The organism is Rhodococcus ruber (assembly GCF_016804345.1).
Taxonomy (GTDB): domain Bacteria; phylum Actinomycetota; class Actinomycetes; order Mycobacteriales; family Mycobacteriaceae; genus Rhodococcus; species Rhodococcus ruber.
In genome coordinates this window covers 1-56,935 of record NZ_CP044211.1, presented here as the reverse complement: position 1 = coordinate 56,935, position 56,935 = coordinate 1, and the positions used below count along the sequence as shown (strand labels likewise).

At 68.6% G+C, this 56,935-nt stretch carries 52 protein-coding genes and 2 pseudogenes (1 of these 54 cut by a window edge); 40 read left to right on the top strand and 14 right to left on the bottom strand.

From position 1 onward, the window contains the following. From F1734_RS00270 to F1734_RS00230, 9 genes are all read left to right on the top strand, one after another. Positions 1-808, top strand: partial view of an MFS transporter gene (locus F1734_RS00270; protein ID WP_230831579.1) — the 3' portion only. The gene continues 401 nt to the left of window position 1, outside the view; only the last 808 of its 1,209 coding nucleotides appear in the window; the start codon falls outside the window, past its left edge; the stop codon is at positions 806-808. A 66-nt stretch (positions 809-874) separates the two neighbouring features. Beyond that, positions 875-1,192, top strand: a complete 318-nt coding sequence (gene fdxA, locus F1734_RS00265) for a ferredoxin (protein WP_010594048.1) — start codon at positions 875-877, stop codon at positions 1,190-1,192. Further along, complete coding sequence (locus F1734_RS00260; RefSeq protein WP_059174540.1) at positions 1,189-2,439, top strand: MFS transporter; 1,251 nt, start codon at positions 1,189-1,191, stop codon at positions 2,437-2,439. The genes fdxA and F1734_RS00260 overlap by 4 nt, the downstream gene beginning before the upstream one ends. Before the next feature lie 105 nt (positions 2,440-2,544). Then, positions 2,545-3,729 (top strand): ABC transporter substrate-binding protein, encoded by a 1,185-nt coding sequence (locus F1734_RS00255; protein ID WP_010594046.1) that lies wholly within the window; start codon positions 2,545-2,547, stop codon positions 3,727-3,729. A 96-nt stretch (positions 3,730-3,825) separates the two neighbouring features. Further along, positions 3,826-4,716, top strand: a complete 891-nt coding sequence (locus F1734_RS00250; protein ID WP_010594045.1) for a branched-chain amino acid ABC transporter permease — start codon at positions 3,826-3,828, stop codon at positions 4,714-4,716. Next, positions 4,713-5,699 carry a branched-chain amino acid ABC transporter permease gene (locus tag F1734_RS00245; RefSeq protein ID WP_010594044.1) on the top strand — a complete coding sequence of 329 codons (987 nt, stop codon included), beginning with the start codon at positions 4,713-4,715 and terminating at the stop codon, positions 5,697-5,699. The genes F1734_RS00250 and F1734_RS00245 overlap by 4 nt, the downstream gene beginning before the upstream one ends. Continuing rightward, a complete protein-coding gene (locus F1734_RS00240) occupies positions 5,696-6,514 on the top strand; it encodes an ABC transporter ATP-binding protein (protein ID WP_010594043.1) in 819 nt (272 codons plus the stop codon). Before F1734_RS00245 ends, F1734_RS00240 begins: the two co-directional genes overlap by 4 nt. Continuing rightward, positions 6,498-7,223, top strand: a complete 726-nt coding sequence (locus F1734_RS00235; RefSeq protein WP_017680068.1) for an ABC transporter ATP-binding protein — start codon at positions 6,498-6,500, stop codon at positions 7,221-7,223. The genes F1734_RS00240 and F1734_RS00235 overlap by 17 nt, the downstream gene beginning before the upstream one ends. 17 nt (positions 7,224-7,240) lie before the next feature. Further along, positions 7,241-8,404 carry an ABC transporter substrate-binding protein gene (locus F1734_RS00230; protein ID WP_048771417.1) on the top strand — a complete coding sequence of 388 codons (1,164 nt, stop codon included), beginning with the start codon at positions 7,241-7,243 and terminating at the stop codon, positions 8,402-8,404. Between the two features lie 127 nt (positions 8,405-8,531). Here the strand turns inward: F1734_RS00230 and F1734_RS00225 are convergent, their stop codons facing one another. The 4 genes from F1734_RS00225 to F1734_RS00210 form a co-directional block, all read right to left on the bottom strand. Then, positions 8,532-9,296, bottom strand: coding sequence for a crotonase/enoyl-CoA hydratase family protein (locus tag F1734_RS00225; protein ID WP_017680066.1), 765 nt, complete (start codon positions 9,294-9,296; stop codon positions 8,532-8,534). 9 nt (positions 9,297-9,305) lie between these two features. After that, on the bottom strand, positions 9,306-10,070 hold the full coding sequence (locus tag F1734_RS00220; protein WP_017680065.1) for an SDR family NAD(P)-dependent oxidoreductase: 765 nt from the start codon (positions 10,068-10,070) through the stop codon (positions 9,306-9,308). A 25-nt stretch (positions 10,071-10,095) separates the two neighbouring features. Continuing rightward, a complete protein-coding gene (locus F1734_RS00215; RefSeq protein ID WP_048771421.1) occupies positions 10,096-11,271 on the bottom strand; it encodes a thiolase family protein in 1,176 nt (391 codons plus the stop codon). 90 nt (positions 11,272-11,361) lie between these two features. Further along, complete coding sequence (locus tag F1734_RS00210; protein ID WP_040271093.1) at positions 11,362-11,916, bottom strand: nuclear transport factor 2 family protein; 555 nt, start codon at positions 11,914-11,916, stop codon at positions 11,362-11,364. Positions 11,917-12,140: 224 nt separating this feature from the next. Between F1734_RS00210 and F1734_RS00205 the strand changes: the two genes are divergently transcribed. The 20 genes from F1734_RS00205 to F1734_RS00110 all read left to right on the top strand — a co-directional run bounded on the left by F1734_RS00205 (position 12,141) and on the right by F1734_RS00110 (position 35,088). Beyond that, positions 12,141-13,304 (top strand): acyl-CoA dehydrogenase family protein, encoded by a 1,164-nt coding sequence (locus tag F1734_RS00205; protein ID WP_048771423.1) that lies wholly within the window; start codon positions 12,141-12,143, stop codon positions 13,302-13,304. 43 nt (positions 13,305-13,347) lie between these two features. Next, positions 13,348-14,121, top strand: coding sequence for an SDR family NAD(P)-dependent oxidoreductase (locus tag F1734_RS00200; RefSeq protein WP_203011757.1), 774 nt, complete (start codon positions 13,348-13,350; stop codon positions 14,119-14,121). Positions 14,122-14,149: 28 nt separating this feature from the next. Then, positions 14,150-15,175: an LLM class flavin-dependent oxidoreductase gene (locus tag F1734_RS00195; protein WP_003938470.1), complete on the top strand. Its 1,026-nt coding sequence runs from the start codon at positions 14,150-14,152 to the stop codon at positions 15,173-15,175. Continuing rightward, the gene (locus F1734_RS00190) at positions 15,175-16,845 is read left to right on the top strand and encodes an AMP-binding protein (RefSeq protein ID WP_010594034.1); all 1,671 of its coding nucleotides are present in this window, start codon (positions 15,175-15,177) and stop codon (positions 16,843-16,845) included. Before F1734_RS00195 ends, F1734_RS00190 begins: the two co-directional genes overlap by 1 nt. 20 nt (positions 16,846-16,865) lie before the next feature. Next, the gene (locus F1734_RS00185) at positions 16,866-18,032 is read left to right on the top strand and encodes an acyl-CoA dehydrogenase family protein (protein WP_003938468.1); all 1,167 of its coding nucleotides are present in this window, start codon (positions 16,866-16,868) and stop codon (positions 18,030-18,032) included. A 9-nt stretch (positions 18,033-18,041) separates the two neighbouring features. Continuing rightward, positions 18,042-18,932 carry an HpcH/HpaI aldolase/citrate lyase family protein gene (locus F1734_RS00180; protein WP_010594033.1) on the top strand — a complete coding sequence of 297 codons (891 nt, stop codon included), beginning with the start codon at positions 18,042-18,044 and terminating at the stop codon, positions 18,930-18,932. Further along, complete coding sequence (locus F1734_RS00175; RefSeq protein ID WP_003938466.1) at positions 18,932-19,399, top strand: MaoC family dehydratase; 468 nt, start codon at positions 18,932-18,934, stop codon at positions 19,397-19,399. The genes F1734_RS00180 and F1734_RS00175 overlap by 1 nt, the downstream gene beginning before the upstream one ends. A gap of 1 nt (position 19,400) precedes the next feature. Further along, a complete protein-coding gene (locus F1734_RS00170; protein ID WP_010594032.1) occupies positions 19,401-20,882 on the top strand; it encodes an aldehyde dehydrogenase family protein in 1,482 nt (493 codons plus the stop codon). Positions 20,883-20,955: 73 nt separating this feature from the next. Further along, positions 20,956-22,167, top strand: coding sequence for a CaiB/BaiF CoA transferase family protein (locus F1734_RS00165; protein ID WP_010594031.1), 1,212 nt, complete (start codon positions 20,956-20,958; stop codon positions 22,165-22,167). 129 nt (positions 22,168-22,296) lie between these two features. Then, positions 22,297-23,619: an acyclic terpene utilization AtuA family protein gene (locus F1734_RS00160; protein ID WP_010594030.1), complete on the top strand. Its 1,323-nt coding sequence runs from the start codon at positions 22,297-22,299 to the stop codon at positions 23,617-23,619. Continuing rightward, on the top strand, positions 23,616-23,936 hold the full coding sequence (locus F1734_RS00155) for an AtuA-related protein (protein ID WP_003938462.1): 321 nt from the start codon (positions 23,616-23,618) through the stop codon (positions 23,934-23,936). Before F1734_RS00160 ends, F1734_RS00155 begins: the two co-directional genes overlap by 4 nt. Further along, positions 23,933-25,414, top strand: coding sequence for an aldehyde dehydrogenase family protein (locus F1734_RS00150; RefSeq protein WP_203011212.1), 1,482 nt, complete (start codon positions 23,933-23,935; stop codon positions 25,412-25,414). The genes F1734_RS00155 and F1734_RS00150 overlap by 4 nt, the downstream gene beginning before the upstream one ends. Then, positions 25,411-27,081 (top strand): AMP-binding protein, encoded by a 1,671-nt coding sequence (locus F1734_RS00145; protein WP_010594027.1) that lies wholly within the window; start codon positions 25,411-25,413, stop codon positions 27,079-27,081. Before F1734_RS00150 ends, F1734_RS00145 begins: the two co-directional genes overlap by 4 nt. Then, entirely contained in the window at positions 27,066-28,142 is a 1,077-nt protein-coding gene (locus tag F1734_RS00140; RefSeq protein WP_203011211.1) for an LLM class flavin-dependent oxidoreductase, read from the top strand. Before F1734_RS00145 ends, F1734_RS00140 begins: the two co-directional genes overlap by 16 nt. After that, on the top strand, positions 28,139-29,413 hold the full coding sequence (locus tag F1734_RS00135; protein ID WP_099528087.1) for a cytochrome P450: 1,275 nt from the start codon (positions 28,139-28,141) through the stop codon (positions 29,411-29,413). The genes F1734_RS00140 and F1734_RS00135 overlap by 4 nt, the downstream gene beginning before the upstream one ends. Before the next feature lie 231 nt (positions 29,414-29,644). Next, positions 29,645-30,472, top strand: a complete 828-nt coding sequence (locus tag F1734_RS00130; RefSeq protein WP_274382438.1) for a mycofactocin-coupled SDR family oxidoreductase — start codon at positions 29,645-29,647, stop codon at positions 30,470-30,472. 41 nt (positions 30,473-30,513) lie between these two features. Beyond that, on the top strand, positions 30,514-31,041 hold the full coding sequence (locus F1734_RS00125) for a nuclear transport factor 2 family protein (RefSeq protein WP_048771434.1): 528 nt from the start codon (positions 30,514-30,516) through the stop codon (positions 31,039-31,041). Between the two features lie 22 nt (positions 31,042-31,063). Next, positions 31,064-32,740: an FAD-dependent oxidoreductase gene (locus F1734_RS00120; protein ID WP_203011209.1), complete on the top strand. Its 1,677-nt coding sequence runs from the start codon at positions 31,064-31,066 to the stop codon at positions 32,738-32,740. Positions 32,741-32,966: 226 nt separating this feature from the next. Then, complete coding sequence (locus F1734_RS00115; RefSeq protein WP_203011208.1) at positions 32,967-33,800, top strand: mycofactocin-coupled SDR family oxidoreductase; 834 nt, start codon at positions 32,967-32,969, stop codon at positions 33,798-33,800. 43 nt (positions 33,801-33,843) lie between these two features. Further along, positions 33,844-35,088 carry a cytochrome P450 gene (locus tag F1734_RS00110; protein WP_003938446.1) on the top strand — a complete coding sequence of 415 codons (1,245 nt, stop codon included), beginning with the start codon at positions 33,844-33,846 and terminating at the stop codon, positions 35,086-35,088. Between the two features lie 107 nt (positions 35,089-35,195). On the opposite strand, the gene F1734_RS00105 is transcribed toward F1734_RS00110, so the two are convergent. The 3 genes from F1734_RS00105 to F1734_RS00095 form a co-directional block, all read right to left on the bottom strand. Further along, positions 35,196-36,464: a cytochrome P450 gene (locus tag F1734_RS00105; protein ID WP_203011207.1), complete on the bottom strand. Its 1,269-nt coding sequence runs from the start codon at positions 36,462-36,464 to the stop codon at positions 35,196-35,198. A gap of 242 nt (positions 36,465-36,706) precedes the next feature. Beyond that, positions 36,707-37,138 (bottom strand): acyl-CoA thioesterase, encoded by a 432-nt coding sequence (locus tag F1734_RS00100; RefSeq protein WP_017679799.1) that lies wholly within the window; start codon positions 37,136-37,138, stop codon positions 36,707-36,709. Between the two features lie 20 nt (positions 37,139-37,158). Continuing rightward, complete coding sequence (locus F1734_RS00095; RefSeq protein WP_003938443.1) at positions 37,159-37,953, bottom strand: SDR family NAD(P)-dependent oxidoreductase; 795 nt, start codon at positions 37,951-37,953, stop codon at positions 37,159-37,161. 161 nt (positions 37,954-38,114) lie between these two features. On the opposite strand from F1734_RS00095, the gene F1734_RS00090 reads away from it, so the two are divergent. The 10 genes from F1734_RS00090 (at position 38,115) to F1734_RS00045 (ending at position 48,665) form a co-directional block, all read left to right on the top strand. Further along, positions 38,115-39,263 carry an acyl-CoA dehydrogenase family protein gene (locus F1734_RS00090; protein ID WP_082335501.1) on the top strand — a complete coding sequence of 383 codons (1,149 nt, stop codon included), beginning with the start codon at positions 38,115-38,117 and terminating at the stop codon, positions 39,261-39,263. A 30-nt stretch (positions 39,264-39,293) separates the two neighbouring features. Next, entirely contained in the window at positions 39,294-41,231 is a 1,938-nt protein-coding gene (locus F1734_RS00085; protein ID WP_203011206.1) for a 2-oxoacid:acceptor oxidoreductase subunit alpha, read from the top strand. Further along, positions 41,228-42,313, top strand: a complete 1,086-nt coding sequence (locus F1734_RS00080) for a 2-oxoacid:ferredoxin oxidoreductase subunit beta (protein WP_059174530.1) — start codon at positions 41,228-41,230, stop codon at positions 42,311-42,313. Before F1734_RS00085 ends, F1734_RS00080 begins: the two co-directional genes overlap by 4 nt. 115 nt (positions 42,314-42,428) lie before the next feature. Continuing rightward, entirely contained in the window at positions 42,429-42,836 is a 408-nt protein-coding gene (locus F1734_RS00075; protein ID WP_003938439.1) for a nuclear transport factor 2 family protein, read from the top strand. 15 nt (positions 42,837-42,851) lie between these two features. Further along, entirely contained in the window at positions 42,852-44,408 is a 1,557-nt protein-coding gene (locus F1734_RS00070; RefSeq protein ID WP_102031708.1) for an AMP-binding protein, read from the top strand. Further along, positions 44,405-44,872, top strand: coding sequence for a hypothetical protein (locus tag F1734_RS00065; RefSeq protein ID WP_010594010.1), 468 nt, complete (start codon positions 44,405-44,407; stop codon positions 44,870-44,872). The genes F1734_RS00070 and F1734_RS00065 overlap by 4 nt, the downstream gene beginning before the upstream one ends. Beyond that, positions 44,869-45,285, top strand: a complete 417-nt coding sequence (locus F1734_RS00060) for a MaoC family dehydratase (RefSeq protein WP_010594009.1) — start codon at positions 44,869-44,871, stop codon at positions 45,283-45,285. The genes F1734_RS00065 and F1734_RS00060 overlap by 4 nt, the downstream gene beginning before the upstream one ends. Positions 45,286-45,315: 30 nt before the next feature. Continuing rightward, the gene (locus F1734_RS00055; protein ID WP_040271042.1) at positions 45,316-46,155 is read left to right on the top strand and encodes a mycofactocin-coupled SDR family oxidoreductase; all 840 of its coding nucleotides are present in this window, start codon (positions 45,316-45,318) and stop codon (positions 46,153-46,155) included. A gap of 6 nt (positions 46,156-46,161) precedes the next feature. Beyond that, on the top strand, positions 46,162-46,677 hold the full coding sequence (locus F1734_RS00050; protein WP_010594007.1) for a pyridoxamine 5'-phosphate oxidase family protein: 516 nt from the start codon (positions 46,162-46,164) through the stop codon (positions 46,675-46,677). Between the two features lie 5 nt (positions 46,678-46,682). Continuing rightward, positions 46,683-48,665, top strand: a complete 1,983-nt coding sequence (locus F1734_RS00045) for an oxidoreductase (protein ID WP_203011204.1) — start codon at positions 46,683-46,685, stop codon at positions 48,663-48,665. Between the two features lie 227 nt (positions 48,666-48,892). On the opposite strand, the gene F1734_RS00040 is transcribed toward F1734_RS00045, so the two are convergent. Further along, positions 48,893-50,518 (bottom strand): flavin-containing monooxygenase, encoded by a 1,626-nt coding sequence (locus tag F1734_RS00040; RefSeq protein ID WP_203011205.1) that lies wholly within the window; start codon positions 50,516-50,518, stop codon positions 48,893-48,895. A gap of 289 nt (positions 50,519-50,807) precedes the next feature. Between F1734_RS00040 and F1734_RS00035 the strand changes: the two genes are divergently transcribed. Further along, on the top strand, positions 50,808-51,116 hold the full coding sequence (locus F1734_RS00035; protein WP_003938431.1) for an EthD family reductase: 309 nt from the start codon (positions 50,808-50,810) through the stop codon (positions 51,114-51,116). An 80-nt stretch (positions 51,117-51,196) separates the two neighbouring features. Here F1734_RS00035 and F1734_RS00030 read toward each other — a convergent pair whose 3' ends face one another. The 6 genes and pseudogenes from F1734_RS00030 to F1734_RS00005 form a co-directional block, all read right to left on the bottom strand. After that, positions 51,197-51,619 carry a nuclear transport factor 2 family protein gene (locus F1734_RS00030; protein WP_010594004.1) on the bottom strand — a complete coding sequence of 141 codons (423 nt, stop codon included), beginning with the start codon at positions 51,617-51,619 and terminating at the stop codon, positions 51,197-51,199. Between the two features lie 31 nt (positions 51,620-51,650). Further along, positions 51,651-53,447, bottom strand: coding sequence for a flavin-containing monooxygenase (locus F1734_RS00025; RefSeq protein ID WP_059174527.1), 1,797 nt, complete (start codon positions 53,445-53,447; stop codon positions 51,651-51,653). A 25-nt stretch (positions 53,448-53,472) separates the two neighbouring features. After that, positions 53,473-54,315 carry a mycofactocin-coupled SDR family oxidoreductase gene (locus F1734_RS00020; RefSeq protein ID WP_203011203.1) on the bottom strand — a complete coding sequence of 281 codons (843 nt, stop codon included), beginning with the start codon at positions 54,313-54,315 and terminating at the stop codon, positions 53,473-53,475. 39 nt (positions 54,316-54,354) lie between these two features. Next, a complete protein-coding gene (locus F1734_RS00015; protein WP_010594002.1) occupies positions 54,355-54,900 on the bottom strand; it encodes a nuclear transport factor 2 family protein in 546 nt (181 codons plus the stop codon). 106 nt (positions 54,901-55,006) lie between these two features. Beyond that, positions 55,007-56,126, bottom strand: a pseudogene (locus F1734_RS00010) (NDMA-dependent alcohol dehydrogenase). 266 nt (positions 56,127-56,392) lie between these two features. After that, positions 56,393-56,932: pseudogene (locus tag F1734_RS00005) on the bottom strand (FadR/GntR family transcriptional regulator); the annotation flags it as partial. Positions 56,933-56,935: the final 3 nt, after the last annotated feature.

Below are 56,935 nucleotides of genomic sequence, written 5' to 3'. Positions count from 1 at the left end.
CGGGCGCGCGGCGCTGTATGCGAGCGCAGCACCCGTCGCCGGGTCGGCCGTGGGGCCGCTGCTCTCCGGGGTGCTGGCCGACGTGGCGCCGGCGCCCACCCACCTGGTCTTCCTGGTGCTGATCGTTCCCCTGGCGGCAGCCGCGATACCGCTGACCGCCGTCGGCGGTCGCCCGGCCGGGGTGAGCGGGCGCTGGGTGCAGCTGCCGAGTATCCCGCGCGAGATCGCGGGAACCGTCGTGCTGGCCATGGCCGTGGCCGGCAGCCCCTTCGCGCTGGCGGGGCTGTTCATCTCCCTCGGCCCGGCCCTGATCGCCGACCTGCTCGGCAACGACAGCCGCACCCTCGCCGGCGCGGTGTCGTTCGTCGTCTTCGGTGCCGGTGCCGGGGCTCAGTTCCTCGTCCGGCGGATGGGCATCTACCGGGTCGCGGTGGTGGGACTCTCGGTCTCCGCCCTGGCCGCGGTGCTCATCGCCGCGGCGGTCGGCGCCGCCTCGGTGCCCGTGATCGTCGTGGCGGCGGTCGCGGCGGGTCTGGGCCAGAGCCTGGCGCAGCTCGCCGGGCTCACCCTCGCACGCGGGTACGCCCCGGAGGGGCGGACCGCCGAGGTGGTGTCCATGGTGTGGCTCGCCGGATACGCCACCGTCGGGTCGGGAATCCTCGGTCTGGGGTTTCTGGCGGACGGAATCGGCTTGCGTCCCGCGACTTACGCCTTCTGCGGGTTCTTCCTGGCCTGCGTGTGCGGAGCCGGGGTCGCGGTGATGCGCCGCAGGCCGGTCGTCGAGGCACTCGCAGCCGACACCCATTGACACCCCGCAATCAATGAATATGATTATGACTTAAATCACGCGGTGATCGAATCGGAGGAGTGCGCAGTGACCTACACCATCACCGAGCCCTGTGTCGACGTCCTCGACAAGGCCTGCATCGAAGAGTGTCCGGTGGACTGCATCTACGAGGGCGGCCGGATGATGTACATCAACCCGGAGGAATGCGTCGACTGCGGCGCGTGCGAGCCGGTCTGCCCCGTCGAGGCCATCTTCTTCGAGGACGACGTCCCCGAGGACCGCGCCGGCTACACCCAGATCAATGCCGACTTCTTCGTCGAGATCGGCTCGCCGGGCGGCGCTTCCAAGATCGGAAAGACCGAGTACGACCCGCCGTCGGTGAAGAGTCTGCCCGTACGGGCATGATCGCGGTCCGGGCGGACCGACCCGGCCGGGGTTCGGTGCTCCTCGGAGCCGCGGTGGCGGCCGCCTTCACGTTCGCCGTCGTCGGGTCCAACATTCCGGGGCCGATCCTCCCGTTGTACGAGGATCATCTGGGCCTGTCCCCGTTCGTGCTGGCCGCCCTGTTCGTGACGTACTTCGTCGCCCTGGTGTCGATGTTCCTGCTCGTGAGCCGGACCTCGCTCGGGCGGTTCGCGTGGGCCGTTCTGCCCGGGGCGCTCGTCGTCGGGCTGCTCGGCGACGTCGCCCTGTGGTCCGGGGCGGATACGGCCTGGCTGCTCTTCGTCGGTCGCGCGCTGACCGGAACATGTGTCGGGCTCGCAACGGGATCCGCCGCCACGCTGGCCGTGGCGGCGCGCGGTGACGCGGGCCGCACCCTCGCGGCGACCGGCGCGATCGCCGGCTCGTTCCTCGGTCTGGTCGCCGCGGCCACCGTCGCCCAGTTGCTTCCGGAACCCACCGTGCTCATATACCGGCTGCATGCCGTCTCGCTCGTGCTCTCGGGACTGCTGCTCGCCGCCGCGCTGTGGCGCAGCAGGCGCCGGCTCGCCGCCCTCCGGCACGACGAGCCCTCCCGGCCGCCCGGGCCTCTCCCGTCCCATCCGGACGTCGGGTCGTCCCGGAACGCGTTGCCCGCCTACGGATTGGGGGCGGCCGGGTGGACTGTCGGCGGCATCGCCGTCGGCGTGCTGCCGTCCGCGTTGCGGGACGGGATCGGATCCGAGTTGATGGTGATCGGCGTCCTCGCGGCCATCATCCTGCTCGTCACCGCCTGGCTGGGTCCCTACGTCGCCCGGGCCGCGGGCCGCGCCCCGGGGCCCGGCCTGTGCCTGCTCCTGCTCGCCGGCGGCGGCGTGCTCGTCGCCGCCGGGCTCCTCGCGCACACGTTGTGGCCGGTGCTGGCCGGCAGCTTCCTGTGGGGCATCGGCCAGGGGTTCGCCTACGCGCAGGGCCTCATCCTGCTCACCGCCGGGATGACGCCGGTGGAGCAGGGGAGGAGCACGTCGCTGTATGCATGCTCGTCGTACGGCTTCGCGGCGGTGATGATCCTGGTGGCCGGCGCGCTGTCGTCCGCGTGGGGCTACTCCTACGGATCCGCGGGTGCGGTAACGATTTTTGTGCTGTTCTGCGTGGCCGTCGCGGCAGCAGGGCGGGGGCGGTGGGCGCCGGCCGTCGCCGTGGCTCCCGTAGCCGTCCCCACCCGCCGATAATTCCTGCGCATGTTCGGATCGAACTCTGGACATTTCCCGCACGCGGCTCTACTGTGACGGGCATCACGACTAATGATGCATATCATTCGACCGGAAGGTGCACACATGTCTCGAGTCGACCGGAAAGTCCGGCGCCGCCTGCTCGGTGCCGCGAGCGCGTTCGGCGTCCTCTTCGCGGCCGCCTGCAGTTCCGGGGGGAACAGCACCGTCGCCGACGGTGATCTACCGGCCGAGATCAAGGTCGTCTCCGTGACCGACCAGACCGGCACCACGGCGTACGTCGGGAACAGTCAGCTCAGGGGCATCGAGCTCGCCATCCAGGAGATCAACGACCAGGAATATCTGGGCGATTCGAAGATCGTTCTGCAGAAGCGTGATTCGGCGAGCGACACGCAGACCGCCGTCAGTCAGGCCACGGAGGCGCTGACCGACAAGAGCGTCAGTGCCCTCCTCGGCCCGGTCCTCAGCGCCCACGCCGTCGCGATCGCCCCGCTCGTGGAGCGAGCCGGGCTGCCGACGATCTTCACCCAGTCCGGCAGCGAGGGCGTCGTCATCGGCGACTACACCTACCGCGCGACGGCGCCGATGGAGACCTACTTCGTCAAGGCGCTCGAGCGGCTGCAGCAGCAGGGCGTCGAGACCGTGAGCGTGCTCTACAACGCGGGCAACGTCACCCTCGCGGGACTCGGGGAGAAGACCATCCCCGAGGGCCAGGACAAGTACGGCTACCGGATCCTGTCGAGCACCTCCGTCCAGGCCACCACCCAGGACTTCGGCACCACCGCAACGAAGATCGCCGGCGAGAATCCCGACGCCGTGATCGTCCTGCTCGTCGGTGCCGGCAACTCCACCGCCATGTCGCAGCTGCGTCAGGCGGGCTACACCGGCCCCGTCGTCGGCAACCCGGCCGCCGGCGCGGGCAACCTCGCCCCCGCGGGAGCCGCGGGAGCCGGAATGTACTGGGCCACCGACTTCAGCTTCCACCAGAAGGACGAGACGTCCCAGCAGTTCGTCGAGGCGTACCGCGCCAAGTACAACGGGGAGAACCCGCTGAACTACGCCGCCGAGGGCTACGACGCGACCTGGATGCTCGCCCACGCCGCCAAGAACTCGGGCGGTGCGTCCCGCGACGACCTGCAGCGCGGTCTCGAGCAGGTCGTGGCCGAGGGCTTCGACGGCGCGCTCGGGCCGGTGCGCTTCGAAGGCAACGACATGCGCGTCGACGGCGTGCTCGTCGAATGGAACGGCACGGAAGAAGTGCTGCTCGACGGCCAGGAATCGACGGAATAGTGCGGACCTCACCGCACCCGTGCACCAAGGAGTTCGACGAATGACCGGAACATCGCACAGTCACCGGGGCAACCCGGCCGGAGGAAGGCAGGGGTCATGTCACAGCTGGTGATCGACGCACTCGTGCTCGGCTCCATCTACCTGCTCTTCTGCCTGGGAATGAGCATCTCCTGGGGAACGATCGACATCCTCAACTTCGCCCACGGCGGGATCTTCATGTTCTCCGCGTTCGTGGCCTCCCAGATCGTCTCCAACGTCGGGCTCGGGCTCGTCACCGTCTGCCTGATCTCCGTCGTGGTCGGCGCCGCGCTCTCCGCGGCCATCGACGTCTTCGCGTTCCAGCCGATCCTGCGCCGGGCCAAGAACCAGCGGACGGCCGAGCTGCAGATCCTCATCGGCGGTATCGGAATCGGCACCATCCCGGTGGCGATCGTGCAGTTCCGCACGCTGAGCGAGCCGTTCGGCTTCCTCGGCAGCTCGTACGAGACGTCGGTCTACACCCTCGGCGGCCTGCGACTGACGAGCACGGGACTCATCGTGCTCGGCTGCGCCCTGATCCTCACGCTGGCGATCTCCTTCTGGCTCAAGAACACCAGCCACGGCCTCGCCCTGCGGGCGATCGGCGTGGACTCGGAGACCGCCGAACTGATGGGCGTCAAGCGGCGCCAGCTGTCCCTGCTCACCATGGCGGTGTCGGGCGGCCTCGCCGGTCTCGCCGGTGCCTTGCTCACCTACAACCTCGGCGCCATCACGGCCGAGAGCGGTGAAACCCTGCTCATCAAGGCATTCGCCATCATCATCCTCGGCGGCGTGGGCAGCACCGGCGGCGCCGCCCTCGGCGCCATGGTGCTCGCGTTCTCCGAGGTCCTGGTGCTCCGCTACACCGGGGGCGGCTGGGTCGACGCCGTCGGCTTCGGCCTCATCCTCGTGGTTCTGCTGCTGCGGCCGCAGGGCATCTTCGGAAGGAAGGAGGTGCGACGGGTATGAGCGACTTCTACTTCTCCAACATCGTCCTCATCCAGAGCACGTTCACGGTCCTGCTGCTCGCGCTGAGCATCCAGATCCAGTTCCGGATGGGAGTGTTCTCCTTCGCCGGCGCCGCGTTCTACGGCATGGGCTCCTACGGCACCGCGATCTTCGTGCTGCACTACGGGTTCGACGCGATCTCCGCGACCGCCGCCATCGTCGCGATCTGCGCGGTCACCGGATACCTGCTCTCGCTGATCCTGCAACGTCTCACCGGCTTGTACCTGGCCATGGCCACCGTCGCGTTCGTCATGATCGTCACCGTCGTCGCCCACAACGGCGGTGAACTCACCGGTGGCTCGGTCGGCCTGTTCGGCGTGCTCACCACCCCGGAGATCTCCGTTCCGCACCTGGCCGTCGTCTGCGCCGTCGTCGTCGCAGCGATGATCTTCAGCGAGCGCGGCAGCATGGGCCGGCGCATCGAGGCGGTCCGCGAAGACCCGGAACTCGCCTCGGCCATGGGCATCAACGTCGCCCGCTACCGCCGGATGTCCTTCGTGATCAGCGGTGTGCTCGGCGCGCTCGGTGGCGCCCTGAACATCCTGATGATGACGGCCATCGCCCCGGAGAACATCGGCTTCCCGCTGATCGTGCTCGCGCTGACGATCATCATCGTCGGTGGCTCCCGGTCCTGGCTCGGCGTGCTCATCGGTGCCCTCATCTTCACCTGGCTGCCGGTGATGCTCGAGCAGGTGGGCACCTACCAGAGCATCGTCTACGGCATCATCGTCGCCATCGCCGCGATCTTCATGCCCGGCGGCATCACCGGCGTCGTCACCGACCTGTACCGTCGCCGCGCTGCCCGCCGCGACAGCGCGGCGCTCGAGGACGAGGCCGAAGCGGAACGTCGCGCCGACGCCGCCGACGACGAGGCCGCCGCCGAACTCGGTGCCGAACTCGCGGGCACCGGCGCCCACTCCGCCCCGACAGGAGAATCGCGATGACCACCGAAGCCGTTCCCCACGAGGGCGTTCCCGGCCGGCGGGTTCCGGACCAGGTGCTGCGGGTCGAGGACCTCGCGGTCCACTTCGGCGGCATCAAGGCCGTCGACGGCATCACCCTCGGTCTCGAGCGCGGTCTGATCTCCGGAATCCTCGGGCCCAACGGTTCGGGCAAGAGCACCCTGCTCGGCGCCGTCACCCGGCTCACGCCCCTGACCCGTGGATCGATGTACTTCGAGGACCGCGACTTCTCCGGCGTCCGGCCCGAGCAGGTGGCCCGGCTCGGCATCGGACGCACCTTCCAGACGGTCCGCCTCCTCGACGATCTCACCGTGCACGAGAACGTCCAGCTCGGGCACGACCTGATCGCGGGACCGCGACGGTGGTGGCGACGGGTCGACAGTACCGAGCGCGACGCCGCCGAGGCGGCCGTGCACACCGCGCTCGAACGCACCGGACTCGACGGCAAGGAGAAGCTGCGTCCGGGTCAGCTCTCGTACGGCCTGCAGCGCCGGGTCGAGATCGCCCGCGCGATCGTGATGTCGCCGAAGCTGCTGCTGCTCGACGAACCCACCGCCGGCATGAATCGCTTCGAACGCGAGGAGATCGGCCGGTTGATGTCCGACCTGCGTGCGGAAGGACTCACCCAGCTGATCGTCGAACACGACGTGCAGATGATGGTGGACGTCTGCGATCACCTGTTCGCCATGAACTCCGGACAGCTCATCGCCTCCGGTGCCCCCGCCGACGTGGTGCGCGATCCGGCGGTGCGCGAGGCCTACCTCGGAAAGCAGGACAACGATGATCGAGATTCGTGATCTGCACGTCGATTACGGCAAGGTCAGTGCGGTACGCGGGGTGTCCGTCACCGCGCGGCCGGGACGGGTGACGCTCGTCCTCGGTGCCAACGGCGCCGGCAAGACCACCACGCTGCGCACCGTCGCAGGCCTGACCACGCCCACCTCCGGCGACGTCCTCGTCGACGGGGAGTCGATCAAGGGATGGCCCGCCCACCGGATCCTCAAGCGCGGCATCTCGCTGGTGCCCGAGGGACGCAAGGTGTTCGGTTCGCTCACCGTGTACGAGAACCTCAAGATCGGCGGCCTGGTGGCGTCGAAGAAGGCCCGCGAGGAGTCGATGCGGACCGTGTTCGAGATGTTCCCCATCCTGGAGGAACGGCAGTCCGGCCCCGCCGGCCTGCTCAGCGGCGGCGAGCAGCAGATGCTCGCCTTCGGCCGCAGCCTCATGTCGCAGCCCGACTACATCCTCATGGACGAGCCGTCCATGGGGTTGGCCCCCGCCGTGGTCGACCGCGTCATGGCCAGCGTGCGCACCATCGCGGACCGTGGCATCGGCGTCCTCATGGTCGAGCAGAACGCCGAGGCCGGCATGCGGATCGCGGACGACGTCGTCGTCGTCAACCGCGGTGAATCGGTGTACTCCGGGCCGGTCGACGAGGCGCGCAACCACTCGTCGGTGGTGCTGGCCTTCCTCGGTGAAGCCGCGCTGACCGGAACCGACAACTGAACCGAGAACGGAAGAGAATGAAGAACACACGTATTGCCGTCGCCGCGTTCGCCGGTGTCGCCGGTCTCGCCCTGACCACCGCGTGCGGGTCGGGCGGCGGCGGGACCGTCGGGTCCGGCGAGATGCCCGCCGAGATCAAGGTCGTCTCGGTGACCGACAAGACCGGTCTGACCGCCTTCGGTGGCCTGCCCCAGTTCCGGGGCATCGAACTCGCCGTCGAACAGGTCAACAGCAGTGGGTTCCTCGGTGAGTCGAAGCTCGTGCTCGAGAGCCGGGACGCGGCCAGCGACACGCAGACCGCCGTGAGCCAGGCGACGGAGGCGACGGCGGACCGGTCGGTCAGCGCGCTGCTCGGCGGCATCTCCAGCGCTCAGGCCATCGCGATCTCCCCGATCGTGGACCGGGCGAAGCTGCCGACCGTCTACACGCAGTCCGCCAGCGACGGTGTGCTCGGCGGCGACTTCACCTTCCGGGCGACGCCGCCGCAGACCACGCACATCGGCACCTCCCTGGCTCACCTCGAGGACCTCGGGGTCGAGCGGGTCAGCGTGCTGTTCAACGCCGCCAACCCGGCGCTGGCGGAGATGGCGGAGAAGAACCTTCCCGAAGGCCGGTCCGAGCACGGCTACGAGATCGTCTCGACCACGTCCGTGCAGAACACCACCCAGGACTTCGCGTCGTCGGCGACGAAGATCGCCGGGGAGCGGCCCGACGCGGTGGCGATGCTGCTCACCGGCGCTCAGAACGCCACGGCCATGCGGCAGTTGCGTCAGGCCGGGTACACGGGACCGGTGCTGGGCCAGACCGGTGCCGGCGCGAAGAACCTCGTTCCCGCGGGGGCGGACGGGGCGGGCATGTTCTGGACCGCGAACTTCACCCTCGACCAGCCGGCAGCCTCGTCCCAGGAGTTCGTCGCGGCGTACCGGGCGAAGTACAACGAGGACCCGTTGAACTACGCGGCCGAGGGGTACGACGCCGCCTGGCTGCTGGCCCGGGCGATCAAGGCGTCCGGCGGCGCGTCCCGCGAGGACATCCAGCGCGGCCTCGAGCAGGTCACCGCGGAGGGCTTCGACGGTGCGCAGGGCGAGATCACGTTCGAGGGCCACGACATGCGGACCCCGGGTGTGCTCGTCGAATGGGACGGCAGCCGTGAGGTGCTCGTGTCGACGCCGTCGGCCTGACTCTTTTCTTGTGGCCGAATGTCACATCGCGTCGATCGGATCGACGCGATGTGACATTCGGTCCGAATGCGGGGCACGAATACGAGACGGGGCCCGGGGAGAGATCCCCGGGCCCCGTCTCGTTCGGTCAGCGTCCCTGCCAGACCGGTTCGCGCTTCTCCTTGAACGCCAGTGCGCCTTCCTTCGCGTCGGCGGAGGAACGCACCGGTTCGTAGATCTCGCGCATGCGCTCGAACTCCTCGTCGTTGGACCAGTCCCGGGCCTGCGCGATGATCTGCTTGGTGGCGCGCACCGCGAGCGGGCCGTTCTTCGCGATCGCCTTCGCCAGCGCGACGGCCTCGGCCAGCGCCTGCCCCTCGGGGACGAGCCGGTTGAGCAGCTTCGCCTCGTACGCCGTGTGCGCCGTGAAGTACTCGCCGGTGAGGCTCCATTCGACGGCGAGCTGATGGGGAACCTTGCGCGGCAACCGCAGCAGACCGCCACCCCCGGCGAGCAGGCCGCGCTTGACCTCCGGCAGGCCGAAGACGGCGGTCTCCGACGCGACGACGAGGTCGCACGCGAGCACGATCTCGAAACCGCCTGCGACGGCGTGCCCTTCGACCGCCGCAATGATCGGCTTGTCGGAGGATTTCTCGGTGATGCCTGCGAAGCCGCGACCTTCGACCGAAGGGCGTTCGCCGGCGAGGAAGGCCTTCAGGTCCATGCCGGTGCAGAAGGTCTTCCCGGCACCGGTGACGACGCCGGCGACGAGATCGTCGCGGGCGTCGAGTTCCTCGAGGGCGGCAGCGATCGCGACGGCGGTCTCGGTGTTGATCGCATTGCGCACCTCGGGCCGGTTGATCGTGATGATCTGCACGCCGTCGGACTGTTCGACGTGTACGGGGGTGTCCATGTCTGTCTCCTATCGGGGCTGCATGCGGATCGCACCGTCGATGCGGATCGTCTCGCCGTTGATCATCGCGTTGTCCACGATCGACAGGGCGAGCTTCGCGTACTCGTCGGGCTGCCCGAGCCGGGCGGGGTGCGGGGTCTGGGCGGCGAGACCGTCGCGGATCTCCTGCGAGAACCGGGACAGGATCGGCGTGTCGAAGGTTCCGGGGGCGATGCTGTTGACCCGCACCAGCTTCCGCGAGAGGTCACGGGCGGCGACGAGCGTCATGCCGACGACTCCGGCCTTGGCGGAGGCGTAGGGGATCTGGCCGATCTGCCCCTCCCAGGCTGCGACCGACGCGGTGAGGACGACGACGCCGCGTTCGCCGTCGACGGGTTCGTTGTTCACCATCCGGGCCGCCGACAGGCGCAGCACGTTGAACGAGCCGATCAGGTTGATCCGGATCAGGTTCTCGTACATGTCGAGCGAGCCGGGGGTGCCGTCCTTCTCGACGACGCGGACGGTGCCGCCGCGGCCGGCGCAGTGCACGACGGCGCGGAGGGGAGCACGTTCCTCGGCCGCGTCGAGCGCGCGGTTCACCGCGTCGGGATCGGTGACGTCGGCCGGGGCGAACACGGCGAGCTCACCGAGTTCCTTGGCGACGACCTCCCCGTCCGAGGTGGGCAGGTCGAGGATCACCGTCGGCACGCCGAGGCCGACGAAGCGCTTGACGGTGGCCAGGCCGAGGCCGGAGGCCCCGCCGGTGACGACCGCCGATCCGTTGGTCATGTCCATGACTTCTCCTGTCTGCAAAAGGAATTCAGAGTCGTTCCACGATCGTCGCGTTGGCCATGCCGCCGGCCTCGCACATGGTCTGCAGGCCGTAGCGGCCGCCGGTGCGTTCGAGGTGGCTGATCAGCGTGGTCGCCAGCCGGGCCCCGGACGCGCCCAGCGGGTGCCCGAGGGCGACGGCGCCGCCCACCGGGTTCAGGACGTCGTCGGACGCACCGATCTCGCGCTGCCAGGCGAGGGGGACGGACGCGAACGCCTCGTTGACCTCGAAGGCGGCGATGTCTGCGACCGACAGGCCGGCCCGCGCGAGGACCTTCTCGGTGGCGGGAATGGGGCCGGTGAGCATGAGGGTGGGATCGTCACCCACGACGGCGGAGGCCACGATCGCGGCCCGGGGGCGCAGACCGAGGGCGGCGGCTTTCGCCTCGGACATGATCAGCAGGGCGGACGCGCCGTCGGAGATCTGCGAGGAGTTGCCCGCGGTGACCTTCCAATCCAGGTCGGGGAAGCGCTCACGCCAGGTGTCGGTGCCGAAGGCCGCGGGCAGTCCGGCGAGGCGCTCGGCGGTGGTGCCCTCACGGATGGTCTCGTCGGCGGTGACCACCCCGGTGGGGGTCGTGACGGGGACGATCTCGCCGTCGAACCATCCGGCGGCACGGGCGTGTGCGGCGCGCTCGTGCGAGCGGGCCGAGTACTCGTCCAGCTCGGCCCGGCTCAGGGCCCACTTCTGCGCGACGAGTTCCGCCGCGATGCCCTGCGGGACGAGATCGGGGAAGCGCTTGCGGACGGCGGGGCCGTGCGGGTCCTTGCCCATCGCCGCCGATCCCATGGGGACCCGGCTCATCGATTCGACGCCGCCGGCGACGACGATGTCGTACGCCCCGGCGGCGATGCCCTGGACCGCGAAGTCGATCGCCTGCTGGCCGGAGCCGCACTTGCGTTCGACGGTCACCGACGGCACGTGGGTGGGAAATCCGGCCGCGAGCAGGGCCTGCCGGCCCGGGGTGGCGGACTGTTCGCCGGACTGGTTGACGCAGCCGATGACGACGTCGTCGATCAGCCCGGGGTCGAGGTCGTTGCGGGCGACCAGTCCGGCAAGGACTTGGCCGAGCAGATCGCTGGGGTGCACGCCGGCCAGCGCGCCCTGCGCTCTGCCCCGGCCGACGGGGGACCGGACGGCATCGACGATGACGGCGCGGGTCATGGGCTCTCCTCCACTCGCGGGACTAATTCATGATGATGGTTACTATAGACCACGACCCTACGCCCGATATGGCGTGCATCACACCGAGGGTCACCGGTAGGTGGACCAGGTGGGCAGGCTTTCGGGGAAGTCGGCGCGCTGGGGGTGGGTGCCGGGCCACTGGATGCGTTCGGTTGTACACAGTCCTGCGTTCATCTTCTCGAACGGCACGGCGTACATGAACCGCAGGCTCCGTCGCCGGAACAGCCATCGGTCACGGTCGCGGACGTACTCGTCGGAGTACCGGTACGCAGCCATCACGAGCGTGCCGTCGAGTGCGAGTTCGGCTCTGCCCGTGAGCAATCCGCGAGCAGTGTCACCGTCGACGCAGATCTGGTCGCTGAGCGGGGAGTGCAGGGTCAGGCTGTACCTGTCCATGGCGGCGACGTAGAACTCGCGGATCTCCTCGTGCCCGTGGGCGACGGAGCCGGCCCGTTCGAATTCGCCGTCCTCGGTGAACAGCGACAGCAGCGTCTCGATGTCGTGATCGTCCACCGCGATGGCGTAGGCGGCGACGAGGTCCTGGATGCGGGCGCGGTCCTCGAGTCGGGTGAGGCGGCGAGCCAGCTCCTCGAGGGTGCCGGGACGCGGATCGACGGTCGTCATGTGACCTCCCTGAATAATGATAACGATTGTGATGTATTACACATCATGACGTGCAGTCGGGGAAGGGTGACGCTCCGGCGGTGCCGCACGACACGAGAGAAGTGCGGGGCAACCCGTTGCCTCTTAATCATTATCATGGTTAGTATGTGAGTTATTGAACTGAGTGACCTTGACCACACCTGGCGGGCGCTTTAGGTTAATGATGAACACAGAAAGGTGGGGACATGGCGAAAGCGCACGTCGACGACGAGCTCCGGGACATCCGTGCGGCCGCGGCGACCGTAGCCCGGGAGCGCTACGCACCGAAGGCTGCGCAGTGGGATCTCGAACGCACCGCCTTCCCGCACGACGAGCGCCGCTTCCTCGGCGAACTGGGGTACCTCGGCATCTCGTTGCCGGAGGAGTACGGAGGCTCCGGCGCCCCGCTGTCCCACGCCCTGGCGGTGATCGAGGAGTTCGCGAAGGTCTGCCGGCCGGCGGCCTTCCAGATCTTCGAATCCAACACCGGGCCGGCTCAGGCCATCGCCCGACTCGGCACGGAACACCAGAAGAAGACGTTCCTGCCGCAGATCGTCGCGGGGGAGAAGACCATGGCGGTCGCGATCTCCGAGCCCGACGCCGGCTCCGCCGCCACCGACATGACGACCAAGGCCGTGCGCACCGACGAGGGTGTCGTGATCAACGGCATGAAGCGGTGGATTTCCAACGGTAGCGAGGCCGACGTCTACCTCACCTACTGCCGCATGGGCGACGCCCCCGGCGCCAAGGGCATCGGAGCAGTCCTCGTCGAGGCCGACCGGCCCGGCATCAGCTACGGCGCGCGCGAGAAGCTCATGGGCTTCCGGGGCATCCCGTCGGCCGACATCTTCTACGACGACGTGGTCGTCCCGGAGGAGAACATCGTCGCGGAGGCCGGTGGCTTCCGGAAGTTGTTCGGGGCGTTCACCATCGAGCGCCTGGGCAACACGACTATGAGCCTGGCCATCGGACAGGAGGCGCTCGACCGCACCCTCACCTACGTGCAGGAGCGCCACCAGTTCGGCAAGCCGCTCGTGGAGTTCCAGTCCGTCCAGATGACCCTCGCCGACATGGTCCTGCAGGTCGAGGCCGCCCGTCTGCTCCGCGACCGCGCCGTCGCCAACATCACCGACGGCCTGCCCGACCCGCTCGAGGTCTCCCTCGCCAAGTGCACCGCCAACGAAATGGCCAAGCGCGTCACCGACCTGGCCATCCAGCTGCACGGCGGCAACGGGTACACCGAGGAGTTCGGAATCGAGCGGCTGCACCGCGATTCGCACGGGTGGGCGCTGGCCGGCGGTACACCGACCATGCAGCGCACCCGGATCGTCTCCGAGCTCCTCGGCCGTACGTTCGATCAGCGCGCCTGACATTGCAATCAACGAAGAACTTATCGAGAACGAGGTGAACGAAATGCTGGGTCGTTACGAGGGACGTATCGCCGCGATCATCGGCGGCGGTTCGGGCATGGGCCGCGCGATCAGTCATCGCATCGCCCAGGAGGGCGGTCACGTGTACGTCGCCGACCTGTCCGAGGACGGGGCGGTCGCCGTCGCCGAGGAGATCCGGGCCGAGGGTGGTCAGGCCACTCCGATGCGGGTGGACGCGACGAACAAAGCTGATCTCCGCTCGCTGTTCGGCAAGATCGACGCCGACCACGGAGTCCTGCACGCACTGCACGCCCAGGTCGGCATGCCCGGTCCGGGCGGCCTCGACGTGGACGACGCGCAGTGGGAGAAGAACATCGCGGTCAACGTCAAGAGCGCGTACTACTCCACGACGCTCGGGTTCGAGCTGCTGAAGAAGGCCGAAGGCAAGGGGTCGGTGACGCTCACGTCGTCGACGTCGGCGCTCATCGGTTCGCCCTTCAGCCCGATCTACTCGATGACGAAGGGCTCGCTCGTCCCGTTCGGCCGCTCCCTCGCCCTGCTCGGCGCGAAGGACGGCATCCGGGTCAACGTCATCTGCCCGGGACAGGTCGTCACCCCGATGCTCTCGCAGTTCTTCGGCCGCGAGCCCGGCGCCGACGTCTCGGCTCTGACCAAGGACTTCGTCGCCACCATCCCGCTGGGCCGGGGCGCGCAGCCGGAGGAGATCGCCTCGGTGATCGCCTTCCTCAACAGTGACGATGCCAGCTACATCACCGGCGTGACCATTCCGGTCGACGGCGGACTCACCGCTCAGTAACGACCACTTCGACCGGGAGGACAGGACCATGGTTCAGGTCGGCTTGCTGCTCAGCGACGTTCCGAAGTCGGTGAGCCCCGCACAGCAGTTCAAGGATGTACTGCGCATCGTCGATGCGGCGCAGGAGAACGGCTTCACATACATCGCGATCGGTCAGCACTTCCTCTACGGGGAACTGCGGTGGCTGCAGCCCGTGCCGCTGCTCGCCCGCCTCGCCGCGCACGTCGAGCCGAACGTCAAGCTCGTCACCCAGATCATGATCGCGCCGCTGTACCACCCGGTGATGCTGGCCGAGGAGATCGCCACGCTCGACGTGGTCACCGAGGGCCGGTTGATCTTCGGTGCCGGGCTCGGCTACCGGCCCGAGGAATTCGACTACCTCGGCATCCCGTTCAAGCAGCGCGCCGGGCGGTTCGACGAGTCGCTGCAGATCATGAAGAAGCTGTGGACGGAGGAAGAGGTCACCTTCCACGGCAAGTACTTCCAGCTCGAGGGCGTCAAGCCGCACCTGTTCCCGGTGCAGGATCCGCACCCGCCGATCTGGATCGGTGCGCACGCGATGGGCGGTGTCCGCCGTGCCGGCAAGTACGGTGACGCCTACGCGACACCGCCGGAAACCCCGAAAGAGGAAGTGCTCGAACGCTTCCGGGTCGTCCGTGATCTCTTCGCCGAACGCGGCAAGGAATTCGGTCCCCAGCCGCTGCGCCGCAACGTGCTCGTCGCCGACACCCGCGAGCAGGCGATGCAGGAATACGCCCGGGTGGCGCAGGGCCGTTACCTCACCTACGCGAACAAGGGCCTCGACGTCATGAAGGGCACCGACCTCGAGAACGAGTTCGCGAAGGCGGTGTCGAGCCACGCCGTCGTCGGTGACCCCGAGCAGGTCGTCGCGCAGCTGACCGACCTGGTGACCACCATGCCGGTCGACCCGCTGCTGATGCGTCCGCAGTGGCCGACGATGGACGCGGACGAGACCATCGCGGCCATCGCCCGGCTCGGCAAGGAAATCGTTCCGTCGATCACCGCGATCCCCGCGAACCGGGAGTTGTCCTGATGCAGACCTACACCGACCTGAAACCGACCTTCACCGATCCGGAGGACTGGACGCTGAACCACGTGCTGCGCACGTACGCTGCGTCCCAGCCGGATTCGGAGTTCCTCGTCACACCGGAGGAGAACCGGCGCTTCACCTACGCCGAGATGCTCTCCTCCGCCGAGCGGATCGCGAGCACCTGGTACCGCACCGGTGCGCAGCAGGGCGAGCGCGTCGTCATCATGGCGCAGAACTCGTCCGAGCTCGTGCGCTCCTGGTTCGCCACGGCCGTCGGCGCGCTCGTCGAGGTGCCGATCAACACCAACTACGAGGGCGAGTTCCTCCGTCACCAGGTGGTGACCGTCGAGCCGCGGTGGGCGGTGATCGACGACACCTACGCCGAACGCTTCGTGACGATCGCCGAGCATGCGCGCGGCATCGAGAAGTTCTGGGTGATCGACTCGGGCACCGGAAACCGGGACCGCGCAGTCGACCTGCTGCGCGCCCACGGGTGGGACGCCGAAGCGTGGGAGACGCTGGAATCGGGCGAGGTGCAGGAGCTTCCGCAGGCCCGGCCCCAGGATCTCGGGGCGATCTTCTTCACCTCCGGGACCACCGGCCCGTCCAAGGGCGTGGCCATGCCGAACTCGCAGTTGTACTTCTTCGCGCAGGAGGTGGTGTGCTTCACCCGGCTCACCCGGGAGGACACCTACCTCACCACCACCCCGCTGTTCCACGGCAACGCCCAGTTCATGGCGGTCTATCCCGCACTGGTGGCCGGCGCGCGGGCCGTGGTGCGACCGAAGTTCAGCGCGAGCCGCTGGATCGACCACGTGCGCGACGACGACGTCACCGTCACCAACTTCGTCGGGGTCATGATGGACTTCGCGTGGAAGCAGCCGCCGCGCGAGAACGACCTGGACAACCGCCTGCGCTGCGTGTACGCGGCGCCCACGGCGTCCTCGATCGTCGACGAGTTCAAGAAGCGCTACGGCATCGAGGCGTTCGTCGACGCGTTCGGGCTCACGGAGACCTGCGCACCGATCGTCGCGCCCTACGGGGTGCCCCGGCCGCCCGGCGCGGCCGGACTCGCCGCCTCGGAGTGGTTCGACATCCGCCTGGTCGACCCGGAGACGGACCGCGAGGTCGAGGTCGGGCAGGTCGGCGAGCTGGTCGTGCGTCCGGTGCAGCCGTGGACGTGCAGCATGGGGTACTACAACATGCCGGAGAAGACGCTCGAGGCGTGGCGCAATCTGTGGTTCCACACCGGCGACGCCCTCAAGAAGGACGAGGACGGCTGGTTCTACTTCGTCGACCGCTACAAGGACGCGTTGCGCCGTCGCGGCGAGAACATCAGCTCCTACGAGATCGAGCAGGCGGTCCTCGGCCACCCGGCCGTCGTCGAGTGCGCGGTGATCGGTGTCCCCGCCGACGTCGAGGGCGGTGAGGACGAGGTCCTCGCGACGGTGGTGGGCACCGGTGACGTCGGCCCGGAGGAGATCCTGGCCTGGTGCGACGGCCGGATTCCGGCCTTCGCGATCCCGCGCTACCTTCGATTCGTCGGCGAACTGCCGAAGACGCCGTCGGAGAAGGTCCGCAAGGCGGTCCTGCGCGAGGAGGGCATCACCCCCGACACCTACGACCGCACCGCGGTCTCCGACAGCGACCGCACCGCGGTTCCTGCGGTCTGACGGCCGGAAAGGCAACCGAGATGGACTACAGCAAGAACGAGACGCACGAGGAGATCCGGCGGGGGATCCGCGATCTGTGCAAGCGGTTCCCCGACGAGTACTGGGCCGAACACGACGAGTCCCACGAGTTCCCGTGGGAGTTCTACAACGCCATGGCCGAGGGCGGCTGGATGGGTCTGACCGTCCCGGAGGAGTACGGCGGCGGCGGCCTCGGCGTCACCGAGGCCGCGATCGTCGAGCGGGAGATCGCCGCGTCCGGCGCCGGCATGGGTGGGTGCAGCGCGGTACATATCGGCATCTTCGGGTTCGAGCCGATCATCCACCACGGTTCCGAGGAGATGAAGCGCAAGTACCTGCCGCGCGTCGTCACCGGTGAGCTGCACACGTCGTTCGCCGTCACCGAGCCGGACGCCGGCACGGACACCACCAACATCCGCACCTTCGCCAAGAAGGTCGACGGCGGCTGGCTGGTGTCCGGCAAGAAGGTGTGGATCACCAAGGCGCAGGAGGCCGAGCGCATGCTCCTGCTGTGCCGCACCAGCCCCCGCGACGAGAACGCCAAGCGCACCGCCGGCATGACGCTGATGTTCGCCGAGATGGACCGCAGCAAGGTGCAGATCCGGCCGATCCCCAAGATGGGCCGCAACGCCGTCGACACCAACGAACTGTTCATCGACGAGCTGTTCGTCGCCGACGAGGACGTCGTCGGCGAGGTCGGGCACGGCTTCCGCACGATCCTCGGCGGCCTCAACGCCGAGCGGGTCATCTCCGCGAACGCCGCGCTCGGCATCGGTGAGGCGGCGCTGCGCCGCGGCGTCGACTACGCCAAGCAGCGCGAGGTCTTCGGCCGTCCCATCGGGCAGAATCAGGGCATCGCGTTCCAGCTCGCCGAGGCGCGCATCCGGCTCGACGCCGCCGAGGCGGTCCTGGACAAGGCGACGTGGATGGTCGATCAGGGACTGCCGTGCGGCCGCGAGGCGAACGCGGCGAAGTTCCTGTGCGCCGAGGCCGGCTTCTACGCCGCGGACGTGGCTCTGCAGACCCACGGCGGCTTCGGGTACGGCAAGGAGTTCCACGTCGAGCGGTACTTCCGCGAGGCCCGCCTCATGCGGATCGCGCCGATCAGCCAGGAGATGGTCCTCAACTACACGGCCGAGCACGTGCTGGGCTTGCCGCGAAGCTACTAGGAGGGCGACGTGCAGCCGTATCGTTCGATCCTGTTCGTCCCGGGGCACCGCCCGAAGTGGGTGGACAAGGCGATCGCCGCCGGCGCCGACTGCGTGGTGCTCGACCTCGAGGATTCGGTGCCCGCCGCGGAGAAGGCGGCGGCCCGCGCGACCGTGGCCGAATCCATCGCCCGCGTGCGTGAAACGAACCGGGAAGTCGGGTTGTTCGTGCGGGTCAACCCGCTCGCGACCCGGCTGACCGGCGCCGATCTCGAGGCGGTCGTGGTGCCCGGGCTGACCGGAATCTTCGCCCCGAAGATCGAGCAGGCCACCGACGTCCTGCGCTACGACGCCCTGCTCGACCACTTCGAGATGCGAAACGGCGTCGACGGGCTCGAGTACATCGTCCCGGTCGAGACGGTGCGCGCCATCCACAACTGCCTCGAGGTGGCCACCGCATCGCCGCGCGTCGGTGCGATGATCGGTCCGTCCGCCGAGCACGCCGACATCGCCCGCGAGGTCGGCTACGAGTGGACCCCGGAGGGGCAGGAGACGCTCTACCTGCGCAGCCGGGTGCTGCTCGCCTGCCGGGAGGCCGGCATCCACGCCCTGACCGGTCTGTGGGAGGATCTCGAGAACCTGGACGGGCTTCGCGACTTCGCGGTGCGCGGCCGCCGGCTCGGGTTCCGCGGGATGATTGCGATCCACCCCTCCCACGTGGCCACCGTCAACGACGTGTTCAGCCCGTCGGAGCAGGACCTCGAGTTCTACCGCGGGCTCGCCGAAGCCTACGAGAAGGCGGAGGCGGAGGGCGTCGGTGCGCTGCGGTATCGCGGCCTGCACATCGACAAGGCCCACTACGACAAGGCAATTCAATGGCTTGAGCGAGCCGAGGCGATCCTACGGAGAGGTGAACGGTGATGCGCGGTCTGTACTTCGAGGAGTTCGAGGTCGGGAAGCACTACAAGCACTCGATGACCCGCACCGTCACCGAGATGGACAACGTGATGTTCACCTCGCTGACGATGAACATCCAGCCGCTGCACCTCGACGAGGAATTCTGCAAGACGACGATCCACAAGCAGCGGGTGGTGAACAGCCTGTTCACCGTCGCGCTGATCGGTGCGTTCCACGTTCCCGAGCTGACCATGGGGACCACCCTCGGGAACCTCGGCTACGACAAGGTCAAGTTCCCGAATCCGGTCTTCCACGGCGACACCCTGCGTGCGGAGACCACCATCCTGAAGAAGCGTGAATCCGAGAGCCGCACCGACAGCGGCATCGTGTGGTTCGAACACCGCGGCTTCAACCAGCGCGACGAACTGGTCTGCCTGCTCGAGCGCGTCGGCCTGATGGCCAAGCGCCCCACCACCGAGGAAGGTGCCTGAGATGACTGCAGCGCCCGAAACCGAATTCCCCTTGAAGGACTGGGTTCCCGAGACCCGGACCCTGCTGATCGGCGACCGGGAGGTCGAGCCGGCCGGTGACACGTGGGACGTCTACAACCCGGCCACCGAAGAGGTCATCGCCACCGTCGGCGGCGCCTCCACCGACCAGGTCGACGACGCCGTCGCCGCGGCCCGCGCCGCCTTCCCGGCCTGGTCGGCCCTGAGCGGCGAGGAACGCTCCCGCCACATCCACCGCTTCGCCGACGTGCTCGAGAAGGCCGCCGACCGGCTGCTGCCCTCGATCGTCAACGAGGTCGGTACCCCGGTCTCGCTCGCCGAGTACCTGCAGGTCAAGATGGCCGTCGACGAGCACCTCCGGTGGGCGGCCGAAGCGGCGAAGACCGACCGCACCGTCCACCTCGGCGAGTACGACAAGCCGGTGCCGACGATGAGCGACGTCGTGTACGAGCCGGTGGGTGTCGTCGCGGCGATCACCGGCTACAACTACCCGCTGAACCTGGCCATCTTCAAGTTCGGCGCCGCGCTCGCCGCCGGCTGCACCGTGGTGCTGCTGCCGTCCCCGCGCACCCCGCTGACCACCCTCTTCCTGGGCGATCTGATCCGCGAGGCCGGCCTGCCGCCGGGCGTGATGAACGTCGTCATCGGCGGCGCCGACGTCGGGCAGCGGCTGTCCTCGCATCCCGGCGTGGACCGGGTGTCCTTCACCGGATCCGACGGTGTGGGCGCGAAGATCATGGAGCAGGCCGCCGCGAACCTGGCCGGGGTGACCCTCGAGCTCGGCGGCAAGTCGCCGAACATCGTGCTGCCCGGTGTGGACGTGCAGAAGATCGCCGTCGAGATGCACCTGCGCTGGTCCCGCAACGGCGGGCAGGGCTGCGCGGCCCTCGCCCGGCTGCTGGTGCACGACTCGGTCTACGACGAGTTCCTCGAGGCCGGCGCGTCGGCATTCGACCAGATGGTCGTCGGCGATCCCTGGGACCGTGCGACGAACATCGGCCCGATGATCCGGCCCGACCACCAGAACCGCGTGCAGGGCTTCATCGACAGTGCGGCGGCCGAGGGCGGCAGGAAGCTGCTCGAGGTGACCAAGCCGGTGCCGGAGAAGGGCTGGTTCGTCAATCCGGTTCTGCTCGGCAACCTTCCGCACAACGCGCGTGCGGTGCAGGAGGAGATCTTCGGCCCCGTCGCGGTGATCCTGCCGTTCAAGGACACCGAGGAAGCCATCCGCCTCGCCAACGACACCCCCTTCGGTCTCGCCGCGAACGTCTGGTGCGACGACCCGGTCGAGGCGCGCCGCGTGGCCGAGAAGATCCGGGCCGGAACGGTGTGGATCAACGGCGGTGGCGCCATGCGTCCGGACGCGCCGTTCGGCGGCTACGGGCGCTCGGGCGTCGGCCGTGAACTCGGCGAGTGGGGGATGCGCGAGTACCTCGAGGTCAAGCACATCCAGTGGCGGATCTGATTCGCCGGCAAGGGGTTCGACACCATCGCATTCGGCCGGGCCGAATCGGACGACAAAGCTAGGAGAGACGACGATGAACGCATCCGCTGCGGGCCCGCTCGCGGGCGTCAAGGTGCTCGAACTGGGCACCATGTATGCCGCCCCCACCGCGGGGCGCATGCTCCGCGACTTCGGTGCCGAGGTGGTCAAGGTCGAGGATCCGACGACCGGCGACTTCGCGCGCCAGTGGGTTCCGCAGAAGGAGGGGCTGTCGCTGGGCTTCTCCCGGCTCAACGCCGGGAAGAAGTCCCTCGGCATCGACCTGCGTTCGCCGGAGGGGCGTGACCTGGTGCGCCGGCTCGCGGCCGAGGTCGACGTCGTCGTCGAGTCGTTCCGTCCCGGCCGGCTCGAGGAGTGGGGCCTGGGCTACGACGTGCTGAGCGCGGACAACCCGGGATTGGTGCTGGCCCGGGTGTCCGGGTTCGGGCAGACCGGGCCCAATCGGAGCCTGCCGGGCTTCGGCACCGTCGCCGAGACGGCCAGCGGTTTCGCCCACGTCAACGGCTGGCCGGACTCGCCGCCGACCTCCCCGCCGTTCGGGTTCGCCGATTCCATCGCCGGGCTGTCCGCCGCGATGGGCGTGGCGATGTCGCTGTACAAGCGGGAGCGCACCGGGCAGGGCGACGTCGTGGACGTCGCGCTGTACGAGCCGCTGATGTTCATCATCGGCGACATGTTCCTGCGCTACACCGCGCTCGGGGAGATCCAGCAGCGCATCGGCAACGCCACCGGCGCGGCGTCGCCGCGCGGCATCTACGAGGCCCAGGACGGGCGCTTCCTGTCCATCGCGGCGTCCAATCAGGGCATCGCCAAGCGGCTGTTCGCCGCGATGGGACGGCCCGAGATCATCGAGGATCCCCGCTACGCCACCAATGCCGCGCGTCTCGAGCACAACGACGAGGTGCAGGCGATGGTGAAGCAATGGGTCGGCTCGATGCCGCGGGCGAGCGTGCTCGAGACCCTGGAGAAGTTCGAGGTCGTCAGTGCGCCGGTGAACGATGCCGCGGACGTCGTCGCCGACCCGCACTTCCAGGAACGCACCCTCGTCGAGATCACGGGCAACGAGATCATGAAGGGCGTGCTGATGCCGGGACCGGTGCTGCACCTCGGCAGCTACGACGGCCCCGACTACGACGGGGTGCCCACCATCGGCGAGCACACCGCCGAGGTGCTCTCGGACCGGCTGGGGCTCACCGGGGACCAGCTTACGGCGCTCGCCGAGGCGGGCGTGATCGGCAAGTCCTGACAGTCGCACGGGCCGCAGTCCGAGAATCGATGCGGTGAACCGGAATCCGCCCACGACACGGCGTGCGCGGATTCCGGTCGTGCGCACATTTCCGTGGTTCGCCGACGCACGCGACGAGACGAGGTAGCAATGCATCTGAGTATCGGTTCGGGGTCGGCGTACGCCAACGACCGCCTCGAGACGGCGGCCGCCATGGCCGACAGCGGCCGGGTGCAGTACATGGGTTTCGACTGCCTGGCCGAACGCACGATGGCGCTGGCCCAGATCCGCCGCCTGCGCGATCCGTCGACCGGCCAGGACGAGCGCATCTCCGCCCTGGTGCCGATCCTGCGCCGATTCCTCGCATCGGGAGGCCGCGTCGTCGGCAACTTCGGTGCCGCCAATCCCGACGCCGCCGCAGCCGAATTCGCCGAGAACCTCCGCGCCCTGGGGCTCGGGGGAACCCGGATCGGCATCATCCGCGGCGACGACGTGCGGGCGGCCGTCACGGAAGCCGACGTCGCGCTCCCCGAACTCGGCACCACCACCCGGGCCGTCGCCGACCGGATCGTCTCCGCCAACGCCTACATCGGGGCCGACCCCATCGTCGACTGCCTCCAGCAGGACGCCCAGATCGTGCTCGGCGGTCGGATCGCCGACCCGTCCCTGTTCGTCGGGCCGATCTGCCACGAGCTGGGATGGTCGCTCGACGACTGGGACCGCGTCGGCACCGCGACCCTCGCCGGGCACCTGCTCGAGTGCGGCGTCCACAGCACCGGCGGCAACTTCGAGGACCCGCCCTACCGGGTCGTCCCCGACCCCCACAACCTGAGCTTCCCCCTCGCCGAGATCGACGACGACGAGCTGATCGTCACCAAGCTCGACGGCACCGGCGGCGCCGTCGACCTGCGCACCACCCGCACCCAGCTCTACTACGAGATCCACGATCCCGCTCGCTATCTCACGCCCGACGTGACCGCCGACTTCAGCGACGTCCGGATCGAACAGGCCGGGCCCGACCGGGTGCGCCTGTCCGGCGCCCGCGGCTCCGCCCGCCCCGACACCCTCAAGGTGCTCGTCGGCGTCGACCTCGGCTACAAGGCCGTCGCCGAGATCTCCTACGGCGGTCCGGGCTGCGTCGACCGCGCCCGGCGCGCCGAGGAGATCGTGCGCCGGCGCCTCGAACCGATCCGGGCGCAGATCGACGAACTGCGGATCGAACTGCACGGCGTCGACACCCTGTTCGGTGATCGCATCGCCGGCGGCGAGCCGGCCGAGGTCCGGCTGCGGCTCGCGGCCCGTGCGCTCGACCCCGACGTCGCCAAGGCCGCCGCGTACGAGGTCGAATACCTGTACTTCGGTCCCGCGGGCGGGGGTGGTGTGGTCACCTCGGTCGTCCCCGCCGTCGTCGTGACCCCCGCCCTGCTGCCCCGCAGCGATGTCCCCCTCTCCGTGGAGGTGACTACCGCATGAAACTTCGTGACGTCGCGTACAGCCGCTCCGGCGACAAGGGCGACACCAGCAACATCTGTGTGTTCCCGCACGACGACGCCGACTACGAGTGGCTCCGGTCGGTGCTCACCGAGGACGTCGTCGCGAAAGCCTTCGGCGATCTCGTCCAGGGCGAGGTGATCCGCTACGAGATCCCGGTGAACTGCTGCCTGAACTTCGTCCTCACCCGCGCGCTCGCGGGCGGCGTCTCCAAGTCCCTTCGGGTCGATCCGCACGGAAAGTCTTACCAGTCCCTGATTCTCGACATCGACGTACCCGGACGCGAGGAGAAGCGATGATCGACGATCTGTTCGCGCGGGTGGCCCAGGGTCCGTCCGTGCACGTCGGTGGCGGATGGGAGAGCGGGCGGGGTGAGACGTTCGAGTCGATCGATCCCGCCACCGAGGAGGCGCTGGCCCGGTGGACCGGCGCCGACCGGGAACAGACCGAACGCGCGGTCACGGCCGCCCGGCACAGCTTCGACGCCGGGGAATGGCGGACCGCCGCCCCGGACCAGCGCGCCGAGGTCCTGCGGCGGCTGGCGGAGCTGATCGACGAGCACGCCGATCAGCTCACCGGACTGGTCGTGCGGGAGGTCGGATCACCCGTCGGTCTGGCCCGCACCCTGCAGGTCGCGCAACCGGCGATCAACTTCCGGTGGTTCGCCGACGCGGCGCTGCGCGGTCCCCGCGGCGGTTACCAGGAGCGGCTGCCCGGCATCCGCGGGGCGGTGTCGTCCGAAAGCCTGCTGCTGCGCGAACCGATCGGGGTGGTGTCGGCGATCGTCCCGTACAACTACCCGCTGAACATGATCTCGTGGAAGGTGGCACCCGCGCTCGCCGCCGGCTGCAGCGTCGTGCTGCTGCCCTCGCCGCGGGGCACGCTGTCCGCGCTGGCCTTCATGCATCTCGCCGCCGAGGCCGGCCTGCCGCCGGGTGTGCTGAATCTGGTGCCGGGCGGGGCGGACGTGGGCGAAGTGCTCACCACCCACCCCGGCGTCGACATGGTGAGCTTCACCGGATCCTCCGCCGTCGGCGCGACCGTGATGGCACAGGCCGCGGCCACGCACAAGAAGGTCGTCCTCGAGCTCGGCGGCAAGTCCCCCAACATCCTGCTCCCGTCGGCGGACCTGTCCGCCGCCGTGGGGCCGTCGATCCTGCGGTTCTGCCGCAACGCGGGCCAGGGCTGCGGTGCCACCACCCGGATCCTCGTACCACACGACCGGATCGACGAATTCCTGGATCTGGCTGCCGGTTTCATCGAGGAGAACGTGCCGACCGGCGACCCGTGGGACGAGCGCACCGAGGTGGGTCCGCTGATCTCCGCCGAGCATCTCGCCCGCGTGCTCGGCTGCCTCGACCGCACCGTCGCCGCCGGCGGCCGCGTCGCGGTCAGTGGCGAGCGACCGGTGGGCAAGGGCTGGTTCCTGCCGCCCACTCTGGTGACGGGCGTGGACAATTCCGCCGAGATCTCCCGGGAGGAATTGTTCGCCCCCGTCGCGGTGGTCCTGCCGTACCGGGACGTCGAGGAGGCCGTGGCCATCGCCAACGACTCACCGTACGGGCTCAACGCGAGCGTCTTCGGTGATCACGCGGAGGCGGTGGCCGTGGCTCAGCGCCTCGACACCGGCACCGTCGCGATCAACGGCGGCGGCCCGATGCGGGCCGACGTGCCGTGGGGCGGATCGAAGCGCAGCGGTACCGGCGTCGAGATGGGTGAGGACGGATTCCTCGAGTTCTTCCGCGTCAAGCACCTGAACTGGCAGGTGCCGGCATGACGTCCGAAGCCCCGACGCCCCCGCGGGCTCTCGCATACCCGATCCTCGACCGCCCGGCGACGGATCGCGCGCTCGGTGCGTACACCGGCGACCGCACGGTGCCGTGGCTGCTCGACCGGTGGCGCACCGACCGGCCGGACAAGACCTTCCTCGTCTGGGAGCCGCATACCGGCGCCGGGGCACAGCGCTGGACCTACGCGGAATTCGGCGCCGCAGTCGATCGGCTCGCGGCTGGACTGCAGGCCCGCGGCATCGCACCCGGCGACCGTGTGGTGCTGCTGATGGACAACTGCCCCGACTTCCTCGTCGGATGGGCAGCGATCGTGTCGGCCGGCGCGGTCGCGGTGTGTCTCAACACCCGCAGCAGCGCCGACGAACTCGCCTACTACGACCGGCACTGTGCGCCTCGCGCCGCGCTGGCCGGAACCGGTCTGGCGGAGATCGCTCGGGACGCCATGCCCGGGCTCGAGTGGATCGCCGCGTCCGGCGGCACCGACAGCCTCGTCGTCCCGCCCGTGGCGTCCCCGGCGCCGACCGGAACGACCTGCGCTCTGGGCGAGCTGAGCGGAACCGGCGTGGCGCCGGCACCGGTGTCCGTCGATCCGCTCGCGCCCGCGAGCATCCAGTACACCTCCGGGACGACGGCGCGACCGAAGGCCGTGGTCTGGACGCACGCCAACTGCCTGTGGGCCGCCCAGGTCAATTCCGCGCACGCCGGTCTGCGTGGGACCGACGTCGGGCTGATCACCCTGCCGCTGTTCCACACCAACGCCCTGGGGTACTCCTTCCTGGGACTGCTGTGGGTCGGCGCCACCGCGGTGCTGACGCCGAAGTTCTCCGCGTCCCGCTTCTGGGACGTCTCGCTCCGGCACCGGTGCACGTGGGCGTCGGTGGTGTCGTTCATGCTCCGCGCCCTGGCCGGCGCGCCGGTCCCGCCCGACCACACCTACCGGCACTGGTCGGGCAGCGCGGCCCAGCGGCCGGTGAGCGGCAGGATCCGCACGACGGGCTGGTTCGGCATGACGGAAACCGTCTCGCACCCCGTCGTCAGCGAACTGGCCCATCCCGACCCCGACGGGACGATGGGACGTGCGGCACCCGAGTACGCCGTCGCCGTCGTCGGCGCCGACGGTCGTCCCGTGGAGCCGGGCACGGTGGGGGAGCTGTGGGTGCGGGGTACGCCGGGGGTGTCCCTGTTCGCCGGCTATCTCCACGACGACGACGCCACGCGCGCGGCCTTCACCGCCGACGGATGGTTCCGCACCGGCGACCGGGTGCGCCAGGACCGGTCCGGTCAGTACTGGTTCGTCGAGCGATCCAAGGACATGCTCAAGGTCGGTGGGGAGAACGTCGCCGCCGCCGAGGTCGAACGCGTGGTCGCCACCGTGCCGGGGGTCCGGGAGGTCGCCGTCGTGGCGAAACCCGACCGCATGCTCGGCGACGTCCCGGTCGCGTTCGTGATCGCGGACGGCGCCGCGCCCGGCGACCTGCCCGCCGAGATCGACCGGGTGTGTGCCGAACTGCTGTCCGACTTCAAACGGCCACGTCAGATCCATCTGGTGCCGGAGTTCCCGCGCGCCACCCTGAACAAGGTCGCCAAGGCGAAGCTGCGGCACTGGCTCCTCGAGCCGCCTGCGGAAGCGAGGAAGACATGGACCTGGGTGTGATCCTCGGCGACGTGCACACCACGCTGTCGCCGCGCGAACACCTCGACGGACTGCTGCGACAGGTCGAGGCGGCGCAACGCAACGGTGTGCGCTACATCGTGATGGGCCACCACTACATCTACGGCAATCTGCGCTGGCTGCAGCCGATCCCCACGCTCGCCCGGATCGCGGCCGAACTGGACCCCGGCGTGAAGATCGGGACGATGGTGGTGCAGGTGCCGCTGTTCCATCCGGTCGCACTCGCCGAGGAACTCGCCACCCTCGACATCCTCACCCGCGGCAATCTCATCGTCGGTGCCGGCGCGGGGTACCGGCGTGAGGAGTTCACCGCCTTCGGTGTCGACTTCGATCAGCGGTTCGCGATGATGGACGAGGCGCTGCAGATCGTGCGGATGATGTGGACGCAGGACGAGGTCGACTGCCACGGCAGGTTCTGGCGTCTCGACGGCGTGAAGACCCACATCCGCCCCTGGCAGGACCCGCATCCGCCGATCTGGATCGGTGCGCTGCGGGATTCGGGTGTCCGGCGGTCCGCACGGCTGGGGGACGCGTGGCCGGTGACACCGGAGACACCGACCGAGGACATGCATCGCATGTTCGGCGTGTACGCGGCGGCCCGGCGCAGGCACGGGCGACCGCCGGTCGCGCGGCATCCGCTGCGCCGCGAGATCGTTCCCGGCGCCACCACCGAAGACGCGTTCCGGCGCTTCGAATTCATGGCACGGGACCGCCTCCTGGCCTACGCCCAGCGCGAACTGGCCACGCGCGATGCCACCGCCCTCACCGACAGGTTCCGGCAGGTCGCCGCGAAGGAGGCGATCATCGGTACCGCCGACGACTGCCTCGACCAGTTGCGCACCCTCGCGGCGCAGGTGCCCGTCGACCCGGTGATCGTCCGGGCCCAGTGGCCCGACATGACGGCCGACGACGTCGTCGCGTACCTCGACGATCTCGGCCGGGACATCGTTCCCGGCATGCGGGAGATCGTGCCGGTCGACGCCCGTGCCGTGGTGGACCACTCGGAGATCCCGCACCCCGGCCCGACAGGAGCGCCCCGATGACGGTCGACGACCGAAGCGCCGAACGACATTGTCCCGTGGTCGACTTCGACCACAATTCGGCGTCGCACGCCGAGGACACGGTCGGCTCCTACCGGCGGTTGCGGGAAGCGGGACCGGTGATCCGGTCCACCCGGCACGGGGGCTTCTGGGTACTCACCGACTACGAGGGCGTCTTCGAGGCCGCCCGCGAGGACCAGGTCTTCTCGTCCGCGCGGTGCCCCTACGGTGGCGAGGGCCTGGCCACCGTCATCCCCAAGACGCCGGTGAACCACCACATCCCCGTCGAACTCGACCCTCCGGAACATCGGAAGTACCGCAAGCTGATCAACCCGCTCACCGCCCCGGCAGCGGTCGAGCACTTGCGGCCGGTGATCGAGAAGTACACGACGCGGTTCCTCGACGAGGTGATCGAGGACGGCGAGTGCGACTTCGCGACGGTCATCGGTGTTCCCGCGGTGGTGACGATCGACTGGCTCGGTCTGCCTCCCGAGGACTGGGAACGGTACGCGCACGCGCATCACGCCGCGCTGTCCGACCGACCCGGAACGCCGGAGTTCGAGCACGCGATCGCCGTCGAGTTCCCTTGGATGGAGGAACAATTGCGTGCCGCGATCGCCGAGCGGCGCACGTCTCCGCGGGAGGACGTGCTCAGTCGTCTCGTGGGCTCGGAGGTGGACGGCCGGCCGGTCACGGACGACGAGGTCTTCGCCATCGCCGAACTGCTCGTCTCCGGCGGCGTGGGCACCACCGCCTCCCTCGTCAGCCAGACGCTCATGTACCTCGACCGTCACCACGACCTGCGCCGCACCCTGGCCGCGCATCCGGAGAAGCTGCCGCGCGCGATCGAGGAATTCCTGCGGGTCTTCTCGCCCACACAGGCGCTGGCCCGCACCGTCACCCGGGACGTGGAGTTCCGCGGGCACGACTTCCGCACGGGCGACCGCGTGCTCCTCGGCTGGGCGTCGGCGAATCGCGACCCGAAGGCGTTCGAGGACCCGGACACCGTGGACATCGAGCGGTGGCCGAACCGGCACACGGCGTTCGGGATGGGTGTGCACCGATGCGCGGGCGCACACATCGCCCGTGCCCTGTCGCTCGAGCTGCTCGGTCAGATCCTGAGCCGCATGCCGGATTACGAGATCCTGCACGACGAGGTCGTGCCGTTCCCGCATCAGGCGGTCAATCCGGGGTGGAAGCGCATCCCCGCGCGCTTCACGCCGGGCCGGCGCCGCGGAGCCCGTGCTGCGGGCGATGTGCGAAATCCCCACTGAACGACGGCCGTACGGCGCGTGTCCGTCGGCCGGAACGGTCGCTCCGGCCGGCATGCTTCCCGGGTTCTGCCGTTGACTCACCGGGGTGTGATGTGAGCATAATCATATGCACAGATTTCTTCCGCTGTTGTCTTCGCGCAGTTCCCGGCGCGGTGCGCCACCGGCGATCGACGCCGGTACGTCACGACCACCCCGTCCGGGACGCGAACCGAACACCGAAAGGCTTACACCGTGGGATTCGACGGCATGGTTGCATTCGTCACCGGTGCGGCGAGAGGGCAGGGACGCAACCACGCGGTGCGCCTCGCCCGGGAGGGCGCCGACATCATCGCACTCGACCTGTGCGCGCCGGTGCAGGGTGCCCCGTACGACATGGCCACCCGGGCGGACCTCGACGAGACGGTCCGGCTGGTGCAGGCCGAGGGGAGGCAGATCGTCGCCGCCGAAGCGGACGTGCGGGATTCGGCAGCGGTCGCAAAGGCCGTGGCGGCGGGCGTCGAACGGTTCGGCCGCCTCGACGTCGTCGTCGCCAACGCGGGGATCGCCGGCAGCTATCCGGTCGAGGATCTCACCGACGACATCTGGCGCGACATGATCGACATCAACCTCACCGGCGTGTGGAACACGGTGAAGGCCTCCGTCCCGCACCTGCGGGCGGGCGGCCGCGGCGGCAGCATCGTGCTGATCAGTTCCATCGCGGGACTGAAGGGGCTGCCGAACAACGCCCACTATGCCGCTGCCAAGCACGGTGTGCTGGGCGTGATGCGCAGCCTCGCCAACGAACTCGGACGCGAGGGCATTCGGATCAACGCGGTCCTGCCGACCAACGTCGAGACCCGGATGCTGCTCAACGACGCGATCTACAAACTGTTCCTGCCGGACGAGGTGCAGCCCACCCGCGAGCAGGTCGAACCCCTGCTGCACGGCATGCACGCCCTCGACGTCCCGTTCGTGCAGCCCGACGACGTCAGCAACGCCGTCCTGTTCCTCGCCGGATCCCAGTCCCGCTACGTCACCGGCATCACGATGCCGATCGACGCCGGCGCGTTGGTGAAGTAGTGCCGGGCCCCGACATGCCCTCAGCGACGGGAGGATTCGACATGCGCGATACCCGGGACCGCCACCCGCGACGGACGGCGGACGTCCTCGAGATCCGCGAACTGGCCACACGGTACGCCCTGGCCGTCGACGACCACGACATGGCGACGCTGGCCGCCCTGTACACGCCCGAGGCCGCATTCTGCGGCCTGACCGAGACGCTGCGCGGACGGGACGCGATCGTCGCCTACGTGCGGACCGCGCTCGACGGCTACGACGGCGTCAGCGTGCACACCCCGCACCCCGGCACGGTGGATTTCACCGGCGAGGACACGGCACGCGGCATCGTGCCCTGCCATGTCGAGTTCGCCCGGGCGGGCGTGCAGAGCATCCTCGCACTCCGGTACCACGACCGCTACGTCCGGCAGGACGGCCGCTGGTACTTCGGTGAACGCCGGCTCGAGGTCCGGTACGCGACACCGACCACCGACTACGGGACGGTTCTCACCGCTGCGACAGCACCCGAGCCCTCGCGTCCCACCACGCAGGACGGACAGCGTCGACCGAGTCCGTCCGCCGTCGTCGACTGAACCACCCGAGAGAGGGATTGCGATGCAACACAACGAAGAAACGGCCGAGTACGACGTCGTCGTGCTCGGCAGCGGAGCCGCCGGACTGTGCGCCGCGCTGTCGGCTGCCCGGAGCGGCGCCCGGGTGGGCGTGTTCGAGAAGGGCGAACTGCTCGGCGGCACCACGTGCTTGTCGAGCGCCGTGGCGTGGCTGCCGAACAACCGGTACGCGCGGGAGGCGGGAATCGCCGACTCGCGTGAGGGGGCCCTCGCCTACCTCGAGTCGTTGTCGCACGGGATGATCCTGCCCGAACTCGCCGAGGCGTTCGTCGACACGGTTCCCGAACTGCTGGAGTGGCTCGACACCACCCCGCTGAAGATGCGCCTCGTCGCCGGGTACCCCGACTACCACCCCGAGCGGCCGGGTGGCATGCCGCACGGCGGACGCTCGCTCGAACCGGAGTTGTTCAGCTTCATCGACCTCGGGCGGTGGGAGGACAAGCTCGTCGGGGTCCCGCGGCGTATGACGGTCACGGAGACCCCCATCGGCGGTGGCACCGGCCACCTTCCGGCCGACGTGCAGGAGCAGCGCGAGCGCGACCACGTGGAGGGTCTCGGCCGTGGCATGGTCGCGGCCCTGCTCCAGGGCTGTCTCGACGAGGGCGTGGCGGTGCACACCGGCGAGCGCGGCGTGCGGCTGATCCAGGACGAGTCCGGCCGCGTCACGGGTGTGCGGTTCGAGGGGCGGGGCGTTCTGCACGACGTGCGCGCCGAGCACGGCGTCGTCCTCGCCACCGGCGGCTTCGAATGGGACGAGCGTCTGCGGCGCGACTTCCTGCGTGGGCCGCTGGCGCACCCGGCCACGGTCCCCACGTGCACCGGGGACGGTCTGCGCATGGCGATGCGTGTGGGCGCGCAGCTCGGCAATATGCGCGAGGCTTGGTGGGCTCCGGTCGCGGTGCTGCCCGGGCAACGGGCGAACGGTGCGCAGGCGGTTCAGCTCGTGCACCGGGAGCGGACGGCGCCGCATTCGATCATGGTGAACCGGCACGGACGCCGGTTCACCAACGAGGCGACCAACTACAACGCCCTCGGCGGCGCGTTCCATCATCTCGACGCCCACGACTTCGACTATCCGAACCAGCCCTGCTGGCTGATCTTCGACGCCGACCATGTCGAGAAGTACGGGGCGTTCGGGGCCGCGCCGGGTACGGAAGTGCCCGAGTGGGTGGTGCGTGCCGACACCCTCGCCGATCTCGCGCGGCGGATCGAGGTCCCCGCGGACGCGCTCGAGTCGACGGTGGCCCACTGGAACGAGGACGTGCGCCGGGGCCACGACAGCGAGTACCACCGCGGGGAGAGCGTGTACGACGGGTTCGTCGGTGACAAGGACAAGTACCCGGGCGTGGAATCCACCCTGGGACCGGTCGCGCGGGGGCCCTTCTACGCGGTGCAGATCCACAGCAGCACGCTCGGCACGAAGGGCGGCCCGCGCACCGACGCCGACGGCGCGGTCCTCGATGTCGACGATCGCGTCATCCCCGGACTGTTCGCCGCGGGCAACGTCATGGCGGCCCCCACCGGGATGGTGTACGGCGGAGCCGGCGGAACGCTCGGTCCGGCACTGGTGTTCGGCTACCGGGCGGGCCGGGCCGCGGCGCGGGCGGCCGGATCCCCGCCCGAATCCGACGGCATCCTGATGGAGCCGACGACGGTGTGACATTCGGCGGGCGGACCCGCCGAACACCCGCGCAGTTCCCGGTCAGACGCGACAGCAATTGCTGTTGCGTCTGACTGTTGTGCGCGCGGGTCCGGAACCTGTTCCGGCGCGGGACGTAGGTGTCCGACGATCGGGGACCTTCGGACCTAGTGGGCGCGCTAGCTAATAATGATGATAAGCATTAAGGTGCTCTTCGTCACAATCCGAGCAGAAGAGGAGATCGGAAATGGGTCGAGTAACCGGGAAGGTCGCGCTGGTCACGGGCGCCGCACGGGGGCAGGGGCGTTCGAATGCCGTCCGCCTCGCGGAGGAGGGCGCCGACGTCGTGATCCTCGACTCCTGCAAGGACATCGACACGGTCGCCTATCCGCTCGCCACCCCCGACGACCTCGCCGAGACCCGCCGTCTCGTCGAGGCCACGGGCAGTCGCTGCCTGTCCCGCGTCGTCGACGTGCGCGACCAAGCGGCCCTCGACCTGCTCGTCTCCGACGCCGTCGACGAGTTCGGGCACATCGACATCGTCAGCGCCAACGCCGGCATCGTGAGCTTCACCCCCACCTGGCACCTCAGCGACGAGGAGTGGCAGAACGTCATCGACGTCAACCTCACCGGGGTCTTCCACACCGTGCGGGCCGTCGTCCCCCGCATGATCGAGCAGGGCACCGGCGGCGCGATCGTACTCACCAGTTCCGTCGCGGCGATCCGGGCGAGTCGCAATCTGGGACACTACGCCGCCAGCAAGGGCGGGGTCGTCAGCCTCATGCGCACCCTCTCCAACGAGCTGGGGGAGCACGGTATCCGGGTCAACACCCTCAACCCCGGCACCGTCCGCACGGATATGATCGAGAACGACGCCATGTACCGGATCTACCGTCCCGACCTCGAATCGCCTACGCAGGCGGACATCGTCGACCACTGCCGCCGGCGCAACGAGCTCGATGTCCCCTGGGTCGAGCCCGTCGACATCAGCAACGCCCTGGTCTGGCTGGCCTCGGACGAGGCCCGCTACGTGACCGGCGTGGTGCTGCCCATCGACGCCGGGCTGCTCGCCAAGACCTAGACCTCCGGCTCGCCGCCGAATCCCGACTCGGAAGGAACGCACGATGGAAAGCCCCGCCCGCTGCCCGGTCGTCCACTTCGACCACAACTCCCCCGAGCACTCGGCCGACCCGGCCGAGTCGTACCGGAAGATCCGGGAAACCGTCAAGATCGGCTGGACTCCCGCCCACGGCGGCTACTGGGTGCTCTCCGACTACAGCTCGGTCTTCGACGCCGCCCGCGACGACGAGACGTTCTCCTCCGCGCGCAGCGAGTACGGCGGCGAGGGACTGTCCGTGGTGATCCCGAAAACCCCGCACCACGACCACATTCCGATCGAGCTCGATCCGCCGGAGTTCCGCAAGTACCGCAGAATCGTCAATCCGGTCAGTGCGCCGGCCGCCGTCGAGAAGATGAAGCCCACGATCGACCGGCACGTCGCGGGCTTCATCGACAGTGTGATCGAGAGCGGCGAATGCGACCTGACGTCGGTCATCGGGGTGCCTTCCATCGTCACGGTCGAGTGGCTCGGCCTCGACGTCTCGGAGTGGCGCCGCTATTCCAATGCCCACTTCCAGGTGCTCGCCGGGATCCCAGGTACCCCCGAACACACCCATGCGGTCGAGGTCGACTTCCCGTACCTCGCCGGCCGCATCGAGCAGACCATCGCGGAACGACGCGCGGCCCCGAAGGACGACATCATCAGCTACCTAGTCCAGCAGGAGGTCGACGGCAGCCCGATGAACGATCACGACGTCTTCGCGATCGTCGACCTGCTCATCTCCGGTGGCGTAGGCACCACCGCCTCCCTGGTGAGCAACTCGCTGGTCTGGCTCAGCCGCCACAAGGACGTGCGGCAGCGGCTGGCCGACCATCCCGATCTCCTCGATCACGCCATCGAGGAGTTCCTGCGGTACTTCTCGCCGACCCAGGCGCTCGCCCGCACCGTGACACACGACGTCGAGTTCCACGGCTGCCCCATGCGCAAGGGCGACCGGGTGTTGCTGTCCTGGGCTTCCGCCAATCGGGACACGGAGCTGTTCGACAAGCCCGACGAGATCGACATCGAACGATGGCCCAACCGGCACACCGCCTTCGGTATCGGTGTGCACCGTTGCGCCGGTTCGCATCTCGGCCGCTACATGTCGCACGCGCTGATCAGCCAGGTGCTCGAACGGATGCCGGACTACGAGGTCGACTACGACGCGCTGCAGCCCTACCCGCGACAGGGCGTGAACACCGGCTACCAGCGCATCCCGGCCACCTTCACGCCGGGCCGACGGGTACTGACGGATTACACCCTGCAGTAAGGACTTCCGATCCGCGACGGTCCCGGTCGTCCGCGTAAGTATTCGCTTACGCGGACGACCGGCCCTTTCGCGGATCTCGCCGAGGGCTGTGCTCGGGGTGTCCGGTCTCAGCCGAGGGCGCCCGTCGGTTCGAACTTCACGCGGAGCTCCGGGATGCTGCGCGTGTACAGGCCCTCCTCGCGCGGGACGAAGCCGTCCTGGTACTCGATCGAGTCCATCGTGTCGAGCACGAGGTTCAGCGCGATGGTCATCTCCGTCTTCGCGAGCATCGAACCCACGCAGAAGTGCCGGCCGAGGATGAACTGCACGTGGTTGGCCGCACCGCTGAAGGCCCGATCGACGTTGAGATCGGTTCGGAAGATGTCGAACTCGTCCGGGTTCGAGAAGTGCCGCTCGTCGCGGTTGGCGGCCGCGAGCATCATGATGCACGTCGCCCCCGCGGGAATGGTCGAGTCCTCGATCTGCACCTCGTCCTCGGTCTGGCGCATGATCATGTGGACGGGTCCGGAATAGCGCAGCGTCTCGGCGATGACGCGGTCGGCGAGACTGCGGTCCTCGCGGACGACCCGCATCTGGTCGGGGTGGTCGATGAGATTGCGGATCATGCTGGCGATGGCCTTGTCCGTCGTCTCACCACCGGCGACGAGGAGCAGGCTGACGAAGGCCTTGATCTCCTCGTCGGACATCTGCTCACCGTCGACTTCCGCGCGGCACAGGCGGGAGAGCAGGTCGTCGCCGTCGCCGGAGCGTCGTTCGCGGATGATCGGCAGCATGTACTCGCGCAGCTCGACGTGGGTGCGTTCGGCGGCGGCGTTGATCTCGGGGTCTCCGGCCAGGTTGTTGAGGTAGGCCATGATCGAGAAGTACCAGGTGCGGAACCGCTCGTGATCGCTCTTGGGTAGGCCGAGCATGTCGACCATCACGTTGATGGGGAACCGGCTGGTGAACTGGGAGACGAGTTCGGCCTCGCCCTGTCCGGCCACCTCGCCGAGCAGCTCGCCGGCGTTGCGGGCGACGATGCCGCCGATCAGGTCGGCCGCGTTGTGCGTGATGGCCGGCATGAACTTCTCGAGTCCGTTGCCGCGGAAGAACGGGTTGAGCAGCGCGCGGTGCGTGGAGTGCTCGCGACCTTCCATCTGCAGAATGGTGCGCCCGTGGATGGGCTCGAGCTGCCATTCGTAGTTGCGGCTGGAGAACTTCGGGCTGCGGAAGGCCTCGGCGCAGTCGGCGTACCGGCTGATGAGGTAGCTCTCCGTGGCTTCGTGGCGCAGGGCGGGGTAGTGGTCGCGCAGTACGCGGTGGAACGGGTAGGGATCGGTGAGGAACTCGGGGGAGAGGATGTCGGGGACGGTGGGGCGGGGTTCGACTGCGGTCACTCTGGAATCTCCTGATCGTCGAATCGAGGGGTCGAGCAGGATCGGTGCCGGCAGGCACCGGTCGGGGTCGTGCCGCTCCGCCGAGGGTCTGGGGCCGGAGATGGTAAGTGATCCGGATCACTAAGTGCTGATAACTATAAATACGATCTGAATGATGTCAATGGATTTCGGTGAAACGGGTTCTCGACGAGAACGGGCGTCCACCCTGAAGGGTGGACGCCCGTTTCCGGAAACGACGGTGATCAAGCCGATTTCGGCGGCTCCAGCGTGCGGAGGGCGGCGAGCAGTCGCTCCGGAATCTGCGCCTTCTTCCCGTCCGCACCGCGCACGGCGAACGTGATCTTGCCGTGGGCGACGAGTTCGTCGCCGCGCTCGAAGTCGAATCCGAGCGCGTACGACGTGGTGCCGAGGTGGTCGAGGACCACCGTGCAGGTCAGTTCGTCGAACACCTCGCAGCTGGTGAGGTACTGGCACTCGGACTTCAGGCCCACGGTGTAGACGCCGAGGGTGTCGAGCATCGTGTGGCTGTCGAGACCGAACGAGTGCAGCCAGACGCTGTAGGTCCGTTCCATCCACGGGTAGTTGATCGCGAAGTACGAGATGCCGACGGCGTCGCAGTCGCCGTAGGCGAGCTGGAAGCGCTGCTGGGTGACGGCGGTGGTGGCGGTGGTCATGTCTTGTCCTTCCGGGCGGATCAGGGGTGGCCGCCGTCGACGGTGACGATGGAACCGGTGGTGAAACTCGACGCATCGCTCGCGAGGTACAGCGCCGCGCCGACGATCTCGTCGGGCTGTCCGCCGCGCTTGGCGGCGAAGCTCTGCGCCCGCCGTGAGAAGGCCTCCATGTCCCAGGAGTTGCTCACGTCGGTGAGGAAGGTGCCGGCCATGATCGCGTTGCTGCGCACCGTGGGTCCGAACGCGTGCGCCATGCCGATGGTAACGGCGTTGAGTCCGGCCTTGGCGGCGGCGTAGGGCAGGATGTCGGGCCGCGGGTGGACGGACCCGGCGCTGGAAATGTTGATAATGGATCCGCCGTCGCCCTGCGCCATGCGCGTTCCCACGAGTGCGGCGAGCCGGAACGGGCCCTTGAGATTCACTCCGACCACCTTGTCGAACAGTGTTTCGCTGACGGTGTCGAGGCTGTCGTACAGCGGGGACATACCTGCATTGTTGATCAGGACGTCGATCTTCCCGAAGTGGTCGTAGGCCGCGTCGACGAGTTCCTCGATCGACTCCCACCTGCCGACGTGGAACGAGTGCGCGAGGGTCTTGCGGCCCGTCTCCTCGGTGATCTCGTCGGCGGTGGCCTGGCACGAGGCCAGGTCACGGCTGGCGATGACGACGTCGCAGCCGGCCCGGGCCAGCCCGAACGCCATGGCGCGGCCGAGGCCCCGGCTGCCGCCGGTGACGATCGCGGTGCGGTCGGTGAGATCGAACGCGCGCGTGGGGTCGAATCCCGGGCGGGTCCGGCCGGTCGTTGAATCGGTCATCGAATTCCTCCGCTGGTCCTGGTTGACGGTACCCAATTCCTTGCTATTGTGATCATAGATTAGCGGATAGTGATCCAGTTCACGACAATGGCCGAGACCGCACCGAGTCACAGCACCGTGGCGCCCCGGTGAGCGGACGCATCGCCAGAACGGAGTACAAGGTGAGTGACGACCAGCAGGACCTGTTCGCCCTGCCGCAGCGATACCTCGACCTCCAGCGGGAAGCCCGCGACCTCGCGGCCGAGTGCGCAGACATCGCCGCGCGTGCCGACGAGGCGGACAGTTTCGACCCGGACGTCCGCAAGCGGCTGACCGCGTCCCGTCTCACCGAGGTCGTCGTGCCGGCCGCCTACGGTGGCCGCTTCGAGAAGGTCGACTCCCTCGCGGTGACCATTGTGCGCGAGGCCCTCGCCGCCGAGTCCGCTCACCTCGACTCCATGTTCGGTATGCAGGGCATCGGCAGCTACTGCATCAGCGTCGGCGGGTCCGAGGAACTCAAGGCGGAGTGGCTGCCCAAGGTGGCCCGGCTCGAGGCGGTGGCCGCGCTCGGCCTGACCGAGCCGCACGTCGGATCCGATCTCAAGGCCCTCAGCACCACGGTCGTCGAGCGCGACGGCAAGCTCGTCGTCGACGGCCACAAGTCCTTCATCACCAACGGCGGCGACGCGGACTTCTACAGCATCCTCGCCCGCGAGGGCGACGGATACTCCCTCGTACTGGTCCCGGCCGACGCGCCGGGCCTGCGCATCGAGCACCCGCACCAGATCATCGCGCCGCACGTGCTCAGCGACGTCATCCTCGAGAACGTCGAGGTTCCGGTGGGCAACCGCATCGGGGAGCCGGGCAAGGGCTTCGGGCTCGTCCTCGCCACCCTCGCGACATTCCGCGTGTCCGTGGCCGGCGCCGCGGTCGGCGTGGCCCAGGCCGCGCTGGACGAGGCCGTCGCCCATGCCAAGTCCCGGGAGGGCTTCGGGGTCAGCCTCGCGCGCCTGGGGTCGGTGCCCGAGCACCTCGCCTCCTGCTGGACCGACATCGAGATGGCGCGCTCGCTGACCTACCGCGCGGCCGCCGCCTCGGCCCGCGACGCCCGCGCCAACCTGCACCTGTCGTCGATGGCGAAGGTCGGAGCGACCGAGGCGGCGGCCCGCGTCGTCGACCGGTCGGTGCAGATCATGGGCCGTTTCGGGCTCGTGCGCGGCGGCAAGCTCGAACGTCTCTACCGGGAGGCGCGTCCCATGCGGATCTACGAGGGCTCCACCGAGGTGATCTTCGATTCGCTGGCCAAGCAACTCGTGAAGGAAGCCCCGTAGGGGCAGAATGCGGACCAGAGGCAGGAACCCATGACAACGGACGCGAACACCACCAAGCTGGAGCGAGTCGTCATCCGCTTTGCGGGCGACTCGGGCGACGGCATGCAGCTGACCGGTGACCGCTTCACCTCCGAGGCGGCCGCGTTCGGCAACGACCTCGCGACGCAGCCCAACTTCCCCGCCGAGATCCGGGCGCCCCAGGGCACCCTGCCGGGCGTGTCGTCGTTCCAGATCCAGATCGCGGACCACGACATCCTCACCGCGGGTGATCGACCGGACGTCCTCGTCGCGATGAACCCGGCGGCACTGAAGGCGAACATCGACGACCTGCCGCGCGGCGGCACCGTCATCGTCAACACCGACGAGTTCACCAAGCGCAACCTTTCCAAGGTCGGCTACGCCGCCAACCCGCTCGACGACGGCAGTCTCGACGAGTTCGTGATCCATCAGGTTCCGATGTCGAGCCTGTCGGTGGGGGCGGTGGAACCCGCCGGCCTGAGCCGCAAGGACGGCGAGCGCGCGAAGAACATGTTCGCGCTCGGGTTGCTGTCGTGGATGTCCAACCGGCCGGTGGAGCGGATCGAGGAGTTCCTGCGCACCAAGTTCGCCAAGAAACCGCAGGTCGCCCAGGGCAACCTGCTCGCGTTCCAGGCCGGGTGGAACTACGGCGAGACCACCGAGACGTTCGCGACGACGTTCGAGGTGGCCAAGGCGGACCTGCCGGCCGGCACGTACCGGCAGATCACCGGCAACACCGCACTGGCCTACGGTCTGGTGACCGCCGGTGAGCTGTCCGGGCTCGAGGTGTTCCTCGGGACGTACCCGATCACCCCCGCCTCCGACATCCTGCACGAGCTGACCAAGCACCGCGGTCTCGGCGTGACCACCTTCCAGGCGGAGGACGAGATCGCCGCGATCGGCGCCGCGGTCGGCGCCTCTCTAGGTGGCGCACTCGGTGTCACCAGCACCTCCGGCCCGGGTCTGGCCCTCAAGAGCGAGGCCATCGGCCTGGCCGTCATGACCGAAATCCCGCTCGTCGTGATCGACGTGCAGCGCGGCGGACCGTCGACAGGCCTGCCGACCAAGACCGAGCAGTCCGATCTGCTGCAGGCACTGTACGGACGCAACGGCGAGTCGCCCGTCGCCGTGCTCGCGCCGCGCTCACCGGCCGACTGCTTCGCCACGGCCGTCGAGGCGGCCCACATCGCCCTGACGTACCGGACGCCGGTCCTGCTGCTGTCCGACGGCGCCATCGCCAACGGCTCGGAACCCTGGCAGATCCCGCAGGTCGACGAGCTCGCCCCGATCGATCCGAACTACGAGACGGGCCCGGACGCCGCCGGCACACCCCTGCGTCCCTACGCGCGGGACCGCGAGACCCTCGCCCGTGCCGTGGCGATACCCGGGACTCCCGGCCTCGAGCACCGGCTCGGTGGCCTGGAGAAGGCGAACGGCAGCGGCAACATCTCCTACGATCCCGCCAACCACGATCTGATGGTGCGCCTGCGGCAGGCGAAGGTCGACGGGATCGCCGTCCCGGACGCGGAGGTCGACGATCCGTCGGGGCAGGCCGAACTGCTGATCGTGGGCTGGGGCAGTTCCTACGGCCCGATCGGCGAGGCGTGCCGCCGCGCCCGGCGCCGTGGCACCGCGGTCGCCCACCTGCACCTGCGGCACCTGAACCCGTTGCCACGCAACCTCGGTGAGGTGCTCGGCCGGTATCGCACGGTGATCGCGCCGGAGATGAATCTGGGGCAGCTGACGAGTGTGCTGCGGGCGCGCTACCTGGTCGACGTCCAGCCGGTGACGAAGGTCGAGGGTCTGGCCTTTCTCGCCGACGAGATCGTCGACGCGATCGATGCCGCGCTCGCCGGCACCCTACGCGAGTTCGAAGACGCCAAGACCACCGCGGCGCTGGCTGCGGCCGAGTACCGGCCGGCGCCGGACCGCGAGGAGGAATCGGCATGACCGAGTTGATCAGCCGGGTGGGCACCGATCTCGGACTCAGCGCGACCGCGCTCGTCCCGACGACCGACGCCCCGCAGAAGGCCAAGGACTTCACGAGCGACCAGGAGGTGCGCTGGTGCCCGGGTTGCGGTGACTACGTCATCCTGGCCGCGATCCGCAACTTCCTGCCCGAACTCGGGCTGCGCCGCGAGAACTTGATGTTCGTCTCGGGCATCGGCTGCTCGAGCCGGTTCCCGTACTACCTCGACACCTACGGGCTGCACTCCATCCACGGCCGCGCGCCGGCGATCGCGACCGGCCTGGCCGTCACGCGGCCCGACCTGTCGGTGTGGGTGGTCACCGGTGACGGCGATGCCCTCTCGATCGGGGGGAACCATCTGATCCACGCGCTGCGCCGCAACGTGAACCTCACGATCCTGTTGTTCAACAACCGGATCTACGGGCTGACGAAGGGGCAGTACTCGCCCACGTCCGAGGTCGGGAAGGTCACCAAGTCCACCCCGATGGGTTCGGTGGACCACCCCTTCAACACGCTCTCCCTCGCACTCGGTGCCGAGGCCACCTTCGCGGCCCGGGCGCTCGACTCCGACCGCAAGGGGCTCACCGACGTGCTGCGCCGCGCGGCCGAGCACCGGGGCACCGCGTTCGTCGAGATCTACCAGGACTGCCCGATCTTCAACGACGGGTCGTTCGACGTGCTGCGCAAGGAGGACGCGGAGCAGAGGGTGATCCCGCTGCGCCACGGTGAGCCGATCGTCTTCGGTGCGGAGGGGCAGAAGTGCGTCGTCCGTGACGGATTCGGTCTGCGTGTGGTGGACACGGCGTCGGCCGATCCGGGATCGATCGTCGTGCACGATGCGCACGCCGACGACCCGGAGTACGCGTTCGCGTTGTCGCGACTGTCCGATCAGAACCTCGACCACACGGTGTTCGGCGTGTTCCGCAGCGTCGCCCGCCCGACCTACGACGACCTCGTGCGCGAGCAGAACGAGAGCGCCCGCACCGGCGAGTCCCGTCGACGAGACTCCTTGCAGTCCTTGCTGACCGGGCACGACACCTGGACCGTGTCCGAATCACGCTGAGCGTCGTCTCCCGGCGCGGAAACCGGGGTCTTCGTACCCCTAGACAATGCGCATGATTAGCATAAAGTGACTGTCATCACATCTCCCTCCCCTCCCTTCGGCAGGAGTAGTCGTAATGTCGCTCAGGAACGAAATCGAAAACGCCCTCGCCCGCTACGCTCTCGCCTACGACGACGGCGACATGGACGGTGTCGAGCGGGTCTTCGGTGAAACCGCCGTGTTCACCATGAAGATCGGCGACGGCGACCTCATCGGGCCGCTCAACGGACGCGAGGAGATCATGGGTCTGTTCCGCGGAGCCCACGAGTCCCAGACCGACCAGCGGCGTCACATCACCACCAATCTGCTGATCGACGAGATCGACGAGAAGAACGTCCGCACCGTGTCGTACCTGCTCATCACCTCCGCGGAGAACGGTGCCCTCCGGGCCCTGTCCACCGGCAAGTACGAGGACGAATGGACCAGGAGCGGAGGCGACTGGGTGCTCACCAAGCGGCACATCGCCCTCGACCTCCCGTACTGAGCCTCCGGAGCCACCATGACGATGAACCAGGGCCTCATCCCCGCCAAGTGGGCCGCCCTCACCCCGAACCGCATGGCGTTGTACGACGTCCCCAACGACCGGCGCATCACCTTCGCCGCCCTCGACGAGCGCGTCCGGCGCCTGGCGAACGGACTGCGCGGTCTCGGCCTCGAGAAGGGCGACCGGGTCGCCGTCCTGACCAAGAACAGCATCGAGTTCCAGGAGCTGTTCTTCGCCGTCGGTCGCGCGGGACTGATCCTGCAGCCGCTGAACTGGCGGCTCGCGACCCCCGCCCTGCTCGGGCTCGTCGCCGACGCCACCCCGAAGGTGCTCATCACCGCGTCCGAATTCCGTCCCGTGGGCGAGGAACTGAGCCGATCCGCCTCGGTCGGCCACTGGCTCGAGTTCGGTCCGGGGGGTAACGGGACGTACGAGGAGCTGCTCGCGAGTTCCAGCCCGGCCGAACCGATCTGGACGCCGAGCGTCGGGGGAGACGACCCGTTCTTCATCCTCTACACCGGCGGCACCACGGGAGAATCCAAGGGTGCGCTGCACTCGCACACCAGCGCGGCCGCCGGCATGCTCAACCAGACCGTCGCCGAGCGGGTCGTGCCGACCGACGTCTACATGCTCACCGGCCAGATGTACCACATCCCGGTGGTCCTCTCGATGAACTACATGAAGCACGGATGTCCGGTCGTGCTGGTCAATTTCGAGGCCAAGCAGGCGCTCGAGATCATCGAGTCGGAGCGGGTCTCGGCGTTCCTCGGCATCACCACGATGCTGAACTGGATGATGGCCGTGGAGAACTTCGACTCCTACGACCTGTCGAGCCTGCGCAACATCCAGTACGGCGGCGGCCCGATGCCGTCCGCGATCGTCCGCAGCGCGCTCGAGGCGTTCCCCTGCACCCTCATCCAGGGGTACGGCCAGACCGAGGGCACGACCATGTCGTTCCTGTCCCAGGAGGACCACCTCGACGCGGTCAACGGCATCAACGAGCACCGGCTCAAGTCCTGTGGCCGGGAAGGCTTCGGCACCACCATCCGGGTCGTCGACTTCGACGGCAACGAGGTCCCCAAGGACGGCAAGACCCCCGGCGAGATCGTGGTCCGCTCCGAAGCCAACATGCTCGGCTACTGGAACAAGCCGGAACTGACCGCACAGACCCTGCGGGACGGCTGGATGTGGACCGGCGACGTCGCGGTCTGGGACGAGGACCACTACGTCTACATCGTGGACCGGGCCAAGGACATGATCATCTCCGGCGGCGAGAACATCTACAGCATCCAGGTCGAGGAGGCCATCGGCGCCCACCCCGCCGTCCTCGAATGCGCCGTCATCGGCATCCCCGACGACGAGTGGGGCGAGGTCGTCAAGGCCGTCGTGGTCCTCAAGCCCGGGCAGACCGCCACCGAACAGGAGATCATCGACACCGCCAAGCGGAACCTGGCCTCCTACCAGAAGCCCCGTTCGGTGGACTTCGTCGACGCCCTGCCGAAGGCGCCGACCGGAAAGATCATGAAGCGGGACCTGCGGGCCCCGTACCTCGAGACGACGGCGGCCCGATGACCGTGGACACCGGACGCCGGGTGCCGACCGAAGCCGAGCTCGCCGACCTCGTCGGCACCCGCTTCCCGGGCGGGCAGGCCACGCTCGAGCCGTGGTGGGTGCACCTCGTCCTCGACAGCATGCTCGCCGACCCCGCCGACGGCGGCGCGCACCCGGTGCTGGTGTTCCTCGTCGCCACCGGCGCGATGGGCTGGAGCTGGGACGAGTTGTTCGCCGTGTTCGGGGCCACCGAGGCCGACGGACCGATGGCCGGCGAGACCGAGACGGTCGTGCACCGGCCGCTGCGCGTCGGCGGCACCTACCGCGTCTCGGGCGAGATCGTCTCCGCGACGCGCAAGGTGGGCCGGCGCACCGGCGTCTTCGACATCGTCGGCTACCGCCTCGACCTGCACGGTGAGGACGGGGCGCTGTGCGCCTCCACCACCAACTCGATCGTGTTCCCCCGCCGAGGAGAAATCTCATGAAACCGGCTGTCGGGCAGCAGATTCCCGAACGTACCGTCGATGCGGTGGATCCGGCCCGGATGAAGACCCTCTCGGCGCTCATGCGCGACCCGAACCCGATCCATTTCGATCGGAACGCCGCGGCTGCGCTGGGCCTCGGGGAGCGCACGGTCAATCAGGGGCCGAGCAACATCGCCTACGTCGTGTCCATGCTCGGGTCCTGGGCCGGCGGCGTGGACCGGGTCACCGGATACCGGTTCCGATTCCTCGGCAACGTGTTCGAGGGGGACCGGCTGCGGGCCGCAGGGGTGGTGACCGACGTCGAGGACACCGCCGACGGCCTCCTGGTGCGCTGCGATCTCACGCTCGACGTCCTGGGCGGCGCGCGCGTTCTCGAAGGCACCGGGACCGTCCTGGTCCCCGCCGATCACTAGACATCGTTTTCCACGAGAGGAGCGTCAACCATGGCAGGACGAGTAGAAGGCAAGGTCGCGTTCATCACCGGGGCCGCCCGCGGCCAGGGCCGCAGCCACGCGCTGCGGCTCGCCGAGGAGGGCGCCGACATCATCGCGGTCGACATCTGCGAGAACATCGACACGGTGACCCCGTACTACCCGCTGGCCACCGAGGACGAGCTGAAGGAGACCGTCCGGCTCGTCGAGGCCCTCGACCGCCGGATCGTGGCCCACCGCGCCGACGTCCGGGACCGCGCGGCGCTGCAGCGCGCCTTCGACGACGGGGTGGCGCAGCTCGGCGGCGTCGACATCGTGGTCGCCAACGCCGGCATCGCCACCTACGGCCGTTCGTGGGAGCTCACCGCCGAGCAGTGGCGGGACATGATCGACGTCAACCTCACCGGCGTCTACAACACCGCCGTCGTCGCGATCCCCACGATGATCGAGCAGGGCCGCGGGGGTTCGATCATGTTCACCAGTTCGATCGGCGGACTCAAGGGCATCCAGCAGGTCGCCCACTACGTCTCGGCCAAGCACGGCATCGTCGGACTCATGCGCACCATGGCGAACGAGCTGGGCCCCTACAGCATCCGGGTCAACACCATCCACCCGACGAACGTCGACACCATCATGATCCAGAACCCCGGGACGTACGGGATGTTCTCGCCCGGGGATCCGGAGCCGTCGCAGGAGAAGGCGATGCCGGGGTTCATGTCGCTGAACACGCTGCCGGTGCCGTGGGTCGAATCGATCGACATCAGCAACGCGGTGCTGTTCCTCGGCAGCGACGAGGCGCGGTACGTCACCGGAGTCACCTTCCCGGTCGACGCCGGCGCATACGTGAAGTGATGTGAGATGGCCGTCGGCATCGACGACAACGAGGACCTGCGCACGCTACGGGTCGACGAGGACGGCATCGCCGAACTCGTAGCGGCGCAGACCGAATGCACCTTCGCCTTCACCACCGCGGCCGGGTGGCCGGCCGGGGTGGTGATGAGCTACCTGCACCACGGCGACCGGTTCTGGCTCACCGCCGCGAAGGACCGCGCCCACGTCCGGGCAGCGACGCGCGAACCCCGCGTGACGCTGGTGGTCTCGAATGCCGGCACCGGACTGCCCGGCAGGAGGATGCTCGCGGTCCGCGGCCGTGTCACCGTCCACGCCGACGCGGAGACCAAACGCTGGTTCTACCCGGCGTTCGCGGCGCGCCATGCTCCGAACGATCCCGAAGCCTTCCAGCGCCTGCTGGACAGCCCGAACCGAGTCGTCCTGGAAGTCCGTCCCGTCCGAATCGCGGTCAGTCACGACTCGACCAGGATGCCGGGCGACGGACGCGGCGGCTCGCTCGGGCCCCGACCGAACAAGGGGTGAACGAAATGACCGCGGATCCGGACTCCGCCTACGCCCATCTGCTCTCGCCGTTCCAGATCGGCCCGATGAAGCTGCGCAACCGCGTGGTGCTGCCGCCGCACGCGTCGGCGATCGGCAACATCTTCGGGTCCGAGGCCGACGCCGAACGCAACCTCGCCTACTACGTGTCCCGGGCCCGGGGCGGAGCCGCATGGTTCGACAGCCTCAGCGCGTGGGTGCCGAACACGGGGGTGATCCCGGGGTTCGAACCCACCGGCGTGGGTGCCACGGTCGAAGGCCACTACAGCCTGCCATTCTTCGTCGAACGGGTGCAGGCGTACTCCGATGCCCTGCACGCCGAGGGTGCGGTGGCGACGGGGCAGATGGTGCACCAGGGCGGTATGCCGCACGGCGCGTCGTCGGTCCTGAGCGCCCCGGTGATCAACAACGTTCCGCACAAGCTGAACCGGGACGAGATCGCCTACTTCGTCGGTCAGTACAAGTTCTGTGCAGAGCAGGCCCAGAAGGCACGTCTCGACGGCGTCGAACTCCACATGAACCACGACGATCTGCTGGAGTACTTCCTGTCGCCGCTGACCAACAAGCGTGACGACGAGTACGGGGGCTCGATCGAGAACCGTTGCCGGTTCCCGGTCGAGGTGCTGCGGGCCATCCGCGACGTGATCGGATCGTCCATGGTCATCGGCATCCGCCTGAACCTGCGCGAGGAGGTGCCGGGCGGATACGACATCCACGGCGCCGTCGAGATCGCGCAGTACCTCGAGAGCACCGGACTCGTCGACTACTTCCACGGCGTGGTGGGCAGCCCGTGGGGCAACCCGTCCTACATCCAGCCGCACTTCTACGAGGCCGGTCAGTGGAGCGACCTCGCCGGGCAGCTCAAGCGGGCGGTGTCGCTGCCCGTCGTGCACACGGGCCGGATCAATCACCCCGATGTCGCCGAACGGATCCTCGCGGCCGGCGACGCCGACGTCGTCGGCATGGCTCGTGCGCACATCGCCGAGCCGTCGATCGTCGAGAAGGTCCGCACCGGCCGCGTCGACGAGATCCGGCCCTGCGTCGGCGGCAACGAGTGCATCAGCCGCCGCTACGTCGAGGGGCTGCCGTTCGGCTGCGCGGTCAACCCCGTCACCAGCAACGAGGTCGACGGGCCGTGGCCCACCGTGACCGACCCCAGGCGCGTGCTCGTCGTCGGCGGTGGTCCGGCCGGCATGGAGTTCGCGGCCCTGGCCCGGGAGAAGGGCCACGACGTGGAGCTGTGGGAGGCGTCCGACGTGCTCGGCGGCCAACTGCGCACCGCGATCAACGCCCCCACGTACGACATGTTCGAAAAGTACATAGACTGGCAGCAGCGCCGGCTCGAGCGGGCGGGCGTGAAGGTCGCCTACCGGCACGCGGCGACGAAGGCGGAGATCGAGTCCGCGGGATTCGACGTGGTGGCGGTCGCCACCGGCTCCACCCGCCGGATCCCGGACATCCCGGGTGTCTACGGCGACAATGTCGCCGACATCCGCGACGTCCTCAACGGCGACGCCGTGGTCGGCAAGCGGGTCCTGATCGTCGCGCAGGACGACCACATGCCGCCGCTGTCGCTCGCCGACTTCCTCACCGATCGCGGGCACGACGTCACCGTCGTCTACGCGACCCAGGTCGCGGGGCAGCTGCTCGGCCGCTACATCGTGGGCGCGATCCTCGGGCGCCTCGACGAGAAGGGCGTGCAGTACCGGTTCATGGAGGACGTCGTCGAGATCACCCCGACCGGGGTCGTCACCCGCAACGTCTATTCGGGGCGCACCTACCAGGTGGACGGCTTCGACTCGGTGGTGCTCGCCTGCGGTGGCATCGGGGACGCCGACCTGTACGAGAGTCTCGAGGACGGCCCGGCGGCCGAGGGCGAGCGGGAGGTGCACATTCTCGGTGACGCATACGCGCCGCGGCGGCTGGTGTTCGCCACCCGTCAGGCGTACGCGCTCGCGAAGCTGATCTGACGGACACCGAGACGGGGGTGCGGGCTTCGGGCCTGCACCCCCGTTTCGGTGTCCGTCGGCGATGAGCGGGATGTTGCTGCGTCGAGCGGGAGGTTGTCGTCGTCGCGTCTCGCGTTTCGGCGCGAGATCCTCCCGCTCGGTGCGAGATCCACCCGCGCGATACGAGCGACGCAGCGAAAGGCGCCGGGCGATCGCTGGTCGCGATCGCCCGGCGCGAGGCCCCGACATCAGGCCAGGACGAATCCCTTGAAGTCCGCGTCGCGGACCTCGTTCCACGTCTGCTCGTAGAGCACGATGCCGCCGGCGTAGGGCATGAAGATCTGCGGCTTGCCGGGGATGTTCTGCCCGCGGTACCAGGATCCGGACTCACCCTGCGGCCACAGGGTCATGTTCGCGATCTCCTCCACGGTCTCGACCCACTGGTTCTGCGCCTCCTCGGTGGCCTCGATCGTGGTCAGTCCGTGCTCGCGCATGTGATCCATGGTCTCGACCGTCCACTCGACGTGCTGCTCGATGGCGGTCACCATGTTCGACAGCACCGACGGGCTGCCGACGTTGGCGATGATGAACATGTTGGGGAAGCCCGCGGTGCCCAGGCCCAGGTGTGTCTTCGGGCCCTCCTGCCACGCCTCCCGCAACGGCAGACCGCCGCGGCCGCGGATGTCGATCTGCGTGAACGCGCCGGTGAAGGCGTCGAACCCGGTGGCGAGCACGACGGCGTCGAACTCGTACTCGGTGCCGTCGGCGAGATGCATGCCGTGCTCGGTGAAGCTGTCGAGGGGCTTCTTCCGCAGGTCGACCAGTTCGACGTTGTCGCGGTTGAACGTCTCGTACCAGTCCGTGCCGATGACGGGCCGCTTCGCGCCCATCGGGTAGCCGAACGGCTTGAGGCTGTCCGCGACGTCCGGATCGTCGACGATCTCGTCGACCTTGGCCCGGACGAAGTCGCACGCCGAGTCGTTGGCCCGTTGATCCACCATCAGGTCCGCGAACGCGCCGAGGAAGGCGATGCCGCCGCCCTGCCAGCGCTTCTCGTACTCGGCCCACCGCTCGTCGTCGCTGACGTCGTACGCGGCCTTCGGGTTGTCGTCGCGGATGCAGCCGGCGGCGGCGGTCCGGCAGGCCTGGCGCCGCGCGCGGTAGTTCGCCTTGACGTTCGCGACGAACTCCGGGTCGAGCTTGTGGTTGCGGGCGGGAATGACGAAGTTGGCGGTGCGCTGGAGGACGGTCAGCGTGCCGGCCTGCTTGGCGATCTCCGGGATGGCCTGCACCCCGGAGGAACCCGTACCGACCGCGGCGACCCGCAGACCGGTGAAGTCCACCCCCTCCTCCGGCCACGCGCTGGTGCGGTAGATCGGTCCCTGGAACTTGTCGAGGCCGGGGACGTCGACGTCCTTCGGTACCGACAGGCAGCCGACGGCCATGAGACAGAACCGAGCGACGTACTCGTCGCCCCGGTCGGTGCGGACGTGCCACTTCTGCTCGCCATCGTCGAATCGGGCTTCGGTGACGGCGGTTTCGAGCCGGATGTCGCGGCGCAGGTCGAACCGGTCGGCGACGTGCGAGAGGTACGCCTGCAGTTCGGGCTGCGACGGGTAACGCTCGCTCCACTCCCACTCCTGCTCGAGATCCTCGTCGAACCCGAAGGAGTAGTCGTGGCTGTCCACGTCGCAGCGGGCGCCGGGGTAGCGGTTCCAGTGCCAGGTGCCGCCGACCTCCTTGCCCTTGTCGAGGGCGACGGCGGTGTAACCGTGGCGGCGCAGCTTCCACAGCAGGTACAGGCCTGCGAAGCCCGCGCCGACGACGACGGCATCGACCTCGGTAGCGGCGGTGGGGGTGGGAGTTGCAGTCATCGGATGGCCTCTCTGACTGGGGATTCGATCGGATGTGCCGATGTTGCCGCCGGACTCGCGGATTCGGTGGGTCCGGCGGGAGCGTGATCCGCCCGGCTGATCGGCCGGCGCGGAAAAAAGTCTGTGACGGGTATCACTCTATCAATGCGAATGGATATAATCAAAGACGGAAAGCGAATATATGTGGCGGGCTTTCCTGCCTTCTTGCTGCGTGCGGGACCACTCCACCATCCCGCGTGCGGGTCCGCCGCCCGGAGAATGTCCGAACCCATCATCGAAAGAGGTCCACATGTACCGACTCGTCGCCGCCTACAACCACCCCGAGGATCCCGAGAAGTTCCTCGACCACTACCGCAACGTGCACTCCAAGCTCGCACTGAAGCAGCAGGGCATCCGGAACTACGAATGGGGTGTGTGCTCCACTCCCGACGGCAGCACCCCGCCGCACTTCCTGGTCGCGGTCTGCGACTGGGACAGCAAGGAAGCCATGCTCGCGGACATGGCGTCGCCGGAAGGACAGCAGGGCGCAGCCGACCTCGAGAACTTCGCGCAGGCCGGCGTCTCGTTCGACTTCTACGAGATCACCAAGGACATCTGATCGGGGAAACCCGACCGGGACACGCGACCGGGGTGGGGACTGCGAAGTCCCCACCCCGGCCGCGTATCTCGCCGTCGTGGTCAGGCGTCGAAGCCGTCCATCTGCGGCGTGGTGAGACCCGTGATGATCCGCTCGGCGATCTTCCAGCCGTCGGCGGTGCGGACGTAGCGGTCCTCGTTGAGTGCGATCGCCTTGATAGCGGCGCCGTTCTTCATCTCCGCTTCGGAGAAGACGTAATTCGTACCGGTGGCGTGGTCGTCGTCCTCGAAGTCGATCACGTGATTGGTGATGATGTGGAACTGCTTGTCCACCGCCTGTGCGTCCCGCTCGAAGAAGTCGAGGATCTGCTCGTGGCCCTCGTACCGGGTCAGGCCCACGGCGCTGGCGTCCCACACCCCGTCGGGTGCGAAGGCGGACAGGGCTTCCTTGGGGTCGAACCGGTCGAGACCCCGGGCGTAGAGGTGGGTGACGCGGATGATCTCGTTGATGTCGTCGGCGCGCATGTGTCGGTCTCCGTGTACTCGAGGGGATGGGTCAGGGAACGGACGGCAGGTCGATGCCGTCCAGGTCGGCTCTGATCTGCAGTGCGAGGTACTTGTTGTAGATCCGGGCGAACGTGAGATTGCCGCCGCTGAACCAGAACCGGTCGTGGCCGGAACGTCGCCACACCGACCGGATCTCGCCCTCGTCGTCGAGGCCCCAGACCGGTCCGCACCGGTCGGCGACCGCGTCGCCCAGGACGCGGCGGGCAGTGTCGAGAATGCCCCGGAATCCGGTGGCGAACACGACGGTGTCGGCGGGCAGGACGGTGCCGTCCGACATCATGACACCCTCGGGGACGAATCGTTCGACGGTCTTCCCGGCGACCAGCCCGATCGACCCGTCCGCGACGAGCCGCGAGGCGCCGACGTCGATGTAGTAGCCGCCGTTGCGGGTGAGGAAGAGGTTCATCGCTCCGGTCCCGCCGTCGCCCAGGTGATGGCGGAATCCCCGGGCGCTCAGGGCATCGAGCAGATCACGATCGATGTCGGCCATCGCCGCGACCGCGGTACGCAGACCGTCGACGAATCCCTCGTCCCGTCGCGCGAACGACGCCCCGACGAGGTCGGCGATCTCGGTGGGTGCGGTGTCCTCGCCGTAGGCCGGCTTCAGCATGACGTCGACCACGGTGGTGCCGCCGACGACGTAGGTCGGACCCCGCTGGACGAGGGTCACGTTCGCGCCGGTGTTGTAGAGGTCCTGCGCGATGTCGTGGCCGCTGTTCCCGGTGCCGATGACGACGACGTTCCGGCCGCTCCGTCGGGGGTCCGTCGCGTACCGGCCGGAATGGAGCAGTTCGCCCGCGAATTCTCCGGTCCCGGGGATGTCCGGGACGAGCGGCTCGGTGCCGCTCAGTCCGGTGGCCAGGACCACGTGCTGTGGATGCAGTACGCGCCGTTCGCCGCCGCGGTCGAGGAGCACCTCCCAGCGCCTCGTCGCCGGATCGTACGAGGCACTCACCAGTTCCGTGCGCGTCCACACGTTCAGTTCCAGGGCCCGGGCGTAGATGTCGAGCCAGTCACCCATCTTGTCCTTCGGGGTGAACACGGGCCAGGTGGGTGGGAACGGCATCATCGGCAGATGGTTCGACCACACGGGGTCGTGCAGCACCAGCGAGTCGTACCGGTTGCGCCAGTTGTCGCCCACGCGCTCGTTGCGTTCGACGACGAGCGTGTGCACGTTCATCGCGCCCAGGTAGGCGGCGAGTCCGAGGCCGGAATGCCCGGCACCGATCACGAGGACGTCCGGATCCCGGTCGGCGCACTCGTTCGCGAGACGGCGGCGGTCGCCCCAGTGGGCGGTGACGCGTTCCTCGGGTTCCGGGGCGCCGATCGGACGACGTTCTCCGACAGCCGGTTCGGCTCCGGCGAGACTGTCGAGGGCCGTCAGCACGGCGATCGCTCGCCAGCGGTCCGTCTCGTCCGGGGTCAGGCGCGCGACGCCACGGACCTGTCCGAAGCGGACGGTGAGGCGGAAGAGCAGCTGTATCACCGGCGGACCGTCGCCGGTGGGCAGCAGAACCGGCGGGGCGGCGGAATCGAGTGCCTCGTCGCGGACCTCGAGGTCCGCCGCGCCGGTGAGCAGCGGGCGGATCGCCGATTCGCCGTGCAGGCTGCGCAGATCACCGGTGAAGGCGAGCAGGTCGCGCCACCATGCGTCGGTGGCGAGAGCATCCGGATAGTCGCCGGTACCGCCCGACCGGAGTGCATCGGCGAAATCCGCGAGCCAGCGCTCGGCGACCTCGGCGGGGCGGGCGGGATCGAGACGCGGGGTGTCGAGTCTTGCGGTCATGAGGTCTCCCGTTCGTCCGGCCGGATCAGCGCAGGGTGTAGCCGGCGTCGACCTTGAGTTCGGTGCCGGTGACGTACCGGGCCTCGTCGGAGGCGAGGTAGAGCACCGCGTTGGAGATGTCGATCGGTTCGATCCACGGCACGGGCAGGACGTTGGTGGTGGCGAAGACCGGTGCGGCCTGTTCCTGCGTGGGATGTTCCACGTCCGGGAGGAACAGCCGGAAGCAGGATTCGTTCAGGATCATGTCCGTGGCGACGCCGGTGGGATGCACGGTGTTGACGCGGATGCCGTGCGGCCCCAATTCCAGTGCCAGCGTGCGCATCATGCCGACCACGGCGTGCTTGCTCGCGGTGTAGGGCGCCACGTTCGGCGTGCCCTTCAGGCCTGCGGTGGAGCTGGTGATGACGATCGAGCCACCGGTGCCCTGCTCGATCAGGTGCGGGGTGACGGCCTTGCAGGTGTGCCACACGCCCTTGAGGTTGATGTCGAGGACGTCGTCCCAGTCGCGTTCGGTGACGAGGTGCGTCTCGTCGCCGAAGAGGAAGATCCCCGCGTTGGCGGCGACGATGTCGATCCGGCCGAGTTCGGCGATGCCCTCGTCGACGACGGCCTTCACGGCGTCGAAGTTGCGGACGTCGGCCTTGCGGGCGATGATCCGGCGGTCGAGGGCCTCGACGGCGCGCACCGTCTCGGCCAGGTCCTCCTCGGTGGCGCCGGGGTAGAAGCGGGTGACGCTCTCGATCTCCTCGGCGACATCGAGAGCGACGATGTCGGCGCCCTCCTCGGCGAGGCGGATCGCGTGACTGCGTCCCTGGCCGCGGGCCGCCCCCGTGATGAACGCGACCTTACCTGCTACCCGTCCTGTCATAGCTGCTCCTTCGGGGCCGCCGACGGGCCCGATCCGCCGTCAGCGGTAGGTGTTCCAGGTGGGAGCCGACTCCGGATAGTCGGCTTCGGTGTATCGGGTCTGGGGCCACCGAATCCGTTTGGTGGTACGGAAACTCGAGCCCATCGACTCGAACGGTACCGCGTACATGAACGATACGGTGCGTCTTTCGAAAAGCCATGTGCTGTCCCGCCGCACGTACCGGTCCCGATAGCGGAAGGCGGTCATCATCAGCGTGTCGTGGACGGCCAGTTCGGCGTGGCCGGTCATGATTCCGCTTGCGTGCGAGTCGTCTTCGATCGTGACGAGGTGGATCTCGGGGGTGTGCAGCATGGTGTGGTAACGGTCCATGCTGGAGACGTAGAAGGGGCGGATCTGCTCACGACCGCACAGTTCGGTGCCGGCGACCTCGAAGACACCGTCCTCGGTGAACATCGACAGTACGGCGTCGATGTCGTGGTCGTCGACGGCCAGGGCGTAACACCCTGCGAGATCCCGGATCTCGTCCTTGGCGACGAGGCGGCTCAGGGCGGCGGAATCGAGGTCCGCGAGATTCGAGGCAGTCATCGGCTCTGTTCCTGTCGGAGGTACACGGACGGGCCGGGACGGAGTGTCGACTCCGTCCCGGCCCGGGTGCCGGGCGCGGATCACCCGCGCAGTCGCGCGTGCCGATCTAGTCGTCGTACATGATGACGCCGCGGATGTTCTTGCCGTCGCGGAGATCCTTGAACGCGGTGTTGATGTCCTCGAGCTTGTAGGTCTTGGTGACCAGCTCGTCCAGCTTGAACTCGCCGCGGCGGTACATGTCGGCGATGAGCGGGATGTCGCGGCGCGCCGTCGTGGTGCCGTACAGGGTGCCCTGCAGGCGCTTGCCCGACATCGCGAAGGTGAACAGGTCGAACGGCACGTCGCGCTGGGTGACCGGCGCCGCCGAGGTGAGCACCAGGGTGCCGCCGCGACGGGTCATCTCCTGGGCGGGGTTCAGCAGGTGCCCGTAGGCGATGTCGACCGTGATGATGACGACGTCGGCGCCCTGGCCGTCGGTGAGCTGATCGACGACCTCGCGGCACTGGTCGAAGTTCTCGGTGGTGTGGGTGGCACCGAAGATCTTCGCCTGGTCGCGCTTGAACTCGACCGGGTCGATCGTGACGATGTTCTTGGCGCCCTTGTGCCGGGCGCCCTGAACGGCGTTCATGCCCACACCGCCGGTGCCGATGACGACCACGGTGTCACCGAGCTGGATGTCGGCCGCGTAGACGGACGATCCCCAGCCGGTGGGCACGCCGCAGCCGATGAGTGCGGCCTTGTCGAGCGGGATGTCCTTGCCGATCTTCACGCACGAGTCGATGTTGACCACGACGTACGGCGAGAAGGTGCCGAGGTAGGAGAACGGGCCGACGCCCCGGCCGGGCGTGGACGCGGTGCGTGCCGTCGGGTGCGTAGCCCGCGAGCACGCCGGCACCCATCTCACACATGTTGGAACGGCCGATGGTGCACATCTTGCAGTGGCCGCAGGACGGCAGGAAGGACAGGACGACGTGGTCGCCGACCTCGAAACCGGTGACGTCCGGGCCGAGTTCCTCGATCACACCGGCGCCTTCGTGGCCACCGATGATCGGCGCCCAGTCGAGGGGGATGTCGCCGGTGTCGACGTGGTCGTCACTGTGGCAGATGCCGGAGGCGGCGAGCTTGACCCGCACCTCCCGGCTCTTCGGGGGATCGATCTCGATTTCCTCGACGCTCCAACCGGACCGGGTTCCCGGCTCCCACAGCAGCGCTCCGATGGTCTTCATGGCTTCTCCTCGTGACGGGGTGAAGGCGCGAGCGGCGGCCGGGGCAGGGCTCCGGCGCGGGCTCGACGGATGTGATCGCGATGTGTGCATGTGATCGCTATCACCATAACCATACGCATGGATATAAGCAATAGCGCGAGGGAAGCGGGGCGCGGGAGGCCGGGCGGGCGGCGGGACGGCCCGCAACGACGGCGGGCCCGCGCCGAGCCGGTGCTCGGTGCGGGCCCGCTGGGGTCCGTGTCGCCGGACGTCGCCGGCGGTCGTGGTCAGCCGCCGAGCGCCTGGTTCCAGGGCAGGACCTGGCTCAGGAGTTCGGGGAACTTGCGCTCGGCGTAGCGGACGTACTCGTTGATGTGGTCGCGCATCCGGTCCTCGGACAGGTCCGCGTCGTGCGAATTCAGCGCCTCGTAGATCTGCGTGTGCGCCTTGAGCGTCGTCTCCCGCAGCGGGGCGGGATGGTCGACGCCCATCACCGTGCCGCCGGTGATCCGGAGCAGCGCGTCCGTCAGGTAGCCGAAGAGCGCGTTGCCGGTGGACCAGGCGATGACGTCGTGGAACTGCTTGTTCGTCTTGAGGAACGTGTCGATGTCCGCGGTGTCGAACGACTGCTGCATCCGGTCGACGGACTGCTTCAGCTCCTGCAGGTTCTCGTCGCTGATCCGCTCGGCGGCCAGGCGGCAGATGACGGGCTCGAGGGCGGTGCGGGCCTCCACGATGGTGTTGAGGGAGGCGTTCTGGAGCTGCATCAGCAGGATGATGGTGCTCGCCAGGTGGGACGCGTCGGGGTCGAGGAGGACGGGACCGCCCGG

Bases quoted from the DNA above. Each gene is read 5' to 3' on its own strand.
- F1734_RS00260 (WP_059174540.1), top strand. From the start codon at position 1,189: ATGATCGCGGTCCGGGCGGACCGACCCGGCCGGGGTTCGGTGCTCCTC.
- F1734_RS00255 (WP_010594046.1), top strand. From the start codon at position 2,545: ATGTCTCGAGTCGACCGGAAAGTCCGGCGCCGCCTGCTCGGTGCCGCG.
- F1734_RS00250 (WP_010594045.1), top strand. From the start codon at position 3,826: ATGTCACAGCTGGTGATCGACGCACTCGTGCTCGGCTCCATCTACCTG.
- F1734_RS00245 (WP_010594044.1), top strand. From the start codon at position 4,713: ATGAGCGACTTCTACTTCTCCAACATCGTCCTCATCCAGAGCACGTTC.
- F1734_RS00240 (WP_010594043.1), top strand. From the start codon at position 5,696: ATGACCACCGAAGCCGTTCCCCACGAGGGCGTTCCCGGCCGGCGGGTT.
- F1734_RS00235 (WP_017680068.1), top strand. From the start codon at position 6,498: ATGATCGAGATTCGTGATCTGCACGTCGATTACGGCAAGGTCAGTGCG.
- F1734_RS00230 (WP_048771417.1), top strand. From the start codon at position 7,241: ATGAAGAACACACGTATTGCCGTCGCCGCGTTCGCCGGTGTCGCCGGT.
- F1734_RS00225 (WP_017680066.1), bottom strand. From the start codon at position 9,296: ATGGACACCCCCGTACACGTCGAACAGTCCGACGGCGTGCAGATCATC.
- F1734_RS00220 (WP_017680065.1), bottom strand. From the start codon at position 10,070: ATGGACATGACCAACGGATCGGCGGTCGTCACCGGCGGGGCCTCCGGC.
- F1734_RS00215 (WP_048771421.1), bottom strand. From the start codon at position 11,271: ATGACCCGCGCCGTCATCGTCGATGCCGTCCGGTCCCCCGTCGGCCGG.
- F1734_RS00210 (WP_040271093.1), bottom strand. From the start codon at position 11,916: ATGACGACCGTCGATCCGCGTCCCGGCACCCTCGAGGAGCTGGCTCGC.
- F1734_RS00205 (WP_048771423.1), top strand. From the start codon at position 12,141: ATGGCGAAAGCGCACGTCGACGACGAGCTCCGGGACATCCGTGCGGCC.
- F1734_RS00200 (WP_203011757.1), top strand. From the start codon at position 13,348: ATGCTGGGTCGTTACGAGGGACGTATCGCCGCGATCATCGGCGGCGGT.
- F1734_RS00195 (WP_003938470.1), top strand. From the start codon at position 14,150: ATGGTTCAGGTCGGCTTGCTGCTCAGCGACGTTCCGAAGTCGGTGAGC.
- F1734_RS00190 (WP_010594034.1), top strand. From the start codon at position 15,175: ATGCAGACCTACACCGACCTGAAACCGACCTTCACCGATCCGGAGGAC.
- F1734_RS00185 (WP_003938468.1), top strand. From the start codon at position 16,866: ATGGACTACAGCAAGAACGAGACGCACGAGGAGATCCGGCGGGGGATC.
- F1734_RS00175 (WP_003938466.1), top strand. From the start codon at position 18,932: ATGCGCGGTCTGTACTTCGAGGAGTTCGAGGTCGGGAAGCACTACAAG.
- F1734_RS00170 (WP_010594032.1), top strand. From the start codon at position 19,401: ATGACTGCAGCGCCCGAAACCGAATTCCCCTTGAAGGACTGGGTTCCC.
- F1734_RS00165 (WP_010594031.1), top strand. From the start codon at position 20,956: ATGAACGCATCCGCTGCGGGCCCGCTCGCGGGCGTCAAGGTGCTCGAA.
- F1734_RS00160 (WP_010594030.1), top strand. From the start codon at position 22,297: ATGCATCTGAGTATCGGTTCGGGGTCGGCGTACGCCAACGACCGCCTC.
- F1734_RS00155 (WP_003938462.1), top strand. From the start codon at position 23,616: ATGAAACTTCGTGACGTCGCGTACAGCCGCTCCGGCGACAAGGGCGAC.
- F1734_RS00150 (WP_203011212.1), top strand. From the start codon at position 23,933: ATGATCGACGATCTGTTCGCGCGGGTGGCCCAGGGTCCGTCCGTGCAC.
- F1734_RS00145 (WP_010594027.1), top strand. From the start codon at position 25,411: ATGACGTCCGAAGCCCCGACGCCCCCGCGGGCTCTCGCATACCCGATC.
- F1734_RS00140 (WP_203011211.1), top strand. From the start codon at position 27,066: ATGGACCTGGGTGTGATCCTCGGCGACGTGCACACCACGCTGTCGCCG.
- F1734_RS00135 (WP_099528087.1), top strand. From the start codon at position 28,139: ATGACGGTCGACGACCGAAGCGCCGAACGACATTGTCCCGTGGTCGAC.
- F1734_RS00125 (WP_048771434.1), top strand. From the start codon at position 30,514: ATGCGCGATACCCGGGACCGCCACCCGCGACGGACGGCGGACGTCCTC.
- F1734_RS00120 (WP_203011209.1), top strand. From the start codon at position 31,064: ATGCAACACAACGAAGAAACGGCCGAGTACGACGTCGTCGTGCTCGGC.
- F1734_RS00115 (WP_203011208.1), top strand. From the start codon at position 32,967: ATGGGTCGAGTAACCGGGAAGGTCGCGCTGGTCACGGGCGCCGCACGG.
- F1734_RS00110 (WP_003938446.1), top strand. From the start codon at position 33,844: ATGGAAAGCCCCGCCCGCTGCCCGGTCGTCCACTTCGACCACAACTCC.
- F1734_RS00100 (WP_017679799.1), bottom strand. From the start codon at position 37,138: ATGACCACCGCCACCACCGCCGTCACCCAGCAGCGCTTCCAGCTCGCC.
- F1734_RS00095 (WP_003938443.1), bottom strand. From the start codon at position 37,953: ATGACCGATTCAACGACCGGCCGGACCCGCCCGGGATTCGACCCCACG.
- F1734_RS00085 (WP_203011206.1), top strand. From the start codon at position 39,294: ATGACAACGGACGCGAACACCACCAAGCTGGAGCGAGTCGTCATCCGC.
- F1734_RS00080 (WP_059174530.1), top strand. From the start codon at position 41,228: ATGACCGAGTTGATCAGCCGGGTGGGCACCGATCTCGGACTCAGCGCG.
- F1734_RS00075 (WP_003938439.1), top strand. From the start codon at position 42,429: ATGTCGCTCAGGAACGAAATCGAAAACGCCCTCGCCCGCTACGCTCTC.
- F1734_RS00070 (WP_102031708.1), top strand. From the start codon at position 42,852: ATGACGATGAACCAGGGCCTCATCCCCGCCAAGTGGGCCGCCCTCACC.
- F1734_RS00065 (WP_010594010.1), top strand. From the start codon at position 44,405: ATGACCGTGGACACCGGACGCCGGGTGCCGACCGAAGCCGAGCTCGCC.
- F1734_RS00060 (WP_010594009.1), top strand. From the start codon at position 44,869: ATGAAACCGGCTGTCGGGCAGCAGATTCCCGAACGTACCGTCGATGCG.
- F1734_RS00055 (WP_040271042.1), top strand. From the start codon at position 45,316: ATGGCAGGACGAGTAGAAGGCAAGGTCGCGTTCATCACCGGGGCCGCC.
- F1734_RS00050 (WP_010594007.1), top strand. From the start codon at position 46,162: ATGGCCGTCGGCATCGACGACAACGAGGACCTGCGCACGCTACGGGTC.
- F1734_RS00045 (WP_203011204.1), top strand. From the start codon at position 46,683: ATGACCGCGGATCCGGACTCCGCCTACGCCCATCTGCTCTCGCCGTTC.
- F1734_RS00040 (WP_203011205.1), bottom strand. From the start codon at position 50,518: ATGACTGCAACTCCCACCCCCACCGCCGCTACCGAGGTCGATGCCGTC.
- F1734_RS00035 (WP_003938431.1), top strand. From the start codon at position 50,808: ATGTACCGACTCGTCGCCGCCTACAACCACCCCGAGGATCCCGAGAAG.
- F1734_RS00030 (WP_010594004.1), bottom strand. From the start codon at position 51,619: ATGCGCGCCGACGACATCAACGAGATCATCCGCGTCACCCACCTCTAC.
- F1734_RS00025 (WP_059174527.1), bottom strand. From the start codon at position 53,447: ATGACCGCAAGACTCGACACCCCGCGTCTCGATCCCGCCCGCCCCGCC.
- F1734_RS00020 (WP_203011203.1), bottom strand. From the start codon at position 54,315: ATGACAGGACGGGTAGCAGGTAAGGTCGCGTTCATCACGGGGGCGGCC.
- F1734_RS00015 (WP_010594002.1), bottom strand. From the start codon at position 54,900: ATGACTGCCTCGAATCTCGCGGACCTCGATTCCGCCGCCCTGAGCCGC.